This window comes from Psychrobacter sp. Ps6 (genome assembly GCF_022129235.1).
GTDB lineage: Bacteria > Pseudomonadota > Gammaproteobacteria > Pseudomonadales > Moraxellaceae > Psychrobacter.
In genome coordinates this window covers 1-57671 of record NZ_JADQAI010000012.1, presented here as the reverse complement: position 1 = coordinate 57671, position 57671 = coordinate 1, and the positions used below count along the sequence as shown (strand labels likewise).

At 43.1% G+C, this 57671-nt stretch carries 55 protein-coding genes (1 of these 55 running past the window's edge); 25 read left to right on the top strand and 30 right to left on the bottom strand.

Annotated features, from left to right (window positions below; translation table 11 throughout):
• Window positions 1-548 carry the 3' portion of a BLUF domain-containing protein gene (locus tag I3255_RS12445; protein ID WP_201598708.1) on the top strand. Its footprint begins 88 nt before the window's first position, so 548 of the gene's 636 nt are visible here — the last part of the coding sequence; the start codon falls outside the window, past its left edge; its stop codon occupies window positions 546-548.
• A 200-nt stretch (window positions 549-748) separates the two neighbouring features.
• Here I3255_RS12445 and I3255_RS12440 read toward each other — a convergent pair whose 3' ends face one another.
• Entirely contained in the window at window positions 749-1585 is an 837-nt protein-coding gene (locus I3255_RS12440; RefSeq protein WP_238039098.1) for a symmetrical bis(5'-nucleosyl)-tetraphosphatase, read from the bottom strand.
• Window positions 1586-1622: 37 nt separating this feature from the next.
• Window positions 1623-2495 (bottom strand): 16S rRNA (adenine(1518)-N(6)/adenine(1519)-N(6))-dimethyltransferase RsmA, encoded by an 873-nt coding sequence (rsmA, locus tag I3255_RS12435; RefSeq protein ID WP_238039097.1) that lies wholly within the window; start codon window positions 2493-2495, stop codon window positions 1623-1625.
• 517 nt (window positions 2496-3012) lie between these two features.
• Here rsmA and I3255_RS12430 point away from each other — a divergent pair.
• Complete coding sequence (locus I3255_RS12430) at window positions 3013-3792, top strand: transglutaminase family protein (RefSeq protein ID WP_238039096.1); 780 nt, start codon at window positions 3013-3015, stop codon at window positions 3790-3792.
• 360 nt (window positions 3793-4152) lie between these two features.
• A complete protein-coding gene (locus I3255_RS12425) occupies window positions 4153-4497 on the top strand; it encodes a hypothetical protein (protein WP_238039095.1) in 345 nt (114 codons plus the stop codon).
• A 390-nt stretch (window positions 4498-4887) separates the two neighbouring features.
• Here I3255_RS12425 and pdxA read toward each other — a convergent pair whose 3' ends face one another.
• Entirely contained in the window at window positions 4888-5976 is a 1089-nt protein-coding gene (gene pdxA, locus I3255_RS12420; RefSeq protein WP_238039094.1) for a 4-hydroxythreonine-4-phosphate dehydrogenase PdxA, read from the bottom strand.
• A gap of 298 nt (window positions 5977-6274) precedes the next feature.
• On the opposite strand from pdxA, the gene dnaB reads away from it, so the two are divergent.
• The 3 genes from dnaB (at window position 6275) to argF (ending at window position 10086) form a co-directional block, all read left to right on the top strand.
• The gene (gene dnaB / locus I3255_RS12415) at window positions 6275-7678 is read left to right on the top strand and encodes a replicative DNA helicase (RefSeq protein ID WP_238039093.1); all 1404 of its coding nucleotides are present in this window, start codon (window positions 6275-6277) and stop codon (window positions 7676-7678) included.
• 179 nt (window positions 7679-7857) lie between these two features.
• Complete coding sequence (alr, locus tag I3255_RS12410; protein ID WP_238039092.1) at window positions 7858-8964, top strand: alanine racemase; 1107 nt, start codon at window positions 7858-7860, stop codon at window positions 8962-8964.
• A 201-nt stretch (window positions 8965-9165) separates the two neighbouring features.
• On the top strand, window positions 9166-10086 hold the full coding sequence (gene argF / locus I3255_RS12405; protein WP_201549081.1) for an ornithine carbamoyltransferase: 921 nt from the start codon (window positions 9166-9168) through the stop codon (window positions 10084-10086).
• 123 nt (window positions 10087-10209) lie between these two features.
• Here the strand turns inward: argF and rpiA are convergent, their stop codons facing one another.
• On the bottom strand, window positions 10210-10869 hold the full coding sequence (rpiA, locus tag I3255_RS12400; protein WP_238039091.1) for a ribose-5-phosphate isomerase RpiA: 660 nt from the start codon (window positions 10867-10869) through the stop codon (window positions 10210-10212).
• Window positions 10870-11156: 287 nt separating this feature from the next.
• Between rpiA and ilvA the strand changes: the two genes are divergently transcribed.
• The 7 genes from ilvA (at window position 11157) to I3255_RS12365 (ending at window position 17538) form a co-directional block, all read left to right on the top strand.
• Window positions 11157-12710 (top strand): threonine ammonia-lyase, biosynthetic, encoded by a 1554-nt coding sequence (ilvA, locus tag I3255_RS12395; RefSeq protein WP_238039090.1) that lies wholly within the window; start codon window positions 11157-11159, stop codon window positions 12708-12710.
• 210 nt (window positions 12711-12920) lie between these two features.
• The gene (locus I3255_RS12390) at window positions 12921-13343 is read left to right on the top strand and encodes a S4 domain-containing protein (RefSeq protein WP_238039089.1); all 423 of its coding nucleotides are present in this window, start codon (window positions 12921-12923) and stop codon (window positions 13341-13343) included.
• A 207-nt stretch (window positions 13344-13550) separates the two neighbouring features.
• Window positions 13551-14048 carry a low molecular weight protein-tyrosine-phosphatase gene (locus I3255_RS12385; protein ID WP_238039088.1) on the top strand — a complete coding sequence of 166 codons (498 nt, stop codon included), beginning with the start codon at window positions 13551-13553 and terminating at the stop codon, window positions 14046-14048.
• A 303-nt stretch (window positions 14049-14351) separates the two neighbouring features.
• The gene (gene murB / locus I3255_RS12380; protein ID WP_238039104.1) at window positions 14352-15392 is read left to right on the top strand and encodes a UDP-N-acetylmuramate dehydrogenase; all 1041 of its coding nucleotides are present in this window, start codon (window positions 14352-14354) and stop codon (window positions 15390-15392) included.
• Window positions 15382-16155: a YdcF family protein gene (locus tag I3255_RS12375; RefSeq protein ID WP_346268626.1), complete on the top strand. Its 774-nt coding sequence runs from the start codon at window positions 15382-15384 to the stop codon at window positions 16153-16155. The genes murB and I3255_RS12375 overlap by 11 nt, the downstream gene beginning before the upstream one ends.
• A gap of 129 nt (window positions 16156-16284) precedes the next feature.
• The gene (gene ccoS / locus I3255_RS12370; protein WP_238039086.1) at window positions 16285-16560 is read left to right on the top strand and encodes a cbb3-type cytochrome oxidase assembly protein CcoS; all 276 of its coding nucleotides are present in this window, start codon (window positions 16285-16287) and stop codon (window positions 16558-16560) included.
• Window positions 16561-16659: 99 nt separating this feature from the next.
• Window positions 16660-17538 carry a sulfite exporter TauE/SafE family protein gene (locus I3255_RS12365; RefSeq protein ID WP_238039085.1) on the top strand — a complete coding sequence of 293 codons (879 nt, stop codon included), beginning with the start codon at window positions 16660-16662 and terminating at the stop codon, window positions 17536-17538.
• A gap of 116 nt (window positions 17539-17654) precedes the next feature.
• Here I3255_RS12365 and I3255_RS12360 read toward each other — a convergent pair whose 3' ends face one another.
• Together I3255_RS12360 and I3255_RS12355 are read right to left on the bottom strand one after the other, a co-directional pair.
• Window positions 17655-18806, bottom strand: a complete 1152-nt coding sequence (locus tag I3255_RS12360; protein ID WP_238039084.1) for a DEAD/DEAH box helicase — start codon at window positions 18804-18806, stop codon at window positions 17655-17657.
• 278 nt (window positions 18807-19084) lie between these two features.
• Window positions 19085-19300: a cold-shock protein gene (locus I3255_RS12355; RefSeq protein ID WP_192992921.1), complete on the bottom strand. Its 216-nt coding sequence runs from the start codon at window positions 19298-19300 to the stop codon at window positions 19085-19087.
• A 417-nt stretch (window positions 19301-19717) separates the two neighbouring features.
• On the opposite strand from I3255_RS12355, the gene aroQ reads away from it, so the two are divergent.
• On the top strand, window positions 19718-20254 hold the full coding sequence (gene aroQ, locus I3255_RS12350; RefSeq protein WP_238039083.1) for a type II 3-dehydroquinate dehydratase: 537 nt from the start codon (window positions 19718-19720) through the stop codon (window positions 20252-20254).
• 156 nt (window positions 20255-20410) lie between these two features.
• Window positions 20411-21712 carry an AarF/ABC1/UbiB kinase family protein gene (locus I3255_RS12345; protein WP_238039082.1) on the top strand — a complete coding sequence of 434 codons (1302 nt, stop codon included), beginning with the start codon at window positions 20411-20413 and terminating at the stop codon, window positions 21710-21712.
• Window positions 21713-21758: 46 nt separating this feature from the next.
• Here I3255_RS12345 and I3255_RS12340 read toward each other — a convergent pair whose 3' ends face one another.
• Window positions 21759-22589, bottom strand: a complete 831-nt coding sequence (locus I3255_RS12340; RefSeq protein ID WP_075107416.1) for an ion transporter — start codon at window positions 22587-22589, stop codon at window positions 21759-21761.
• Between the two features lie 318 nt (window positions 22590-22907).
• Between I3255_RS12340 and I3255_RS12335 the strand changes: the two genes are divergently transcribed.
• Both I3255_RS12335 and I3255_RS12330 read left to right on the top strand, forming a co-directional pair.
• Window positions 22908-23657 carry a YebC/PmpR family DNA-binding transcriptional regulator gene (locus I3255_RS12335; protein WP_201598675.1) on the top strand — a complete coding sequence of 250 codons (750 nt, stop codon included), beginning with the start codon at window positions 22908-22910 and terminating at the stop codon, window positions 23655-23657.
• 269 nt (window positions 23658-23926) lie between these two features.
• On the top strand, window positions 23927-24787 hold the full coding sequence (locus I3255_RS12330; RefSeq protein WP_238039081.1) for a nucleoside recognition domain-containing protein: 861 nt from the start codon (window positions 23927-23929) through the stop codon (window positions 24785-24787).
• 79 nt (window positions 24788-24866) lie between these two features.
• On the opposite strand, the gene I3255_RS12325 is transcribed toward I3255_RS12330, so the two are convergent.
• Together I3255_RS12325 and ftsY are read right to left on the bottom strand one after the other, a co-directional pair.
• Window positions 24867-25451 (bottom strand): methylated-DNA--[protein]-cysteine S-methyltransferase, encoded by a 585-nt coding sequence (locus I3255_RS12325; protein WP_238039080.1) that lies wholly within the window; start codon window positions 25449-25451, stop codon window positions 24867-24869.
• 54 nt (window positions 25452-25505) lie between these two features.
• A complete protein-coding gene (gene ftsY / locus I3255_RS12320; RefSeq protein WP_238039103.1) occupies window positions 25506-26552 on the bottom strand; it encodes a signal recognition particle-docking protein FtsY in 1047 nt (348 codons plus the stop codon).
• Between the two features lie 615 nt (window positions 26553-27167).
• On the opposite strand from ftsY, the gene I3255_RS12315 reads away from it, so the two are divergent.
• The 3 genes from I3255_RS12315 to I3255_RS12305 all read left to right on the top strand — a co-directional run bounded on the left by I3255_RS12315 (window position 27168) and on the right by I3255_RS12305 (window position 30542).
• Window positions 27168-27320: a hypothetical protein gene (locus tag I3255_RS12315; protein WP_238039079.1), complete on the top strand. Its 153-nt coding sequence runs from the start codon at window positions 27168-27170 to the stop codon at window positions 27318-27320.
• 70 nt (window positions 27321-27390) lie between these two features.
• Window positions 27391-28899, top strand: a complete 1509-nt coding sequence (locus I3255_RS12310) for a pitrilysin family protein (protein ID WP_238039102.1) — start codon at window positions 27391-27393, stop codon at window positions 28897-28899.
• 200 nt (window positions 28900-29099) lie between these two features.
• A complete protein-coding gene (locus I3255_RS12305; protein ID WP_238039078.1) occupies window positions 29100-30542 on the top strand; it encodes a pitrilysin family protein in 1443 nt (480 codons plus the stop codon).
• Window positions 30543-30675: 133 nt separating this feature from the next.
• On the opposite strand, the gene I3255_RS12300 is transcribed toward I3255_RS12305, so the two are convergent.
• Complete coding sequence (locus I3255_RS12300; RefSeq protein WP_238039077.1) at window positions 30676-31173, bottom strand: hypothetical protein; 498 nt, start codon at window positions 31171-31173, stop codon at window positions 30676-30678.
• 353 nt (window positions 31174-31526) lie between these two features.
• On the bottom strand, window positions 31527-32495 hold the full coding sequence (locus tag I3255_RS12295; protein WP_238039076.1) for a D-Ala-D-Ala carboxypeptidase family metallohydrolase: 969 nt from the start codon (window positions 32493-32495) through the stop codon (window positions 31527-31529).
• A 282-nt stretch (window positions 32496-32777) separates the two neighbouring features.
• Here I3255_RS12295 and rodA point away from each other — a divergent pair, with 282 nt between their 5' ends.
• Window positions 32778-33920 carry a rod shape-determining protein RodA gene (gene rodA / locus I3255_RS12290; protein ID WP_238039075.1) on the top strand — a complete coding sequence of 381 codons (1143 nt, stop codon included), beginning with the start codon at window positions 32778-32780 and terminating at the stop codon, window positions 33918-33920.
• Between the two features lie 910 nt (window positions 33921-34830).
• Entirely contained in the window at window positions 34831-35445 is a 615-nt protein-coding gene (locus I3255_RS12285; RefSeq protein WP_058024065.1) for a septal ring lytic transglycosylase RlpA family protein, read from the top strand.
• A gap of 95 nt (window positions 35446-35540) precedes the next feature.
• Here I3255_RS12285 and radA read toward each other — a convergent pair whose 3' ends face one another.
• The 11 genes from radA to I3255_RS12230 form a co-directional block, all read right to left on the bottom strand.
• A complete protein-coding gene (radA, locus tag I3255_RS12280; protein WP_238039074.1) occupies window positions 35541-36977 on the bottom strand; it encodes a DNA repair protein RadA in 1437 nt (478 codons plus the stop codon).
• A gap of 266 nt (window positions 36978-37243) precedes the next feature.
• Window positions 37244-38023, bottom strand: a complete 780-nt coding sequence (gene lptB / locus I3255_RS12275) for an LPS export ABC transporter ATP-binding protein (RefSeq protein WP_201598662.1) — start codon at window positions 38021-38023, stop codon at window positions 37244-37246.
• Between the two features lie 74 nt (window positions 38024-38097).
• The gene (gene lptA / locus I3255_RS12270; RefSeq protein WP_227511569.1) at window positions 38098-38580 is read right to left on the bottom strand and encodes a lipopolysaccharide transport periplasmic protein LptA; all 483 of its coding nucleotides are present in this window, start codon (window positions 38578-38580) and stop codon (window positions 38098-38100) included.
• 153 nt (window positions 38581-38733) lie between these two features.
• A complete protein-coding gene (gene lptC / locus I3255_RS12265; RefSeq protein ID WP_058024069.1) occupies window positions 38734-39318 on the bottom strand; it encodes an LPS export ABC transporter periplasmic protein LptC in 585 nt (194 codons plus the stop codon).
• Entirely contained in the window at window positions 39315-39881 is a 567-nt protein-coding gene (locus I3255_RS12260) for an HAD hydrolase family protein (protein ID WP_238039073.1), read from the bottom strand. The genes lptC and I3255_RS12260 overlap by 4 nt, the downstream gene beginning before the upstream one ends.
• A 76-nt stretch (window positions 39882-39957) precedes the next feature.
• A complete protein-coding gene (locus I3255_RS12255; protein WP_238039072.1) occupies window positions 39958-40950 on the bottom strand; it encodes a KpsF/GutQ family sugar-phosphate isomerase in 993 nt (330 codons plus the stop codon).
• Between the two features lie 220 nt (window positions 40951-41170).
• Complete coding sequence (gene hfq / locus I3255_RS12250; RefSeq protein WP_238039071.1) at window positions 41171-41701, bottom strand: RNA chaperone Hfq; 531 nt, start codon at window positions 41699-41701, stop codon at window positions 41171-41173.
• Window positions 41702-42107: 406 nt separating this feature from the next.
• Window positions 42108-43271: a tRNA (adenosine(37)-N6)-dimethylallyltransferase MiaA gene (gene miaA / locus I3255_RS12245; protein WP_238039070.1), complete on the bottom strand. Its 1164-nt coding sequence runs from the start codon at window positions 43269-43271 to the stop codon at window positions 42108-42110.
• A 52-nt stretch (window positions 43272-43323) separates the two neighbouring features.
• Entirely contained in the window at window positions 43324-45054 is a 1731-nt protein-coding gene (mutL, locus tag I3255_RS12240; RefSeq protein WP_238039069.1) for a DNA mismatch repair endonuclease MutL, read from the bottom strand.
• Window positions 45055-45096: 42 nt separating this feature from the next.
• Window positions 45097-45621 carry a tRNA (adenosine(37)-N6)-threonylcarbamoyltransferase complex ATPase subunit type 1 TsaE gene (gene tsaE / locus I3255_RS12235; RefSeq protein WP_238039068.1) on the bottom strand — a complete coding sequence of 175 codons (525 nt, stop codon included), beginning with the start codon at window positions 45619-45621 and terminating at the stop codon, window positions 45097-45099.
• On the bottom strand, window positions 45621-46256 hold the full coding sequence (locus tag I3255_RS12230) for a 6-carboxytetrahydropterin synthase (RefSeq protein WP_238039067.1): 636 nt from the start codon (window positions 46254-46256) through the stop codon (window positions 45621-45623). Before I3255_RS12230 ends, tsaE begins: the two co-directional genes overlap by 1 nt.
• 360 nt (window positions 46257-46616) lie before the next feature.
• Between I3255_RS12230 and I3255_RS14895 the strand changes: the two genes are divergently transcribed.
• Entirely contained in the window at window positions 46617-46739 is a 123-nt protein-coding gene (locus tag I3255_RS14895) for a hypothetical protein (protein WP_269117323.1), read from the top strand.
• Window positions 46740-46827: 88 nt separating this feature from the next.
• On the opposite strand, the gene I3255_RS12225 is transcribed toward I3255_RS14895, so the two are convergent.
• The 4 genes from I3255_RS12225 to I3255_RS12210 all read right to left on the bottom strand — a co-directional run bounded on the left by I3255_RS12225 (window position 46828) and on the right by I3255_RS12210 (window position 51003).
• Complete coding sequence (locus I3255_RS12225) at window positions 46828-47160, bottom strand: YnfA family protein (protein WP_238039066.1); 333 nt, start codon at window positions 47158-47160, stop codon at window positions 46828-46830.
• 6 nt (window positions 47161-47166) lie between these two features.
• Entirely contained in the window at window positions 47167-47979 is an 813-nt protein-coding gene (locus tag I3255_RS12220; RefSeq protein WP_238039065.1) for a PhzF family phenazine biosynthesis protein, read from the bottom strand.
• A 203-nt stretch (window positions 47980-48182) separates the two neighbouring features.
• Window positions 48183-49457 carry a saccharopine dehydrogenase family protein gene (locus tag I3255_RS12215; RefSeq protein WP_238039064.1) on the bottom strand — a complete coding sequence of 425 codons (1275 nt, stop codon included), beginning with the start codon at window positions 49455-49457 and terminating at the stop codon, window positions 48183-48185.
• Window positions 49458-49761: 304 nt separating this feature from the next.
• Window positions 49762-51003 carry a carboxynorspermidine decarboxylase gene (locus I3255_RS12210; protein ID WP_238039063.1) on the bottom strand — a complete coding sequence of 414 codons (1242 nt, stop codon included), beginning with the start codon at window positions 51001-51003 and terminating at the stop codon, window positions 49762-49764.
• A 99-nt stretch (window positions 51004-51102) separates the two neighbouring features.
• On the opposite strand from I3255_RS12210, the gene I3255_RS12205 reads away from it, so the two are divergent.
• Window positions 51103-51768 carry a DUF924 family protein gene (locus tag I3255_RS12205; protein ID WP_238039062.1) on the top strand — a complete coding sequence of 222 codons (666 nt, stop codon included), beginning with the start codon at window positions 51103-51105 and terminating at the stop codon, window positions 51766-51768.
• Between the two features lie 120 nt (window positions 51769-51888).
• On the opposite strand, the gene I3255_RS12200 is transcribed toward I3255_RS12205, so the two are convergent.
• From I3255_RS12200 to lpxB, 3 genes are all read right to left on the bottom strand, one after another.
• Window positions 51889-53133 (bottom strand): CAP domain-containing protein, encoded by a 1245-nt coding sequence (locus I3255_RS12200; RefSeq protein WP_238039061.1) that lies wholly within the window; start codon window positions 53131-53133, stop codon window positions 51889-51891.
• A gap of 249 nt (window positions 53134-53382) precedes the next feature.
• Window positions 53383-54258, bottom strand: coding sequence for a ribonuclease HII (locus tag I3255_RS12195; protein ID WP_238039060.1), 876 nt, complete (start codon window positions 54256-54258; stop codon window positions 53383-53385).
• A gap of 19 nt (window positions 54259-54277) precedes the next feature.
• Window positions 54278-55594, bottom strand: coding sequence for a lipid-A-disaccharide synthase (lpxB, locus tag I3255_RS12190; RefSeq protein ID WP_238039059.1), 1317 nt, complete (start codon window positions 55592-55594; stop codon window positions 54278-54280).
• 452 nt (window positions 55595-56046) lie between these two features.
• On the opposite strand from lpxB, the gene I3255_RS12185 reads away from it, so the two are divergent.
• Window positions 56047-57129, top strand: a complete 1083-nt coding sequence (locus tag I3255_RS12185) for a 3-deoxy-7-phosphoheptulonate synthase (protein ID WP_238039058.1) — start codon at window positions 56047-56049, stop codon at window positions 57127-57129.
• Window positions 57130-57359: 230 nt separating this feature from the next.
• Here I3255_RS12185 and I3255_RS12180 read toward each other — a convergent pair.
• Window positions 57360-57671, bottom strand: a 312-nt coding sequence (locus I3255_RS12180; protein WP_238039057.1) for an aminopeptidase N C-terminal domain-containing protein, incomplete at its 5' end; no start/stop codon positions are given.

Genomic DNA, 57671 nt, shown 5'->3' with positions numbered 1-57671 from the left:
TTAATACCACCGATAGATCTGTATTTGAGCATATCCAAAGACACTCGCATGTCTATAATAAAAATAATAAAATTGCAGGTTTTCTATGCAATGATGAAAAAAGCTTCCTTCAATGCTTAGAAGGCGCAAAAGACGTTGTATTTTCTCTTATGCAAAGAATATTTAAAGATAGGAATCACAGAAAAGTAGATGTCGTTGCTGTTGAGCAGGTCAGTCAGTGCCGTTTTGAAGATTGGCGTATGCACAGTCTTAACTTAAGCGCCAGTAACTGGCATAGATTGTCTGATCATGCTCAGTTAGGAGAGATCTCACCATTCAAACCAGAACACTGGCCATACTGGTTTGTTGAATATTTTATTGAATGTGTGAGGAAGTTCGACTACTCTAACATCAGTCATGACACAAACTACATCACCTTTGATGACTTAGGTTACTCTGAGCTTGAAGAAAAGTTAACTCAAGATAATATCTTACTATTTATATTTCTTGGGCTACTGGTCGCGTCAACCGCAGCTGTCCTATTATTCAGGTACGACGTTATTCCTTGATGACTCAGTTAGATGACTTATTAATCATTTGAGCATCACTCAATGTTAATCATTTGAGCATATCTCAGTAGAACCATCAAAACAGGGCTATTAATTGATCAATAGCCCGCTTGAAAAAGACGGCATTTGCGGACCTATTTAAAAAGATTATTTAGGCTTTTATATTAAGGTATTTGTAGTCCGGGTATTCGTAGCCCACGTTATGAACTCGGGCACTGTGCACTTGAAGCTATTACCTTGCCGTCGCTGAGACGATATGCCAACAGACAGTTGCCCCATACGCACCCACCATCGAGTGCACGCGCATGTGGTAAATCAATCTCGCCTTGCAGTGCGGCCCAGTGACCAAATAGTATCTTACGCGTGCGCGATACTTGCCACTCAAACCATGGTAAAAAATCGGTTGGCATAGGCTCATCTAGCCCTGCTGTAAAGTCAAACTCAAGCAAGCCATCCTGCTGACACAGGCGCATACGAGTAAAGTAATTGGCAATCGCTCGCATCTTAGTAAAGCCATCAATGCCTGCATGCCATTTATCGGCTTTTTTGCTATACAAATTCGGTAGCAATTCATCAAGCTGCTCTAAGCTACCTTGCAGCTGCGATTCTAGCTCTTTGGCATATGCTGCTGCTGCCTCAATACTCCAATGTGGTGGAATCCCTGCATGTACCAGCACCGTATGCTCATCTGGATACGCCAATATAGGCTGCCTGCGTAACCACTCAAGTAATTCATCACAGTCATCCGCTGCAAAAATTGGCGCAGTCTTGTCTTTGCTCTTGAGTTTTGCAGCCCCGCGCCAGACTGCAATTAAATTGATGTCATGATTGCCTAACACAGTTGCTGCGGCGCCCTGCTCACACAATGCTTTGACGTCGCGCAAGGTATTTAATGAGTCCTCACCACGCGCTACCAAATCACCGGCAAACCATAACTTGTCTTGATTAGGATCAAAATCCAATGTCTCTAGTAATTGTAGATAAGCCGCGTGGCAACCTTGTAGGTCACCAATGACATACTGATGGCGAAAACTCATAATACCTCTATGATTTTTATATAATAGTAATTGGTAATTATTTACAATAAACGTCTATATGACGAGCCTGATTGCTTAGATTGACAAAATCTGTAACGCTTAAGGTTTCAGGACGTGCCTGTGGATCGATACCGCAAGCAGCGAAATCATCCTCACTCAGCGTCGGCAGCAAGGTTGATTTTTTGAAGATAGCGCGTAGCGTCTTGCGACGATGGTTAAAGGTCTCACGTACCACGATAGCAAAATACTCTTCATCCTCTGCTACTATCGGTTTATCGATATGCGGTGTCAGTCGAAAAACAGCACTAGTGACTTTCGGCGGGGGATTAAAAGCCCCGCGAGGCACAGTCAGCAAATAATCTGTATCACAGTAATACTGCATGATGACAGACAGACGACCATAAGTTTTGCTACCAACATCGGCCGTAATACGCTCAACCACTTCTTTTTGTAGCATAAAGTGCATGTCTTGGATCACATCCGCATAGCTAAGCAAGTGAAACAAAATAGGCGTTGAAATATTATATGGTAAGTTACCCACCACGCGCAGTTTACCGCGCGCTTCGCTATAAAGGTCACGATAGTCAACGTGCATGGCATTGTCTTTGATAATCTCAAAGTTTGGATGACTATTGGCACCAATACGAATACGTAAGCTATCAGCCAAATCGCGATCTAACTCTACGACTGTCATCGCATCCACTTCTGCTAATAACGGCTCGGTCAATGCGCCCATACCAGGCCCAATCTCAATCAAATTGTCATCGCGCTCTAGACGAATACTTTCAACGATTTCGCGAATGACGCTGGTATCATGCAAGAAGTTTTGACCAAAGCGCTTACGCGGCTGGTGCTTGGCAGTACGTAAACTGTTAGAAATGGTTTGGGCATCAAATGAAGTTTTGGACATAAAAGAGTCTTAATGTATAAAAGAGAAATGGGCGATGATAATGTAATAGCAGCAATGTTTTAGCTTTATAATGATAAATTATACCACAGCTCCTAATTAGGCTGTGTTTTTGAACAATTATTATCGGCAGACGAGCCATGCTTTTGGATAACCGACCCAGTGAGTTTTTACCTCTGAATCCATTTAATATAAACGCTGCTATGATAACAATGGCAGCACTAAAACGAGCGCTAGCAGACAAGAACAAGCCCAAAGATGTGAGTCATCATAATAGTTGCGGCGTAACGCTAAATCGATAATGAATTAATTTTTAACGCTTCTCACGTCTGATAAAGCCCGACTACATAATGTAAGTGACTATGTCTCACCTTTTGAGTTTAAAAAGCGGTATTATGATAATTTAATCCTGTCAGGCATTGCTACCTGACTCCAGTAAACCAGTCTCTGATATAGTCGAAGCGGTTCAGACCCGCGCGATCGTCAGCCTACCAGACCCATGCCCTTAGGGAATTCAAATATGATCCTGAAACTTAACGTCACCCTCTATTATCGACTCTCAGAGCCGATGGATCTTTTGCTTCAGATTGAAGCCGCCGATCTTGCGGATCAACGGGTGCGATCGACCGAGATTTGGACATCAGACGTTGCGCATTTTTCACGGGTTGCCGCTGATGATGGCATAGGAGAACGGATTTGGATTCACGCCGAAGGGGATTTTAGCTGCACTTACCTCGCAGAAATCGCCGTTGACCGTCCTGCCTTGGACATATCGACATTGTCCCAAACGCCCCTGCATCTTTTACCCGGAGAGACGATCAGGCATTTGATGCCGTCTCATTATTGCCCGTCAGACCAGTTCCAAGCTTTCGTGGAAGCCGAGTTTGGCGATCTTGCTGGCGGCGCACGGATTGCTGCGATGCGCGATTGGATCGAGTCGGCGTTTAGCTATGTGCCCGGATCAAGCCACGCCCAAACCACCGCGCTCGATAGTTTTGTTCAACGTCAGGGCGTATGCCGCGACTTCGCGCATGTTCTCGTGACATTAGCGCGCGCGTCGTCGATACCGGCTAGGTTCGCGAGTGTTTATGCGCCCGATGTGACGCCACAAGACTTTCATGCCGTGGCCGAGGTCTATCTCGGAGGGAGCTGGCACCTCATTGATCCGACTGGCATGGCAGGTGCAGACACGATGGCTCGTATTGGTGTTGGGTCCGATGCATCCAGCGTCGCATTCTTAACCTCGTTCGGATCCATGGAATTGGTCAATCAATCGGTATCTGTGACTAGACAAGCTTAGGGTCCTGATCCTAGGATTGCGTGCCTGCGTTTAAGACCATAACCGCCGCCATAATATAAGGGAGGTGGCAGTGGCCTTGGTACATCGGTTTCTCGCTTTTCCATTCTTCACCGTGCAGATCAAAGTTTTCGTTCACCGGATCAAGGACACGGTAGGAAAGCGTCTCAGGCTGCTGCCTTTTTAGGATTGATCCCTACTCAGTCTTTAAACTTATTTTCAAGGTGGTATATTCACTCGATGAGTAATCATTATATATTTGGTGCACTATACAGGCATCGAGATGCTAGTTCTAACTATGAATTTAATGACTAAAAAATTGAAGGCATAGCTCAATTTAACGCATGGGTAGAATTTAAAATTATGATTAGAGCACTGAGTAAGAATGATAGTGACTTCATATACATATATAGTATTTATGAAGGTAAAAATTATAGTGAGAATAAAGTTGAAACTTATTATTTAGCAAGCTGTAGCACTTACCAAGGCTTAATAACGTATAGGGAAAGCGATGTCTATAATATAGAGATTTTAGCAGACAGTTACGTAAGCTTAACAGCGGTTGATTTATCAGCAGGTCTAAATGATAGGATGCATCCTATACTTTATGATTTTCTAAAAAATGATTGGGAAACTTATGAAGGTATCGTTGAAGGACAGCTTGAACCTTGGCTTGAATTTCAAAAAAAATTGTGTCATAGACCCTAATTAAGTTAGTTTGCAATAAATAAGGCTAAATACTATGTTTTTTAAATATAAACTGGCACGTAGGTTAGGCTGAACTTTCGATACTCAAAAATCAAATGGATCCAACTAAAAAGCTACGATGCTCAATCTATCGTAGCTTTTTTTTATCATGGGCAATAATAGCAATATCAAAATGTAATAATCAAATTACTTAGTAAAATTGATAAGAAGTTTTAATTAGGGTACACCCCCAAGATAACCAGCTATTTCACCCTTCAAGCCTATCAACAGACAGCTATCATGAAACCATTTACATTACGCTTAATTCTTCATAAATAGGTATTACTCACACTAAAATAATCAAGTACGACGTGAACAACACCTATAAAGCGATGAGTCATAACAGATATATCAATTAGTGAGTGACTTATCCGCCATCTCATTAGCCATATTTAGTGCTTGATATAGACTGGTCGCACTCGCCCCGCCGTGTCCTGCCAAATCTAGCGCCGTACCATGATCGACAGAGGTACGAATATAAGGCAATCCTAAGGTTAGATTAACCGTATCGCCAAAACCGTGCGATTTGAGTACAGGCAATCCTTGGTCATGATACATGGCGATGACCGCATCACAGTTCGCTAAATGTCCGGTGGTAAATAACGTATCTGCTGGCATCGCCTCTGAAATATTGACGCCTGCATCGATAAATTCTCGTAAGACTGGGTTGATGATTTCAATCTCCTCCATACCCAAATGCCCGCCCTCGCCTGCATGTGGATTGAGGCCGCAAACCAAGATACGAGGCTGCGCGAGACCAAACTTTTCTCTCATATCATCAATGACGATTTTTACCGTTTGACGCACGTTATCCGCAGTAATCGCAGCAGGGATGTCTTTTAATGGCAGATGGGTAGTGACAAGCGCGACTTTCATCGCTTGATTGGCTAGCATCATGACCACCTTCTCACAGCCACTTTGCTGCATAAAAAACTCAGTATGACCACTAAACATGGTGCCATCTAACAGCTTGATACCAGCATCTATCAACGCTGATTTTTGCAATGGTCCGGTGACGATGGCAGCGACTGTATTATTTATTGCCAGTTTATGAGCAATATCTAACTGCTGAGCCACCATCGCTGAGTTAGCGATATTGATTTGCCCGCAGACAACGGGTGCGGCACAAGGAATATTCAGTAGGATAAAAGCACTATCAGCGTCTATGTCTTGCTGTGATATCTGCTCTACCAAGTTAACATCGAAATTATCGGCATTTATATCTGTATTGATAGTATGCCAAATAGGTATGCTCTCAAAAAGCCCGGCTGTAACCAACTCAGCTGCACGAACTTGCATCGCGCTCGCATCAGCGATTACCCAAATGGGACGGTCAAAATCTTGCAGCTTGCCCTCTGCCGCCAAACTCAGTACGACATCCATGCCAATGCCCGCAGGCTCACCTGTCGTGATTAATAATGGTCGCTTTTTTTCTGTCATAACAATAGCCTTTTTTTATTCAAATTATTGATTTTATTGTATTTATCGTAAATATTTTCAGTTTTTACGTTTAGACAATGGATGCGGTCTCTTATTTTATGCATAACAACCACTGTAGATTTAGTTGCTTACTCAGCCTAAAAAATCACATTATGTGTTAAACTTTCGCTTCTGATTGTAGCATTTGCAGGCAAATCTAAAACCACGTTTTGGTACGTCTACCGTAGAGATGTACCATATCTGTTTTGCGCTATCATCGACATCCTTTTTTATACCCATTTTGACTCATTAGGCACTCATGGCAGAAAACGACAAAACCGACGACTTACTCAATCAGACACCGCCACACAATATCGATATTGAAAAGGCATTGCTCGCGTCTTTGATGAGTATCGAAGAGGCGTACGACAAGATTGCCGATATCGTCACCAAAGATGACTTTTATGCTGGGCGACATCAATATATTTTTGATGCCATTGCTCACCTTGCAGCCGTTAATGAGCCTTATGATACGGTCATGGTACACGACTGGTTAGAAGCGCAAAAGTTACTCAAAGGCGCAGGTGGTGACAGTTATTTGGCTGATATTTTGAGCCAAAGTCCGGCGACCTTGTTTAACCTGACTGCATATGCCCAGCGTGTGCGTGAGCTCTCAACGCTGCGTCAATTAATTACCACTGGTAATGACATGCTGACGCTTGCCTATAATCCAAAAGACCAAAGTGTTAGTGATATCTTGGACAATGTCGAGGGTAAGATATTTAGTATCAATGAGCAGCATAACAAACGCGCAGAACAGAGGGGCCCTGTCGGTATTACTTCGGTCTTAACCAATGTTATCGATAAGATTCAAGAATTAAAATCCAACCCTGACGGCATGATTGGTTTACAAACGCCATTTGTCGAGCTAAATAATAAAACGCAAGGCCTGCAAGCGGGTGATCTGATTATCGTCGCTGCGCGTCCTTCTATGGGTAAAACCACTTTTGCAATGAACTTGGCAGAAGGGGTTTTGTTTAATGAGGATTTGCCCGTTGTGGTGTTCTCGATGGAGATGCCTGCGGAATCTATCGTCATGCGTTTGCTGTCTTCATGGGGCGCGATTAACCAGACGCATCTACGTTCTGGTCAAATGAATGAAGATGAATGGGCAAAAATGATGAATGCCATTCAACATTTGCAATCAAAGCATTTGTATATTGATGACAGTACTGCCCTACCGCCCTCTGAGATGCGCTCTCGCTGTCGCCGTATCGCCAAAAACCATGATGGGCGCTTGGGTGCTGTCGTGGTCGATTATCTTCAGTTGATGAAAGTGCCAAGTCTAGATGGTAACCGTGTTGGCGAGATTTCTGAGATTTCGCGTAGTCTAAAGGCGCTCGCACGTGAGCTTGAGTGTCCTGTGATTGCTTTATCACAGCTTAACCGTAGTCTAGAAAACCGTCCAAATAAACGCCCTATCATGTCAGATCTACGTGAGTCTGGTGCGATTGAGCAGGATGCCGATTTGATTATGTTCATCTACCGTGATGAGGTATACAATGAAAACTCAGACCACAAAGGCGTGGCTGAAATCATCATTGGTAAACAACGTAACGGCCCTATTGGCACCGTACGTTTGGGTTTTGAAGGTCAATTTACCCGCTTCATTAATCTAACGCCAGAATACTATCAGGGCGTCAGTTTTGAGAATGATGAGTAACCTATCTTATAAATTATAAGCCTGACCAAGACTAAGCCTTATATATACTCAGATTTAGTCATAGGTTAATAAACAATTTTATATAATCAGTTTTTAATACAATAGCCAGTACGGCATCAACTCCATTGATGCCATACTGGCTTTATCACTTCATAATTCTACTCATAAAGAAGGCGATTATGCGCACTATTACCATAAAACCAAAAGCCCTTACCCATAACCTAAATCAAGTAAAACAACGAGCACCCCAATCGAAAGTATTGGCCATGGTCAAATCCAATGCTTACGGACATGGCGTAGCGGCAGTCTTGCCAGCCCTGCAGCAAGCAGATGGTATCGGTGTCGCAACGTTGACTGAAGCGCTAGAAGCCAGACAGTTAGGCTGGGATAAAACCATCGGTCTAGTAGAAGGGGCATTTAGCGCTGATGAGTGGCAGCAAGCGATCGAGCATGAGATTAGCTGCGTGATTCACCACGGACCACAGCTAGATTGGGCACTACAAAATATTCCACCCGCCAATAGTGCAACTAATGTGGTTTGGCTCAAATACAATACAGGTATGAACCGTTTGGGTTTCAATGCTGAAGGTGTGCTATCAGCAGCAAAGCGCCTACATGAAGCAGGTTATCAGCTAATCCTAGCCACACATTTTGCCAATGCTGATGACCATGACCACCCACTAAATGCAATGCAAATTGAGCGCTTCTCAAGCGTACTAGCGACTTTGAAAGATACCATTAGCCCAGATATCCAAGGCTCACTATGCAACTCTGCTGGTGTCGTCAACTTTCCAGAGTACCATTATGATTGGGTACGCCCAGGCATTATCTTGTATGGTAGCTCACCTGTCGTTGATAAAAGCGCACAAGAATTAGACTTGCAGCCCGCGATGGAATTTAGTGCTCAAATTATAGCACTACAAATGGTCAGTGCAAATGATGCTATCGGCTATGGTAGCCGCTGGCGTGCGCAGCAAGACACCAGAACCGCTCTCGTGAGTGTGGGTTACGGAGACGGCTATCCGCGTGTAATAAGTGACGACGCTTATGTCACCGTTATCGATGCTAACGACAATCAAAGCTACCGTTGTCCTGTGATTGGGCGTGTGGCAATGGATATGATTGTCATTGATGTCAGCAAAACGCCTGAAAGTCTTGCTTTGGATAGCAAAGTCATGCTCTGGGGTGATGCGCCGCATGTCGATGAAGTTGCAGGTCATGCTGGGACGATCAGCTATGAGCTATTGTGTCGCCTCAGCATACGTCCAAACCGTACACAGGCGTAGTCATTAGCATATGAGTATTGTGGCTTGCTAATGCGATTTTGGTCTATTTAGCAAGCCATTTGATCTTGATAAAATTGAACGTTTACATTGAAAGTAAATACGCTATACTAAAAGTTTGTTGTCAACCCAGTATACGCACTGACGCGATGCTATTGAAGACTGATGACGTTTCACTGACTGCGATCGACTGCTAGGATTACTATGAGTTTGCGCCATTTTTTAACCTTATCTGATTTAACCAAACAAGAACTAGAAAACTTAATCAAACGCGCAAGCGAATTGCGTAAGATGCAACACGCAGGCGAGATATATCAGCCTTTTGTTGGTCGTACGCTTGGCATGATATTTGAAAAATCTTCAACGCGTACCCGTATCTCATTTGAGACCGGCATGGGTCAATTTGGTGGTAATGCCATATTCTTATCACCTAACGATACGCAGCTCGGTCGCGGCGAGCCACTAGAAGACTCAGCACGCGTGATTTCTAGCATGGTAGATATCATTATGATTCGTACCTTTGGACACGAAAAAGTTGAAACCTTTGCAAAATACTCTAGTGTACCTATTATCAATGCATTGACCGATGAATACCATCCATGCCAACTACTTGCTGATATGCAGACCTATTACGAGCATCGCGGTAGTATCGAAAATAAGATCGTCACGTGGGTCGGTGATGGCAACAATATGTGCTCGTCATTTATGCAAGCTGCCAATCAGTTTGGTTTTGAATTACGCGTCGCAGCACCTTATGGGTTCGAGCCTGATCCAAAGCTTATGGAGCGTTTCTCACATTGCGTGAGTTTGGTAGAAAACGTACAAGACGCAGCAAAAGATTCTAACTTAATTGTCACCGATGTGTGGGCAAGTATGGGTCAAGAATCCGAGCAAAATACGCGCGCACGTCGTTTTGCCCCTTATCAAGTGACGCCGTCTCTGTTAGACAAAGCCGATCCTGAAGTGGTGTTTATGCATTGCTTGCCCGCCCATCGCGGCGAAGAGATCTCCCATGATATGCTGAACGACCCACGCTCTGTCGTCTGGGATGAAGCCGAAAACCGCTTACATGCACAAAAAGCATTGATGGAGTTTTTGCTAAAAGACAAAATTAAGTTGTCTTAATCACTTACACACCCTCATAGCTAAGCAAAGTAAGTTACTTGTAAAGCAAGACACAAAAAAGGCAGACTAATATATAGTCTGCCTTTTTTATTATTCAGTTTTTAGGAAGCGTATGGATATAAATTAACGCGTGAGCGTCGTTACGCCATTTGCACCTGCTTTTAATAACACATCCGCTTGGTTCGCCGCAAAAATACCATTGCAGACCACACCTACGATATTATTCAGCTCTTTTTCTAGCGCGATTGGATTGCTCACATCCAGATCATAGGTATCTAAGATAACGTTACCATAATCAGTGACAAAGTCTTCACGATAGACGGGCTCACCGCCTAATTTGGCCAATTGACGAGCCACATACGAGCGTGCTTGTGGTAATACTTCAATTGGCACTGGAAACGCGCGACCTAATATCTCAACGCTTTTGCTCTCATCGACCATGCAAACGAACTTGTTAGACGCTGCTGCCACAATCTTTTCGCGAGTCAATGCACCGCCGCCGCCTTTGATAAGTTGCAAGTGCTCATTGACTTCATCAGCACCATCGATATAAACATCTAGCGTACCAGCAAAGTTTAAATCGACTATTTCGATACCAAGCGCGCGAAGTTTGTCTTCAGTCACCTGTGAACTGGCAACCGCACCAGCAAGCTTCAATTGTGGCAACAACTCAATCAAACAGTTGACCGTACTACCCGTCCCTACCCCAAGTATCATATCGTCTTCGATATAGCTTAGGGCGGCGCGGGCCGCAGCTTGCTTTTGTGCTTGCTGATCACTCATCATAAATCCTTGGAAAATAAACGTATGGTCTTAAAAAAAGTAAAAGGCTAAAACAGATAAAATGCGCGGCTATTATAACCGATGATATTCATCGATGTTAGCGCATCATGACGCTAATTTGTGAATCCTATCATGCATAGCTAAGACTTAATTTCGGCAAATAACTGCACTTCATGGACATTCAAGCACGAAATCCCAAGAAAACTGTAATTGAGTCTTGCAAGATACTAAAAATCGGCATAGGCTAATCTATTTCGTTTTTATATTCATTCTGTTTAGGGATTACTATGCTGTCACATTGGGTACGAGCCATCTTACAAGCCACCGTCTATGACGTTGCTATTCAAACACCACTTGAAACGGCGCCCAAGCTGACCCAACGTTTTGCCAATGACATTCGATTCAAGCGTGAAGACTTACAACCGGTCAAATCCTTTAAATTGCGCGGTGCCTATAATCGCATCAGTCAGTTGAGCGATGAGCAAAAAGCGCGCGGTGTGATTTGTGCTTCAGCAGGCAACCATGCACAAGGCGTGGCTTACTCTGCACGCAAACTGTCACTGAACAACATCATCGTCATGCCAACCACGACCCCTGATATCAAAGTAGATGCGGTAAGAGCACTTGGTGGCAATGTCGATCTGCATGGCGATAGTTTTGATCAAGCAAACCGCTATGCTATTGAGCGCGCTGAACGCGAAGGGCTAACTTTCATACCGCCTTATGATGATGAATTGGTGATTGCTGGACAAGGGACCATAGCGCTTGAGCTGACACAACAATGGCGCAACATGGATTACGTCTTTGTCGCGGTTGGTGGTGGCGGTCTCATCTCAGGTGTCGCCGCATTTTTGGGAGAAGTGGCACCGCATGTCAAAGTGATCGCGGTAGAAGCGGAACAATCAGCCTGCCTAAAAGCAGCACTTGAAACGGGTGAACGTGTCAAACTTGAGCAAGTCGGACTGTTCGTCGATGGCGTGGCAGTCGCACAAATTGGTGAATTGCCTTTTGATGTCGTGCGTACTCAAAAAAGTGACAATTCAGGCCCTGTCGTCGAGCCTAACGTCGTCACCTGTAGCAACGATGAAGTCTGCGCAGCGGTCAAAGATGTGTTTGAGGAGAGCCGCAGTATCGTAGAGCCTGCAGGTGCGTTAGCGGTTGCTGGTATGAAAAAATATATCGCAGCCAACAATATTCAAGGGAAAAACTGCGTCGGTATCATTTGCGGTGCCAACATGAATTTTGACCGCCTGCGCTATATCGCTGAGCGTACTGAAATTGGTGAGAAGAAAGAAGCCATCTTTGGGGTCACTATCCCTGAACAAACAGGCGCTTTCTTGAATTTCTGTCGCAGCCTACACGGCCGTAATATCACTGAGTTTAACTATCGTGCTGATAGCAAAAAGTCGCCAGATTCTATGGAGCCTGCCTCAATCTTTGTGGGTATCGCGTTAAAAGAAGGCGAAAAAGAGCGTCAAACCATCAGCAGCCAACTGGCAGACGATGGCTATACCGCTCACGATCTGACCGATGATGATATCGCCAAGTCACATATCCGTCATTTGATTGGTGGACACGCCAAGGTCGAAAACGAGCAGTTACTACAAGTGATCTTCCCAGAGCGTCCGGGCGCCCTACTGACTTTCTTAGAAAAATTGGGCGATGACTTTAATATTACTTTATTCCATTACCGCAACCATGGTGCCGCTGAAGGTCGGGTGTTGGTTGGGTTACAAGCCTCCGACAGTAACTCGCGCCAACTACAAGACGCCCTTCTAGATATCGGTTACGACTGTACAACGGTCAATGACAATATTGGCTATCAGTTGTTTTTAAGATAATCTTCTAATATTTCTGAGATAATTCTTTAAGCGCATATTTCTAAAATAAATAACAAAAGCGGCTTCTCTTACGATTAGCCGCTTTTTGCATCATATAACCCGATACTAAGTACTACAATCACAAAAATCCATTTGCAAATAGTAAAGTTGCCCTAATATTGTTTATATAAAACTATGATTTAATATAAAAACGGATGCAAAAGGATTTTTATGAGTAAAAATACAAATAATAACCCTCAAAGTCTGGCCAAAATTCGTCTTGATAAATGGTTGTGGGCGGCACGATTCTACCGCACACGTACGCTTGCCAAGCAAGTAATTGAAAGTGGGCGTGTCCATTATGGTGGCAGCCGAGTCAAAACCAGTAAAGAAATCTCAGTCGGCGACGAGCTAACCATACGTCAAGGATCAGCGACCGCCATGACTGAAAAGACTGTCGTTGTTGAGGCGCTATCTGCACAGCGGGGTAATGCGACCGCCGCTGAGGTATTATATTCAGAGACCAAAGAGAGCGAAACGCGGCGTGCTTATTATGCCGAACAGCGCAAACTTGCCAATCTTGCACGCCCTGATAATAAGCCGAATAAAAAGGAGCGCCGTGACTTACAACGCTTCAAAAGCAATCAAGATTGATATAGCATTGCCCCCGCATCATTCAGTTATATATGGCATTGTCATAAATCCAGTATTAAATGACGCTATTGTCCAGTCTCTGTCCTTGCCATTCAAGCGATTAAGCGTTACGCTAGTCGTTGGTTCAATCGATTGCATGCTAATAAAAGCCGCATTAATAATGCTGGTTTCTTATAGCATGTTTTTTTTGTTATAAAAGGTCATATTATGCTGATGAAATCCTGTACTCCCTCGTCTGTATTATTGGTTTGTTTAGGAAATATCTGCCGTTCACCAACTGCTGAAGAAGTTTTTCGTCAGCAAGCGGCGATTGCTGGACTCTCAATAAAGATAGACTCAGCAGGTACCAGTGATTCACATGTCGGCGACAAACCTGACCCACGCTCGCAGCGCCATGCCAAATCACATGGCTACAAAATTAATAAATTGGTTGCACGCCAGGTAACGACTAATGACTTTCGCGATTTTGATTTAATCTTGGCCATGGATTCACAGAATTTAGCCGACCTACAAGCTATTAAAGACAGTATCACAGATACAGAAGATGACTTGGCAAAGCTGGCCCTATTTAGTGAAGAAGACCCTACCTATGGCGGTAACGATGTACCGGATCCATATAAAGGTGATAGCGATGATTTTGAAGAGGTAATCGAGCGCATCGAATCAAGCGCACAAGCTTGGATCGAAAGCTGGAAGGCTTGCTAGCCATAGTTTCTATATTTCTGCTATTCTTGCATCCGGTATCCTCTATAATATAGTTAATCCTCCATAAAAGAGCCACAGCGTTAACCTCGCTTGAAGTATCACAGTTACGTCTGCACGCAGTTGCCTTGTATCTCTTTTAAATTGAATCAACTATAGCTACCTTATTTATTATCCTTTTGCCCCATAGGCTATGTTATGACCCAAGCTGCACGCCTTGATCTCGACGCTCAGACCCTGACTATAAATGACTCATCAGCGACTCTGTTGGTCAGCAATTCAGTCGATTTGTCACATAGCAATACGATGGCACTGGCCTGTATCGCTGACTCTGTAGTGACGTTGACTAATGAGGCACAGCTTGATAACTTTATGGCAACTTATGCAGAAGACGTAGAGCATCAGCTGTCATTATTTGTCTTATCTGGCGGTAGCAATGTCTTACTACCAGCAGCGTTAAATGCGGTGGTATTACAACCCAAAATGCGCGGTATTCACCTGACTGCTCAGACTGATGGCTATGTCGATATCGAAGTAATGGCGGGCGAAAACTGGCACGATCTAGTCGTACATACAGTCAATCAAGGCTGGTATGGGTTAGAAAATCTTGCGCTCATACCTGGCCTAACTGGTGCAGCGCCAGTACAAAACATTGGTGCTTACGGTGTGCAATTAGAAGACTGCTTACAATATGTACGCGCTTATCATTTACCGACACGAACTTGGCACCATTTACCAGCGGCCGACTGTCAATTTGGCTATCGTGACAGTATCTTTAAACGCACGCCAAACACATGGCTTATTAGTCGCGTCGGTTTCAGGTTATATACTGATCCTACCAATATTTTAGCCAGCTATGGGGATGTACAGACTGTGGCGCAGCGCTATGCGGAACAACAAGGGCGCGAGCAAGCCAATCCTCATAACGTGATGCAAGCTATTATAGATATTAGACAACAAAAGCTACCAGACCCAGAACAACTACCTAACTGCGGCAGTTTTTTTCAAAACCCTATTATTAGTCAAGATCAATTTACGGCGCTGCAAGCAATTTATCCAGCTATCGTTGGTTATCCGATGCCTGACGCGATGGTGAAAGTTGCCGCAGGTTGGCTCATCGAGCAAGCAGGATTAAAAGGGGGCGGCATCGCCCCCATCGTGACTCATAAACATCAGGCGCTGGTACTGACCAATCACACGCCTTATCAAGCAACTCAAGAAGATGTGGCAACAGCACAGCGCTATATCGCCAATCTTGTCTATGAGAAATTTGCAATTCAGCTATCACGTGAGCCAGTTTGGGTGAATGCTGATGGCTCAATTGGATATGCTGAGCATGTGGTCTAAACAATCATGGTCTAAACGCTTATGGCGAAACTATTTGCGTTCAGCCGAACGAATGGTGAAGCTATTTCGTATCATCAATATTACCTTTGTATTAGGCTCGACGTCTGTTATTTTAGTCCTAATCAGTTTGTTCACACCGCTATTCTCACAAGCCGTTGTCTATATATTTGCGCTTCTTCCATTACCAAAAATGCCTTCTGCTGCTATGAGCTCTCCGCCGACTGCTTACGTGGTATTAGGCGGTGGTCTAACTAATGATAATAACAATCAAATTATTCTCAATCGTTACAGCCTGAATCGTGCCCGTACCGCGGCTGGCGCTTATCACGATCTTCCCTTACCTATTGTACTAAGCGGCGCTGAAGCGCCTTGGCTCGGTCAGTGGCTCATTGAGCATGGTATCGATGGGCTGATAAGCGAAAATGCCAGTATGAATACGTGCGAAAACGCCCGTTTTACAGCCAAGCGTATTCCGCTCAATCACGTTTATCTTATTACGGATAGCTATCATATGGCACGTGCGCGCAGACAATTTGCCTTGAATGGTATTAACAGCACACCGCTTAGCGCGCCATTGCCAGTTAGACGCGACTGGATGAAACCTGCGCAAAACCTAAGTCATTCACGGCGGGCTGTTTATGAAATCGCCGCCTATCTACGAGATGTGATACGTCCGCAAATGAATTGTCGTCACGCCGATGATGTGACTTCACAGCAACTCCTAACACCGCGAGGCAGTGCCAAAAAAGCATCTAATGAATAGGTTTTTATACTAAACTCGCAGCTAATATCGCCATATGATGCTACGTCTCATTCTAATCGCTACAGATCATCCACTGCATTTGCGATGGGTGTATAATAGTAAAAGACACTGCTATTGAAGAGAGTTACCATGCTCAGTATATTTTTATTAATCCCATTAAGTCTCATGCTATTTGTGGTTGCCATCTGGGCAGTGCGTTATGCGGTAAAATCAAACCAGTTCGAAGATTTGGACAATGCATCACAGCGTATTATATTGGATGATCGTCAAGAGCGCAGGCAAACCATGCAGGCTCATGAACGCGCGGTGCAGTCTCCGTCTTCTGCAAGTACCGAGCTGTCAGAGGATAACGTTGATAAAGATGCGATCGTTCGTACTGATGTAGAGAAAAACCCAAAAATCTAGCCTTTATCTTCTTCTCTGTTCATCGTGTAATGATGAGCTTTCGTTGGATAATAATCGTGTCTATAGATACGGCCTTTATGAATTTTAGGAGATGCATCCATGACCATGGCTTTACTTGTTGCGGCATTACTGATGGGGTTTTTTGGCTCGCCGCATTGTTTGGGTATGTGTGGCGGTCTTGTGACGGCATTTGGTCTGTCTATGAAAGATGTCAGCCCTACTAAACGCCGCGCGCTGGTGGCCACCTATCATCTTGGCCGTCTAATCAGTTATGCATTGCTAGGTTTGGTCGCAGGACTTATTGGTGTCACGGTACTAGCGCCATTGATGCAGGGCAACAGCATGCCGCGCATCTTGTTAGGACTGGTACTAGTATTTGTCGGTGTAACGATGCTTGGCGCGCCGTTTTTGACCAAGCTTGAGCGTTTTGGCATGCGCTTTTGGCAGTACCTTAGCCCGCTGCGTCAAAAAGTGTTTCCGCTCAATACTTTTCCGCGCGCACTAACAGCAGGTTTGCTTTGGGGCTTTTTGCCTTGCGGTTTGGTATACGGCGCTCTACTGATTGCTGTCGTCGCTCACAACCCATTAAGCGGTGCCGCATTGATGTTCGTGTTCGGCTTAGGGACCATACCGATGCTGGTTGCGACGCACGAGACAGTTGGCTGGTTACGTGACAAGATTGGTCGTTTTCGCTTAAGGCAGTTGAATGGTGCGGTGATGGTACTCTCAGGTTTGGCAGTTGCTGTCGTTCCTATGGTTATGGCAAATATGCATGGCGGGCATGGTAGTGGACACGCACAGATGGATCACAGTAGCCACTCTGCTATGATGTCTGAGACAGATGCTCATGACATGGATCAGATGAATCACGATATGACGCCAGCTATGGATCATGATATGCAAGACATGGATAATCATATGGATCATAGCATGCACGATATGGGCGATGACGCCACCTCCATGCATCATGCTCAATAACTTCTAACACATACTGCGAGTACTGCGTAGACTTTACCAAGCGTACAAAAAACCCTTAATATCAAAAATGATATTAAGGGTTTTATTGGTTAAATGATATCCATTTATAGCAATTATTACTGCCATTGTTCAAGCGTAAACTTGGTCTCTAAATGCTTCTCTAATGCTGGTATATTAAATGCGTCATCCTCACTGACAAAGCTAATGCTAATGCCTGTTTGCCCAGCGCGGCCCGTACGGCCAATGCGATGGACATAATCATCTGGTTGATCCGGCAAGGTATAGTTGACCACGTGACTGATATCATCGACATGGATACCGCGCCCTGCAACATCTGTCGCGACCAAAATAGACGCGTGACCATCTTTAAAACGCTGCAAGTATTTCTCACGTTTTTGCTGAATCACATCACCTGAGAGCATGACAATCTTATGTGCTTGGCGCAGTTTATGATAGAGACGTTTAACTTGATCTTTGCGATTGGCGAATACAATGACCTTTTCAACAGCCTCATTACTAATAATACGCTGCAGGGCTTCGAGTTTTTGATCTTCTGTCAGTAAGTAAAAGTGCTGATCAACCAATTCGCTGGTTTTGTGCTCTGGCTCGATTTCCACAAACTGCGGCTCATGCAACCAGCGATACGCCAAATTCATCACATCTTGGTTAAAAGTAGCAGAAAACAGTAAGCTTTGACGGTCTGTATTGGCGGGCATACGACCTACTAAGCGCTTGATATCAGGAATAAAACCCATATCCAGCATGCGGTCTGCTTCATCCAATACCAACACCTCTACTCGATCTAAATACACCATACCTTTATTGGCAAGATCAATCAGACGGCCAGGCGTCGCTACCAAAATATCAACGTATTGGCGCTCAAGCTCATGCTGCTGGTTTTCGTAATTAGTACCGCCCATGATACAGACACTATGCAGCGACGTATATTTAGTCAATGCAATGCAGTCGTCAAATATCTGTTGAGCGAGCTCACGCGTTGGTGCCATAACGACTGCACGTGGCTCACCGAGATAGCGCTCTTCATCATGAGTAAAAGGACGTTTGAGTAACGCCTCCATAATAGTCAGCAAAAAAGTTGCTGTCTTACCGGTTCCCGTTTGCGCCTGTCCGATGGCATCTTGATTTGCTAATGTATGCGGTAGTATTTTTGCCTGAATAGGCGTTAATTCAGTGAAGCCTAAATCACTCACGGCGCGTAATGTCGCGGCTGAAAGTGGCAAATCAGTAAACGTTGTAAAATTACTCAAAAAAATATCCTTTTAAATTAGTTGCTTGTATTTTATCAATCACAAATCAGCTCACAATAAAGCTTTATACTGACATAAGCGTGACCAATAGCAGTCGCAACATTATATCTATAGATAGCCGCTAGACATACGGGTACAAAAAAAGCCAAGCCCAATACCTGACCTACCAAATATGCTGCTGTTAACTCAACATGGGTAAGACAATATGGGCTTGACTCAGTAGTATATCAGTAGTTCGTACAGACATTATAACTAAACCGCTTTAATGTCTGGATAGATTACTCTTCTATCTTTCTGACTTCTTCAGCTTGTAGGCCTTTCTCACCTTCTACGACACTGAACTCAACTTTTTCGCCATCTTTCAAAGAACGATAGCCATCACCCTGAATCGCGCGGAAATGGACAAAAATATCTTCTCCGCTGTCACGTTGAATGAAACCAAAGCCTTTTGAGTCATTAAACCACTTAACGATACCTTGCTCACGAGCTGACATAATATTACTTCCTAAAAAAGTTCGCTTAGCCCCAAATTCCTTTGCAACATTGCATATAAACGGGATCTAAGATGATGAAATCAAAAACTTAAAAGTACCAATCTAGCCACAGTCATCTTTAAAACGCTTATATAAAAGAAAGCCAATCTTATAAACTATCTTTCATGTTAATGACAGTAACAAACTTGCAATATTTATTGCATAAAAAATATCATAGCACGGGTTTTTAGCAACATAAAGACTTTTAACACGCTTTTTAATGCATGGGTGAGTTTTTCCTGTAATTTTTTTATAACCCAGCCTACAAGCTGCTATTATAAAGGGATACACTGAATCAGCTTGTGCAATCTATTTGTCATGCACACCTTATTCATTATAATAAATCATCCACATATTTAAATAGCGACAGAGATTACTATGACGTCCTCTTCTCCATCTACAGCAGCAGAAAATCCTACTGACCAACACATCGATCAGACACTCAATCACAAACTGCTATTGGTGAATGGCGTCAACCTGAACTTATTGGGTAAGCGTGAGCCTGAAATTTATGGCCATATGACGCTGGTAGATATCGAAAAACGCTTGGTCGAGCGAGCCGCTCAGCACGGCATTGAATTAACTTGTATACAGTCAAACCATGAAGGCGATCTAGTAGATAAGATCCAACATTATGGCTTATTAGCAGACAAATCTGCCCAAGTTGATGCCATTATTATCAATCCTGCTGCATTTACCCATACATCAGTTGCACTACGTGATGCCCTATTGGCCACGCAGAAACCCTTTATAGAAGTACATTTATCCAATGTTCATGCGCGCGAGCATTTCAGGCATCATTCCTACTTGAGCGATGTCGCAGTCGGTGTGATCTGTGGTTTGGGTCATATGGGTTATGAGATGGCATTAGATTACTGGCTAAGCAATATTTATTCAGTCAAGACAAGCACTTAAGGTGTTATTTGGTTTTATAGATTACTAGCTTTATCGATGAAGTAAAACTTCTTATTTTTCACACATTTTGTTTTTCACACATTAGTCAAACAGTAATTGTCTGATGAAAATAATAGAATTATGGCTGAGCAAACAATCCACTATATGGTGATATGAATGGCAAAAACGTCCGGAAAGCGCTTTATGAAACTCGCTGGCATGACAGCAAGTATTGCCGGCAAAGCAGCTAAGAACTCATTTAAGCATCTCTCGAGTGACGAAGAGAAACGCCTGCAGGCTCGCTCAGATTTGATGCAAGATGTGGGTATCCAGATTGCCGAGACATTGGGTGAGATGAAAGGTGCGGTGATGAAGGTAGGACAGATCGCCTCACAGTACAAAGACGTTTTTCCACCTGAGGTTGCCACTGCTTTAGAAAAACTCCAAAAAGATGCCCCGCCGATGCCCTACGCGCAAATACGTGCACAAGTTGAGCGTGAGCTAAAAGCCCCTATGACAGAGTTGTTCAGTGAGTTTGAAGAAATGCCGTTTGCTGCCGCCTCTATCGGACAAGTGCACAAAGCTACTTTATTATCTGGACAAAGAGTCGTGGTTAAAGTCCAATACCCTGATGTGGATGAAAACTGTGATAGTGATCTCAAGCAAGTCCGCATGGCACTAAAGATTGCAGGCGTGCTCAATATGAGTAAGCAGTTGCAAGAGCAACTCTTTAACGAAATTCGCCAAAGCTTACATGATGAGCTTGATTATACCAAAGAAGCTTACAACTTACGTGTGTTTGGTGCCTTTCATGCAGATGATGAGGGTCTTATTATCCCTAAAGTCATCAGCAGCCACTCTTCCAGACGGATTTTAACCTTAACCGAAGAGATGGGAGAGACATTGACTGTCGCTGCGACATGGGACAATGATATCAAACAAAAAATCGCTGAGCGCCTGTTTCATTTTACCGCAGGGCAGTTATTTGGTTTGTACCGTATGCACTGTGACCCACATCCAGGCAACTTTGCTTTTCGTCATGACGGCAGCGTCGTGGCTTATGATTTTGGTGGTATCCGTAGTTACAGTGATAGCGAAGTTCAATTGTTCCGTCGTTTCGCCAAACACGCTATCAAAGGCGATGTGACGGCACTTGAGCAAGATCTCGTCGCCTTAGACATTCGCCGTGACGATGATAAAAACATCCCTGGCGAATTTTATGAAAAATGGCTATCCATTGGCCTCAAGCCATTATCTATCAGTCCGTATCAGGAAGGTGCCTTTGATTTTGGCAGTAGTCAGATACATCATGATGCCATTGCGCAAATGCGTACCTCATTGAAATACTTTGGCCAGTTTCAGCCCTCTGCCACAACGATGATGCTAGATCGCACTATATCCGGACAATATTGGAACTTGGTAAATCTAGGCGTTGAGACTGACCTCTCGCCGCTGGTTGATGAGTACATTGAGGTATAGATAAGCGAGCAATCGGTAGTGATATAAAGTCTATCACTACCCATCATTAGATGTGCAGCGCGTGCCCGCAGCGATCGCAAAAGTCTGCGCCCACTGCATGACCGAATTTACCACAGTTTGGGCAAGTGACAGGATTTAGCTGTGGGCGCATATTACGAGCCAGCTCAGAGGTAAAAATACCGGTCGGTACGGCAATAATCGAATAACCTGTGATCATAACCATGGTTGCAATTGCTTGGCCTAACGGCGTCTTGGGCGACATATCACCATAGCCAACCGTTGTCATCGTGACAACCGCCCAATAGATAGACAATGGAATACTAGTAAACCCGTTCTCAGGTCCCTCTACTACGTAAATAATTGAACCAAAGATGGTTACCAATAGCACAAGGGACAAGAAAAAGACCGTAATTTTCTGCTGACTGGTTTTGAGTGCAGAAGCCAAAAAACCTGCTTGTTGCATATAGGCTTTTAGTTTGAGGACACGGAATACACGTAAGATACGCAGTACTCGTATCACGAGTAGATACTGCACCCCTACAAACAGTAAGCTCAGATAGCTTGGCAAAACAGACAGCAAATCCACTATCCCAAAGAAGCTAAACGCATAGCGCAAACGATTGGGTGCTGAAAACAACCTTAGCGCATACTCAATGGTAAATAGAATGGTAAAAAACCACTCTGCATAAAAAAACAACGTGCCGTATTGCAAGCGCATGTACAACACACTATCAAGCATGACGACAGCAACACTGGCCAAAATCGCAATCAATAATACAATATCAAAGAGCTTACCCAAACGGGTATCTGTACCTTCGATAATGATATGCGTGCGGTTACGCAAGTGTGTTAGGGCTTCAGCGGTTGGTTGCTTCATAGAATCAGTAACTTTATAAAATCAATGGCTTGATAGCATTCCATGACTTAAAATGTGATGGATAAGGGCAAGTTGGTCAAAATAGTTAAAACTGGTTTATAATATTGCTCACTTATCACAGTGAATACAATCTATAATTTGCCACAGTGTAGCAAAAAAGCACTCTCAACAACATACAAATCGTTAACGTGCAAGTAGCGCTATTACCTTATATAGACAAAGTAATGCTAGTATAAAACAAGGTGATCAGACATCGAAGGCTGTGATTCATTGCCTTTTTGCACATAAAAAATAATACGTAAACCTTAAGGATGTTATATGGCAGGCCATTCAAAATGGGCAAATATTAAACACCGTAAAGCCCGTCAGGATGCAGTAAAAGGTAAAATATTTACCAAAATTATCCGTGAAATCGTCTCAGCTGCCAAACAAGGCGACCCCGATCCTGACAAAAACCCGCGCTTACGTGCTGTTATCGAAAAAGCGCTATCAGTCAATATGACTCGCGACACGATTAACCGTGCTGTCGACCGTGGTACAGGCGGCGGTGATAATGAAAACATGGAAGAAGTCAGTTACGAAGGCTACGGTGTTGGCGGTGTAGCGGTACTGGTCGAAACCATGACTGATAACCTCAATCGTACTGTCAGTGAAGTCCGTCACGCCTTTACCAAATGCGATGGCAACCTTGGTACATCAGGATCTGTGGCGTATCTATTTACTAAACGCGGCGAAATCACCTTTAATGATGTAAGCTTAGAAGATGAAGTCATGCTAGCTGCACTAGATGCGGGCGCCGTTGATATCGAAAATGATGGTGAAAGCTTACTTGTTATCACCGAGTGGGAAACTTTCGGTCAAGTTCAAGACGCGCTTAACGCTGCTGGTCTTGTCTCTGACAATGCTGAAGTCACCATGTCACCATCTACCACGGCTGAAATCGACAATGTGGAAGATGCTGAAAAGATTCTAAAGATGATCGATATGTTAGAAGATGCGGATGATGTGCAAGAAGTTTATACTAATGTTAACTTCTCTGCTGACGTCATGGCGCAGCTTGAGGGATAGCTAGGACAGTTTCAGAGGTGCTTAGTAGTACTGCACTTTAGTATTAAAAAACCAGATGGTGTCATACTGTCTGGTTTTTTTGTTATCACAGCACTTTTTTATAGCGGTTGTTTTTCTCATAGACGATGCATATAATCACACAAAAATAGTAATAGTTATCATTTGCAAAGATGCAAATAACTAAGTACTTTTATATGAGTATAACGCTTTCACCTTCTTATTCTACCACTACTGACGCTCCTACTCTGACAAACACAAAGGCATCGCCTATGTGTTCATTATTAGAGCTAAACAAACGCCAACCTGCCATTATTGACGAGATTGTTGCCAATCATCGCTTTGGTGAAATCGATGGTGCCATCAGCCAATGGCTCAAAGATTTAGGATTCTTGCCTGATACCTTGGTTCATATTGTTGCCAAAGTTCTGTTTGGTAAACCGCCTTATGCCGTGCAGCTAAGTACGGGCGCTCAGTTTAGCTTACGTGCTGATGAGCTGATGAAAATCAAATACCGCGCCATCACATCAGAGGTGATACCTAGCCGAACGGTGCTTGGCATATTCAATTTGCAAGGCATTACTTTATTTATACTGTATGTTGCGGGCACATTATCAGCAGCGCTAGTTTCATGGTCATTCAAACGCTTTCATAGTGCAAAATCAGAATCGTCCGCTTTTCCTTTATTAATGGAACTACCAACTTATCGCATGCCCAATGTGAAGCATATCGCTGGTGAGCTTTGGGACAAAATGAGTGCGTTTTTAAGAAAAGCTGGTACAGTGATTTTCACGCTCTCTGTGGTGCTGTGGGTATTAGTCACTTCTGCATCTGCCGCTGGCCCTGCTATTGATTATAGCTTTGCTGGTATGCTTGGACATTTGATCGAGCCAATTTTTGCGCCCATTGGCTTTACCTGGCAGATGTGTATTTCTTTAATCCCAGGACTGGCCGCGAGAGAGATCGTGGTAGCAGCGTTGGGTACGGTATATGCAGTAGGCGGCGTGAGTGATGAGGCCATCAACCAAACGCTTATTCCTATCATTCATGCCCAATGGGGTCTAGCGACTGCTTTTGCATTCTTAGTCTTTTACGTATGTGCCTCAATGTGTTTGGCAACCCTCGACATATAAAAAAGCACCAAACCCGATTACAGGCTTGGTGCTTTTTTATATATTTAATAACTTAATGGATACAGCGCTATGTTTGCTATTACGATCTACATTTAACCCCTTCAAGCGCTAGCAAATACTCTTTTTTATCTAGCCCGCCCGTATAGCCGCCAAGCTTACCGTCGCTCGCAATCACTCGGTGACAAGGAACAATGATACTAAAAGGGTTTTTGCCATTAGCCTGTGCAACCGCACGGAACCCTTTTGGGCTATTAACACGCTGCGCGAGGGTGGCATAGCTGATGGTTTCGCCATAGCCAATCTCTTGCAGAGCCCGCCATACGCTTTGTTGAAACTCAGTACCCATAGAGAAATCCAAGGGTAAATCCAATGTTTTACGTTTACCAGCAGCGTAATCTTTGAGTTGGAAAATCGTTTCTATTAATAAAGCTTGAGTAGGTTCTTTCATGCTTAGGCTATTGCTGTCTATAAAAGTAAAGTCTTCATCTGTCAGGCCATAATATTTTTTAAGCTTGGGAACGGATTTTGAACTATGCCACGTATTACCGGGCAGCAGCCAATTGGCTTCAACGAGCATAGGCTGACTATGCTTGCTGACATGCTCATTAGCATGGGCAATCAGCGTTAATTGATGTGACCCAAAAGCTGCTGTGGTAACTATCATAGCGTTTACTTCCATATTATCTTAGAAATGATTTACCAAATAAAACTGGCTATTTTATTCTTTGTCATCTGTTTCAAACAAAGCGGCGACAAACTGCTTCGGACTAAAGGCACGCAAATCATCAATCGACTCACCCACACCAATATAGCGAATAGGAACATCTGTCGTTTCGGCAATGTTAAACACCACGCCACCTTTCGCAGTACCATCTAGCTTCGTAATGGTGATACCTGTCAATGGTACAATCTTATTAAATAGCTCAACTTGGTTAATGGCATTTTGACCCGTACCAGCATCCAGCACGATCATGCCTTCATGCGGAGCGCTTGGATCCGCTTTACGCATCACGCGTACGACTTTCTCTAGCTCTGCCATCAAATGTGTCTTGTTTTGCAGACGGCCAGCAGTATCGGCTATGAGTACGTCGATATTTTTTGCTTTGGCTGATTGCATCGCATCAAAAATCACCGAAGCACTATCAGAGCCATGACCTTGTGCCACCACTGGGATATGATTACGCTCGCCCCAAATCTGTAGCTGCTCGGTGGCCGCCGCGCGGAACGTATCGCCTGCTGCGAGCATGACTGATTTACCCTCGCCTTGTAAGCGCTTGGCAAGCTTACCGATGGTTGTGGTTTTACCCACACCATTGACGCCCACAACTAAAATAACAAATGGTTTTTTGCTGGTATCAATCACCAGCGGCTCAACTTTTGGCGTTAAGATATCGACCAGCTCACTTTGCAAGGCTTTATATAATGAGTGTGCATAAATCAAGTCACCACGGGCAGTCTGCTCAGTGAGGCTCTTGATGATACGGTTGGTCGCGTTGACACCGATATCAGCAACCAGTAACTGATCTTCGACCTCTTCTAACAGCTCGTCATCGATCTCTTTACCACCGATAAGAATACTGACCATCCCTTCGGCCAAGTTTTTACGTGACTTACTCAGCCCCGTCTTCATACGGTTAAACCAGCTGCCTTTTTTCTTGTTTTCTGGTGACTCTTCAGCAGTTTCTTGCGGCGTAGTCGCTTGTACATTACTGCTAGTGACTGGACTCACACTTGGTGTATCACCTAATTGCTCTTGTAGTGGCATGACAGGAATGGTTGTCGCAGTGTCAGGTTTGCTCGTAGCGCCTGTCTCTTTAGCACTTGAAAAGCTCTCAGAGGCACCTTTAGGGACGTTATGCTCTTCTGTCATAACAATTGGTGTGGCCAAAGCAATATTTTCTGCTGCCTGATTGTTTGAGACGTCTGGATTTGCCGTATTATCCCTTTGTGGCGCAGCACTCTCTGCTTCATCAATAATGGGTACAGATTGCGCCGGTAAACTGGGTAAGGTAATATCATCGTCATCTAAGTCATCAAGACCATCATCAAGGTTGATGACCACACGGTTGCTATTGTTTGGGTTATTCATAAGTTTGCCCTAAAAGTTATCGCTATTAATTATTTGTTTATTGTAAATGAAGTTTTAGATTGTCATAAGCTTGCCAGCTATACGACCATGTATTTTAGCCTATTTTAGCATAATTCAAGTCGCGCTCAGCCCTTACCATAGTAGACTGTCGTCAAAAACTATCTGCTTAAAAAATAACATAATGATTTGAGAAAGTTTTGCTTAAGGTTTGGACACAAAATTCTGACTTGTTCCTCGTCAGACTTCGCCTACTCTACCAAGACTCATTCAAAAATCCTTTAGGAAACGCTCATGTCATCACTCTCTAAACACTATAAAAGCATTGCCAATGTCAGTGTAATGATTTTGCTAACGACAACTGTATTATCTGTGGCAGGTTGCAATACCACGCAAGAGTTCAGACCGACCGCTAGTGTCATGGTTGGCGCACAGACATCACTGTGATGCATTGTATTGCTATGATTACATCCATTACTTCAGTCATTATTTTATATAAGTAGACCATACCATGCCATTGTCTTTACCACTACCTAATACGCCATTACGCATTGCATGTGCTTTAGCGATGGCGACATCACTTGCTGCCTGTCAAACCAGTACGATGACCTCGAATTCTGTAACGACTTCTACAAGCGCAATTGCTACAAAAGGCTTGTCTCAAGGTATTGTAGACAAAAACACGTTGGATAAAAATACAACGAGTAAAGAGTCGCCATCCTCTGCATTAGCAATGGACATGTCAGGTAGGCATGAATATCAATTAGAAAATGGTCTAAAAGTAGTCATAAAAGAAGATCACCGTGCACCCGTCGCCATGACCCAGATTTGGTATCGGGTGGGCTCGGCAGATGAGCCGCTGGATAAAGGCGGTATCTCTCACTTACTTGAGCATATGATGTTTAAAAGTACTGCTGATGTATCAAGTGATGATTATGAGCGGTTGATTGCCAAGTTTGGCGGCGTTAACAATGCCTTTACCAGCTATGATTATACGGGCTACTACGAGCTATTTCCTGCCAATCGCATGCCTTTAGCATTAGAGCTCGAAGCAGATCGAATGAAAAACCTCACCTTCAATGACAAAGAGTTTGTCAAAGAGCATCAAGTCGTCATGGAAGAGCGACGTCAGCGTACTGATGACAATCCCCTTGCCAAAGCTTACGAATCATTTCGTTTGCTAGCATTGCCTGACAGTCCAAAGGGTGAATCTGTCATTGGGCCCATGAGTGAGCTAGAATCTATCAAGCTCTCGGATCTAAAAGACTGGTATAAGACATGGTATGCACCCAACAATGCTACCTTAGTCATCGTCGGCGACGTGCAACCACAAGAAGTACTCACTCAAGTCAAACGTTATTTCGGTAAGCTCGCGCCAAGCAACGTACCCAAACGTAACGCTGTCACTCAAAAAGGCTTTCGTGGTTACCAAAAAGTAGACTCTGAGCAAGCGGTGCAAGTGCCCGTTTTGCTAATGGGTTACAACGTACCTAGCCTAGTGACAGCAGGCGCAAACAATGAAAAACAGGCTTACGCCCTCTCGCTTGCTCAAGACGTACTCGATGGCGGTCTATCTGCACGCTTGGAGAGTCGACTGATCCGTGAGCAAGGTCTACTGACCACAGTTGGTACTTCTTACGATTTGTTAGATCGCGGCGATGGGCTATTTATGATTCAAGCGACACCACGTGAAGGTGTCAGTTTAGAACAAGCGCAACAAGCCATAATATCAGAGATAGAAAAACTCAAAACCGATCCCATTGCCGCCGATGAAATCAGTCGCGCAAAGACCAATGCCGTCACTGGCCTAGTGTATGCACAAGATAGCATGGAAGGACAAGCTCGTATGATCGGCTCATTACAGTCTATCGGGCTCGATGATAGATTACTTGCTAAGTTACCAACCAAACTAGATGGTATCAGTGTCGCTGACATTCAGGCTGCTAGTAAGAAGTATTTGGTTAAGGACAACTTAACGGTGATGCATATCGTGCCACCAAAAGAGAACACTACCGAAGCAAAATAAATGCTGCCTGTTATCAGAACCTCTCATAAAAGCGACGATATAACCGTATTCTTAATAAGAAGAACATCATGATTCAGAATAAATATGACTCTCAAGCAAGACAAAAATCTTTGAGTACTGCTTTGCCTTCTACATCATCTAGTCTCTCATTAAAAAAGCTATCATGCCTTAGTACCAGCGTAGTTTTTGCATTGAGCATATTGGCTAATACTGCCCAGGCAGACAATACAGGCGCTGAAGATTACCGAGCCCCTACTGCTGTTGATGCAAGTGCGCCCATTGCAGCCTTATCTAAACTTACCAGTATTGATGATGCCAAATCTTTAAAAGTTACAGTACCAACGATTCAAGAGTTTAAGACCAAAGCTGGCGTCCCTGTCATGTTCGTTCAGACCACAGCCTTACCGATCGTCGATGTGGACTTACGTTTTAACGCTGGTAGTGCCCGTGATGGCAGCATCAGTAAAGACGGTTTTGGCATTGCCAATATGACCGCAACGATGCTTGAACAGGGCTCCAAAAGCTTAGATGAAGATGCGTTCACGCGTGCTGTTGAAACGCTGGGCATCAATCTGGGTAGTAGTGCCTATAAGGATATGTTCATTGTTTCACTACGCAGCTTATCAGACGATAAACACCTTCTGCCAGCTGTTGATTTGATGACGCAAATGGTGAGCGAGCCTACGTTTAGTGACGAGGTATTGGCACGGAATAAGTCACGATTACTCGTTGGCTTACAGCAGCAAAAACAAGACCCTGGCAGTCTTGCCAGTATTGCCTTTGATAAGGCTCTATACGGCAGTCATCCTTACGCTCATCCCTCAGTCGGTACGCTAGAGAGCGTGCCAACTATCGAGAAGCAACAGCTGATAGACTTTAAAAATCGGTATTTAGTAGCAGCAAATGCCTCTATCGCCATGACAGGCAATCTGACCTTAATACAGGCGAAAAAACTGGCTGAAGATATCACGACTAAACTGCCTGCCGGTCAAGCTGCCGCTGATTTACCTGAGCCTAAACCTCTCACTAAAGCGCAGCATATTCATATTCCCTTTCCAAGTACTCAAACCACCGTACTGATGGGACAATTAGGTAGCAAACGTGCAACCAATCCAACAGCCCAGCAGCAGCAAACTAATTTTGCAGTTGGTAACGAGGTAATGGCAGGTGGTGACTTTAATGCCCGTTTGATGACTGAGATTAGACAAAATCTCGGGTACACCTACGGTATTTCAGGATCAATGAATCCGATGCTAGCCCGCGGGCCTTATCAGATTGGTTTTTCAACGCGCAATGACAAAGCACGTGCGGCAATCGATGCAAGCTTAACGGTTATTGATGACACGTTAGAAAAAGGAGTCACTCAGGATGAGATACGCCTGACCAAAGACAATCTCAAAAATAGCTTCCCGATGGGTTTTGCAAGTAACGCAGGGATCAATGGGTTGTTAGGAATGATGAATTTTTATCAATTGCCAAACACTTACTTGGCCGATTATGTCAACCGTATTGATCAAGTCACGCTGTCAGGGGTCAATAAGACGCTGCGCGATACTTTAAATCCGGATAACTTTTTAATCGTGACAGTTGGGCAAGACGATCCTTGGAAGGAAACCGAAGCGACGACAAAAGCGACCAAATAAAAAGAGGAAAATCAGTTGGGGTAAATTCACTCAATTAGATAGTGAATAGCGTGAGTGATGAGCAGTTCAGTATGCCCGGCTCATCACTCATATGCTTATTATCTTGTGACTGACTTGTGATATCAAAAAAGGGCTACGAATACTCTTTATCAGAGTTATCAGAAATGGTCATTACGATGTCGTAATTGAGGTTTTGAGGCTTATAGGTGGCACCATTATAGCTTAGTCGAATGATATGCTTGTCGTAAGACATGACCTCATAACCACCATTAGCAAAGTCATGTAGCGCGGGAACTATCAGTAAGGCTTCGATTTGGCTATTGTTGGTGGCGACTGAAATATGCTGACCCTCTCGAGGATATAGGAAATAGTCACAATAATCGTTTACCATCACTTCTGCAACGCGCTCAATAACCTGACTACCCTGTTCTTCTTCTATCAACTTTGGGCATACATCAGCGCGCTCTGAGGCCAAACGAGCATAAGAGTTTCTAATACCGTCTTCAATGCCTTCAGAATTTTGTGCGATGCTATCACGTGTTAGTGCAGCTTTATCTGTCACCAATGAGCTGTTTTCAGAATAGGGTTCTGGACTGCAGGCACTCACCAGTAATATGGAAAATGATGCCATGCCTATTAACGTGGTGTAAATATATTTTGAGCGAAAAAAACGTTGTTTCCTTTCATTCGATTTACTGCATCTTGCGACTGCTGAATGCTGCTTTGTCATAAATCCCGCTTATAATAACCGTAATCTTCTTCCTTGAAGAGCGATAAGGATATAAAGATAATTGATAAACATGCCTTTATTAGAGCATGAAATCCTAATTCCAAACAATTTTTTGGTGAACTTGCGCGTCTAGCCAGCTCATCTTATTAATCATTTAGCTTTAAAATTTATAAGCGATATTATACTGTTTCTGGTTTTTTTATTGTCACTAATTTGAGTGTGTGCTTGCTTACGATGCGTTAACCCTTAGCTATCTAATAGCGACAAGAAGAGCTACTACTGGCATGGTTGAAACCCCATTTACGATAACCATCAGTATCGAGATGAATTGCACCCGTGGCATATAAACCCAAGCCAAAGTTGTAAGACTGTCCTTGATATTGCCAAAACTGGCACAGGCCATCCTGCATCGTACTGAGCCGCCATAGGTTGTCTTCGTACTCTGGCACCCAAATATCCATAGCACTTGCATTCATATGTTTGCTACTGCCAGCACCGCCAGCACAGTCGTTGAGCCCAGGGCTACGGTATACCGAGCGTATCTCGGTGCTCACAGGTAAAACTCCTTGGTTTTTTAGTTCGCTATAGAGACGTAGGGTCGGTACAATATTGGCCCATAGCTCTTGCGGTGGCAGCTGATAAGGCTCATAACCGCATTTGTCCCAGCTGCGCGCGGTGGTAAGTAGCTGAGACAGTGGTGGTACATTTTGTGCACCCACACGCGCGCTCAAATAGCGCTGATATTCGGCTACTTGCCTAGCACGGTAACTGTTACTGTTGAGCCATGCATTAAAGTCCATGCTGGTAAGATCGTTGTTGGCACTATTATAGGTGTTATTCGTTGTGCTGTAGCTGTTATTACGGTAAGTTGTATTATAAGTCGGTCTTCGTTGATTCACATTGACGTGTTTGTTTTCCTCGATAGACAGACTGGCATCAATTTCAAAATCACGCTGCTTTTGTGCAATCAAGCTTTGCATACTATCGCCATTTGATGCATTTGCGCCACTTAACATAGTGACACCAGGGCGCTGATTAGAGACATTATTAGAAGGCGATATATAAGCATTGCTAGTGTCGCCACTGCCTTGACGCACTTCGATACGGCGTTCACTATTATCACTGATGATAGCGGCATGAACACTGATGCTACTCATACAAACAACCAGTGCAAGAATAGGCTTCTGGATTTGTCCATAGTTATGGTTTTTTGATTTTATCATTGCAGGAATCTACCGCTAAAAACGTTTTATCGATACTATCAAATTTTCAACAGGCAGGCTAAACTATCGCCTCTAATCTGAGGCAAGATATTCGTAATTAACACTTATCCTTATCACTTTTATAATTCAGTGACTTTATTGTCTAGATGTTAAGTATCTGCTTGTTTTTTTGTCCGTGAGCTTCTATTAGACTAGAGACCGTCAAATACTCATCACATATTTTATATGAAACAGCTTAGATAACCTCTCCCTTTTACTCCAACTGCTAGCCAAAATTTGCCTATGTCTTCTAACCCGCAATACCGTTTTTCACGTCAGAGCCATCACTTAGGCCAAAGTCATGCACCGACGATCTGGCAACGTATTCACATCGATCCATGGTTGACCTTGCTTTTGTTAACGGTTTGCTGCATTGGTCTGACGATTTTATATAGTGCTGCCAGTCAAGACGTTGGCATGGTCATACGTCAGATGGTGAGTTACGGTGTGGCATTCACCGTGATGTTTACAATGGCACAAATACCGCCAAGCCTTTATCGTACCTTTACGCCTATGTTTTATGTATTAGGGCTTATATTGTTGGTATTGGTTGATATCATCGGTGAAGTGCGTATGGGTGCTCAGCGTTGGATCAACTTGCCTGGATTTGGTAGTGTGCAGCCATCTGAATTTATGAAGCTTGGTATGCCGATGATGTGTGCTTGGTTTTTGTCCAAGCGTGATCTTCCGCCATCACCCTCCAGTATTGCCATTACTTTGGCATTGATTATCGTACCCGTATTATTGATTGCAGAAGAGCCTGATCTTGGTACTTCACTTTTAGTCGCTGCCAGTGGCATTTTCGTGCTGTTCTTGGCTGGACTGTCTTGGCGCTTGATTTCTGCTGCTGTGATTTTAGCAATACCTTTCATTGCTTTTGCCTGGAACTTTTTGTTGCATGATTATCAGCGTACGCGCGTCCTAACCCTACTTAATCCTGAAGCCGATGTACAAGGTGCTGGGTGGAATATTATCCAATCAAAGACCGCTATTGGTTCAGGCGGCCTTACTGGTAAAGGGTATTTAGAAGGCACACAGTCACATCTGCATTTTTTACCAGAAGGTCATACTGACTTTATTATTGCAGCCTTCTCTGAAGAATTTGGTTTACTAGGTGTCATGCTACTGATGTTTATTTATTTTTGCCTTTTGTCGCGTGCCCTATATATCGCTTTCACCCATCCTGACGTTTATAGCAGACTGTTAGCTGGCGCTATCGCCATGTCTTTCTTCGTTTATATATTCGTCAATGTCGGTATGGTTGGTGGTATTTTACCTGTTGTTGGCGTACCCCTCCCTTTTATAAGCTATGGTGGTACCGCTATCGTGACTTTGATGGCAGGTTTTGGCTTATTGATGTCAATTCACACTCACAAGTCTGGTTAAAAACACTTAAAATCAATACCTTACGTATAAAATATTAGTAAATTATCATTGAAATATGACAAACATACATTGTTAATATTTCTCAAAAACACTGAGCATAAAATAAAGCACTCTCGCATAATTATTGATAATAAAGTTTAGATTAAGTCAAAATATCAGCGATTTTTCTGCTATTAATATTTTGTTACTTTTAATAGATACTACATAATCCCCAGCCATGACCAGCCTATCAAAAGGCTGTCATGAGACATAAAGCATTGTTAATTAATTACTTGTATCATACTGTCATTAATAGTGATTTTTTTAACAAAAATGAATTGTAAATCAGGGCTGAAATATTTTATTCCTTGTTTTTTACAAAAAATTGCGTTAACCTCATTTTACTGTACTTTGATACATAACCCGTACATAGCCACTAACAAACTTTGCATTTAATTATACTTTGGTTGTAGATTAGTCGTATAGTTAGCAGCTTGTAGATTTCAGACTTTCAAATACACTACTTAGTTAACGGTTTAATAACAAAGCATCACGCAACAACGTTTAAACCCTTCATTACTTTAGCAATATCAAAAAGTTTGTATATCGGAAGTTTTATAGATACGACATATAGTGACATTGATACTTAATCTCTAAGCTAAAAATAAGTACTCAATGAATATCGCTGACTATCATTTAAGCATGTCCTAAGTAACTACGGTCATTACTACCGCTACTTATGATCATAAAATGAAAAATTACCATATATTGAAACCTATAAGAGTCTCGCCCTAAATATTAATCGCTATAAAAACAATAGATTAATATGAAGATTCTAGAGTTTGATTCACTGTTAGATTGGTCTAACGCTGTCATACTCAATCTAAAAAATTTAGAGTTAGGTTTTAGTGTATAAGTTATAGAGGTATTTATGAATAAGCGTTTATCTGGTTTACTTACTATGTCGGCAGTTTTATTCGCTGGCTCTGCAGTTGCTACAAACGTAAATGCTGTAGAAGCAAAAACCTCCCTTGCAATGATTTCGCAAGATAACGCCTCCCATATCGATCGTGTACTTGGTGAGCTTAGCCGTCAGCATGATGGTGCATCAAGTTTGGTCAAATCCGCACGTCAGCCTACTTCATTAGCACTTAGTAGCTCACTATTAGCGAGTGATACTACTCAAGTCACCAATGATGAAGATGTGTTAGAGCGCCTAACCGCAGTAGCCTCTAACTCTGTCAGTAAATTTAAACAAACTGGTCTTGCCTCTTGGTATGGTCGTAAGTTTCATGGCCGTAAAACAGCCAGTGGCGAAACCTTTGACATGAATGGTCTGACTGCGGCGCATCGCTCACTACCATTAAACTGCTATGTTAAAGTTACCAATAAAACTAACGGCAAGAGCGTTGTGGTAAAAGTTAACGATCGTGGCCCATTCCATGGCAACCGTGTTATGGACTTATCTTATGGCGCTGCTAAGCGTTTAGGTATCACAAACAAAGGTGTTGGTAACGTTTCTATTGAGCGTGTTTCAGGGCCTTAACTTTAGACAATTCATATAAAATAAACACTAAAAGCGCCTAACTTATCATGAGTTAGGCGCTTTTTGATAACATCCTTTATATTTCCCAAGACTACCTATAACTCAAAGGCACTTTCGATAGCATCGTCAAGACGTTCAACAGCAATCACATTGATTCCTTTAAATTGAGGCGCATCTTTAGCAGGTGCATTGGCCTTCGGAATAATCGCATGTTTGAACCCATGCTTCATCGCTTCTTTTAAACGTTCCTGACCGTTGGGCACTGGACGGATTTCACCAGATAAACCGACCTCACCAAAAACTGCTAATGACGATGGCAATGGCATTTCTTTGATGCTTGAGGCGCATGCCAACAGCACTGCTAAGTCAGATCCAGTCTCTATGACTTTGACGCCACCAACAACGTTGACATACACGTCTTGTCCACTGGTATGAATGCCACCATGACGATGCATCACTGCTAGTAGCATGGACAAACGCTGGAAGTCCAAACCCAATGCCATGCGTCTGGGCTGTCCTTGGGAGTCATCCACCAACGCTTGTACCTCAACCAGTAAAGGCCTAGTCCCTTCACGGCTAACCATAACGACAGATCCAGCAACGGGCTTATCATAACGGCTCAAAAATATCGCTGATGGATTGGCGACTTCTTTGAGCCCCATGTCAGTCATGCCAAAAATACCCAGCTCATTAACCGCGCCAAAACGGTTTTTGACCGCACGAATCATTCGAAAACGTGAGTCAGACTGACCTTCAAAATACAATACCGTATCGACCATATGCTCAAGTACACGTGGGCCTGCTAAAGTGCCTTCTTTAGTCACATGGCCCACTAAAAATAGCGCTGTGCCTGTTTGCTTCGCATAGCGCGTTAAAATCGCGGCAGACTCTCTGATTTGACTGACACCGCCTGGTGCAGAGTTGATGGCGTCAGTATAAATAGTCTGGATAGAGTCAATAATAGCAATGGCTGGCTGCTCTTGGGTTAAGGCCGCACAAATGGTTTCCACATTAGTTTCTGCGAGTACGCGAAGTCTATCAGCAGGTAAATCTAAGCGTTTGGCACGCATAGCTACTTGTGCAAGTGACTCTTCGCCAGTCACATAAAGCGCGCTACCTGCCAAAGAATCGGCACGTGCCATATTGGTCGCAGTCTGTAACAATATGGTTGACTTACCAATACCAGGGTCACCACCGATTAGTACGACAGAACCAGCTACCAATCCACCACCCAGCACACGATCAAACTCACTAATACCTGTTGGCAAGCGTGTGTCTAACGTCACACTGACTGCGTTAAGTGGCATAACGGCGCTGTGAGTGCCAGAGTAGTTACCAGCTGGTGCAGCAGTACTACGAGAAGTGGATCGGCTGGCATTAGGCTTGGCGGTACCTTTATTGTGATGCGGCATACTGACATTTGGCGCTTCTACCAAGCTATTCCATTCGCCGCAATCGGTACACTGCCCTGCCCATTTGCCAAAATGCGCACCGCAATGCTGACAGACATAACTGCTTTTATTTTTTGCCATAAATGATGAGCCTTATTCAGATGATTAGTCGAGAATAATGAATAAAATATCGTACGCTCTTTGATGAGTGGGAATGTAAGAGTGTTTGTCGCGATCAGCCAGTTGTGAGTATCGAAAGCTGTATTTGATAGAAGGGAGAACGCTAAGCGTAGGTTATTCTAAATATAATGAAGATGTTGACTGCTGGCTTTATAAGTTAGTCGCAATGCTAAAACCAGCAGTTCGTGTAGATAAAAATATGAGTAAAAATGATTTAGCGCGGCGAGCTATACTTGAAAATCTTTACCTAAGTAAACAGATTTCACCAGATCATTTTCTAAGACTTCCGATGAAGTACCTTCGGCAATGATAGCCCCTTCTGAAACGATATAAGCCTTTTCACAGATGGCTAACGTATCACGAACATTGTGATCAGTGATTAACACACCAATACCACGATTTTTCAGTGTCAAAATAACATCCTTGATATCGCCAACAGAAATGGGGTCTACACCGGCAAACGGCTCATCCAATAAGATAAATTTAGGATCCGCTGCTAGCGCACGAGCAATTTCACAGCGACGACGCTCGCCGCCTGACACACTCATTCCCAGTGAGGTACGTACATGTTCTAAATGGAATTCGCCAATCAGTTTTTCAAGCTCTTGCTGCTGCTCAGCTTTACTTAACTCTGTACGAGTCTGCAAAATGGCTAATATATTGTCTTCGATCGATAATTTACGGAAAATCGACGCTTCTTGCGGCAAATAACCAATGCCAGCACGAGCACGCTCATGCATAGCGTATTTAGACAGATCCATTTTTCCTAGAGTGACACGGCCCTTATCCATGTTGACCAGTCCCACTACCATGTAAAAACTGGTCGTTTTACCAGCACCATTCGGGCCTAGCAGCCCAACAACTTGGCCTTGCTCAACAGAAAACGAGACATCTTTGACAACCCAGCGCTTGCCGTAACGTTTACCCAAATTTTGCATAGTCAAGCGAGCGACAGGCGCCGTATTACTATTCGATACTGAAGAATCTATATTTTTATTGTCACTCATAGCTTACTCTTGCTTTCACGATATTCGGATACTCAGATATTACCAAAAACCTATTTATGCTTTGGTTAGCTAGATTAGCGTACGCCACTTTGGTTGGTATTATTGTTTGGTGGGAATACCAATTCTACTCGCTGATTACCACCAGCGGTCGCTTCTACATCACCTGCTTTTAGACTATAACGAATGACATTACCAGCAAAACTTGCCCCATTCTGAACCAGCTTGGCATTTCCTGTTAAGGTGATAATGCCAGATACCGCGTTATAATCAATCTTATTTGCCTGACCTTTTGCTAAGCCTTTTTCTTGCGTCACAACCTGCTGCATAGTGGCTGGACGACCCGTCGCTACCGCTGAATTAATGCTGCGCTGCTGCGAGAGGTTGACTGTGATATTGTCCGCAGTCATTTTAAAAGTACCTTGAGTAATGATGACATTACCTGAGTAACTAGTAACGCCCGTACGCTCACTATAAGTGGCCTTATCCGCTAGCAGTTTGATTTGCTGATTGGCATCTGATGGCAAGGCATGGCTATACAACGGTAGGGCTAATAACATGAACGTTGGAACAACACGTAGCTTATGTGGGCAGATTGATGCGCATAAAGTAGGCAAAAATTTAGATTTCATATAATAACTCGTTTCATAATTGGTGATAGGATTTGCAAACTTTATGCTAGCTGCTGTTTTAATGTAGTAAAAAGCGCTAGTTTAAAATAATGCTTTGTCTTGACGATCAGCGGGCGTAAAAGCGACAGCAACTTGCCCAAACTCATATTCACCTGTCTCCAGATTGGCGGTCATGCTGGATGCTTCAAAACGATTCATCCCTTGCTCAATTTTGACAGGCTCATCGCTATACACTTGACCGGACTTTGTATTGCCTTTTAGGGTACTACCAGTCACTTTTATTGGCTCAATATCAGACGCCTCTTTATTACCTTCGCTAACCAGTGTAAAGCCACCTGATAAGCTCAACTCCCCTGTTTGCTGACTGATGGCTGCACTACCTGCTTGAATACGGTAGCGCTGCTCTGTTGACGGCTCCCAATTCATCGTAATGCCTGACATCTCATCCTGATTGGTTTCAGGATTATGCGTCAAAGACTCAGCAGTAAGTTCATACTCAGTTTCACCTTGCTCATTTGTCTGAACTGCTTTGATATCAGTGGCTTCATAATCGACATCTGTCGTCTCGATATTGACTGGTGGCGATACATCCCCTTGCTGCTGGAAAAACCAGCCCGCAATACCAGCAATAATCAACGCTAATATAATGAGAACACGTGTATTCACGACAGTTCATCCTGAGCTTGAGTTTCATCAAGCGTATAATGTGCGATAAAGTCTTGATAATGTCCATGACCCTTTAAAATGAGATCACATACCTCACGTACTGCACCAGTGCCACCTGCTCGAGTAGTGACCATATCGCTACGTTTTATGACTTCCGCGTGTGCATTTGGGACGGTTGCTGCAAACCCTACCGTTTGCATCGCTTTAATATCTGGTAAGTCATCACCCATATAAGCACAGTCGGCAGCAGTAATATTGAGCTCAGGGTCAAGAGACGATAACAACTCTTTTAGTGCAATGAGCTTATCATCCCGTCCTTGTACCACGTAATTGACACCCATTTCTGTTGCACGTTTATCAACCATAGCGCTGCTACGCCCAGTAATAATAGCAGTTAAAATGCCATAACGCGCTAGAGACTTAACGCCCACGCCATCCTGTACTGAAAACGCTTTGGTTTCGATGCCATTAGCGTCATAGATAATTTGACCATTAGATAAAATCCCATCGACATCCATGACCAATAGCTTTACTTGTCCGGCTTTTTTTATTAAATCTTGCATTATTTGTCTCTTTTTGACGAATATTTTTCTAACTATTTTATATGAAAAACCAATCGTTCTATCAACTATTAATGAATTACTTTACACCAGCTTGTAATAGATCATGAACAGTAATGACTCCTTCTAAACGATCTTCATCATCAATAATTAGTAACTGACTGATACCATTTTCATTCATGACACTTAAGGCATCCGATGCGCGCATTGTTTTACTGATATGGCGTGGGTTACTGACCATTACCTCATTCATCGGCGTTTGTAGATCGATACCTTTTTCAAGACCACGGCGTAAGTCACCATCTGTGAAGACCCCAACGACTTTATCATTATCGTCAGTCACCACGGTCATCCCTAAGCGTCCAGCAGACATCGTAAACAGTGCTTGCTGTAGTGATGCTTGCTGGTGAATCAAGGGTAAGTCCTCTGACTTGGTATGCATTAAATCTTCGACACGCGTCAATAGTTGACGACCTAATGCGCCCGCTGGATGCGATAATGCAAAGTCCTCAGAAGTGAAGTTACGTGCATGTACCAAGGCGACCGCTAGAGCATCCCCTAACGCTAAGGTGGCCGTTGTACTCGATGTAGGGGCAAGATTGAGCGGACAAGCCTCTTGTGAGTGGCCAAGGGTCAAGACAATATCAGCCGCTCGTGGCAGCATACCGCGTTTATCACGGCTGATACTGATTAGAGGGATGTTCAAGTGTTTGACCACTGGCAGTAGCATCTTAATCTCATCTGATTCGCCAGAGTTCGAGATAGCAAGCAGTACATCACCTTTAACCAGCATGCCCAAATCGCCATGACCGGCCTCACCAGGATGCATAAAAAAAGCAGGCGTACCCGTCGAAGCAAAAGTCGCTGCTATTTTACGTCCAATCAATCCTGATTTACCCATGCCCGTTACTACCACTCGACCCTGACAAGCCAAAATAACATCACATGCTTGTGCGAACCTGTCATCTATCTGCTCTGTCAACAATGCTAATGCAGATATCTCAGTATTAATCGCGTCAATAGCCGTTGTGATAAACTGCTCATGGGTCAAATCAGTTGTAGTATCGCTCATAAATCTGCTCTATTTTTATAATGAATCAATCTAGTATTTTACTATACTCTGTTTCATATTAATAATGGCCTACCATTTATATAATGGCGGCAGCCATTATTTTTTACAGTAACTATCTGCTTATTTATATAAAAAAAACCCACTGTAACAGTAGGTCTTAATCGTCTAAATCATGTCTCTTAATGTATAGTTAGATAATACACTCAATGCGTGCAGCTAATTAACTATTGGTATCATCTGATCCGTTGTCTGGCTTTTCTTCAAAGCCTGTACTGTATGTTGATGCATCAAAGCCACGATCCTGTCCAAAGCCGCCGCGCTCAAAACCGCGTTCCTGCCCTTGTACAAAGTTCCCACGCTCAAAGCCACGTTCTTGACCTTGACTAAACCCACCGCGATTAAACCCACTACGACTAGAAGCAAAACCACGCTCTTCAAAACCGCCCGCAACAGGATTGCCACCACGCTCAAACCCACCACCTTGATAGCCAGTTTGCGCTGATCCTTGAGGTTGAGCGCCAGTACCTGTAGTGGTCGTACTACTACGCGGGTTACGAGCTGGCACTACGGTTGAAATGGCATGTTTATATACCATTTGACTAACCGTATTTTTGAGGAGTACAACATATTGATCGAACGATTCAATTTGGCCTTGCAACTTGATACCATTAACCAAGAAAATAGAGACAGGAATGCGATCTTTGCGCAGCGAATTCAAGAATGGATCTTGTAAAGTTTGTCCTTTTGACATGAAATCTCTCCTAAATATTATATAGTTATGTTTTGAGTGCCAATTATTCTAAGTGTCAATTTAATTATAATGGCTAAAAGGTAGATACAATAATATGTTTTCTTTATAAAACGTATCTAAATAAATATTCATTGTTCTTAAGTTATTCCACTTTATCGTGAATACGTTATTATTGTAAACAATTAAGTAACTACTTGTTTCATTAATTATTTTTATCTACAAATGTCAACCGATGGTTATTATATTTATTTCATACTGCATTTTCAGCGAATTTAAATTATAACAGCTATCTATGCTAATTTTTGAAACTAATTGTGATTACGCTATCATCTCTAAAAAGAGCTTTCTACAAAAATAACCCATATTAAGTTTGATTCTTACAAAGTAAAAAGCAAGAAACATCTTTTCAATACAGATAATTTCTTGCCTGCTCCATTGTCGCAAATGTTCTTAGTACTATGGTGTTATTAGTAGCAGTACTATCAGATCCCATTGCCAATGCTGAAGAAGCATTAGGGAGCTGTATTACTTTTCGCAACCATGTGTACTGACGCTTTGCCAGCTGCCTTGTAGCATATAATGCCTTATTTTGCATTTCCTGACAAGCAAGTGCCTCGGTCTCAGGGTTTAGCAGGATTGACTGACCAGTTAATTGAGTATCACTATTTTGTGTTTCATTTTTTTGCGTAAGACTGTCAGGTACCGCAAAAGCTTCATAAAACTGGGTTTTATCTAAATGCGGCTTATCAAATATTTCATGGTCAATATGGACCAGATACTCTAGTACTTGACGGTAGCCCACACAGCGCATTGAAGGCATGTTAGGCGTTAAAGGATACTTTTCAAGTAAGCTAATGACCTCTTCTACTAGTCCTTCATTCCACATAATAGCTAGGCGCTGCTCAATACGCTGGTGCAACCATGGACGATTAGGCATCACTGATAGCGCGTGCCACTGCTGCTCTGGATTATTTGCCAGCGCCTGTTTTGGCTGACGCTGCCACTCACTCATCGGCTTATTTGTCTGTAAATAGACTTCAATCGCGCGGGTAATACGCTGAGTATCCGTGGCATTCAAACGCTGATGGCTGACTGGGTCAATGCTGCCAAGATAATCATATAAAGCAATGATACCTTCCTCTTGACGCCATTGTTCTACGCGTGCACGTACGCTGTCATCGCTATCAGGCACTGAAGACAGGCCGTCGAGTAGCGCCATGTAGTACATCATAGTGCCGCCTACTAACAGCGGTATCTTTTTGCGCTCATGACACTCATCAATAAGACGTGCTACATCATTGACAAATTCAGCAACGCTATAGCTTTGCGTAGGATCAATAATATCAACCAGATGATGCGGATAACGTGTTAACTCATCCACTGTTGGTTTCGCGGTACCAATATTCATATCGCGATATATCAGTGCTGAATCCACAGAAATTAGCTCAAAACGGCCTGTATCGTATAGCTCATATGCCAATGCTGTTTTTCCACTAGCAGTTGGCGCCATCAGACACACGACACTATTATCCGACAGATTTTTAGATACGCTATCAGACGAATGTTGCATAGAATTGCCTTTCTTAATATGTAATTAGCTAAAACAGTGGTCAGCTTAAGATTTATTCGGATGTAGAAGATAACATTAGTGTGACTAAACGATGGCTGTCTAAGATTTTGATGGCATTTCTTGTCAGTATATCAGCGAGATCTACGACAAAAACCATCGAATCCTGTTCCGACATTTGTGAATCGATCCGAATAAGCTGATGGTTAATCCCCATAGCACTGTTTGGCATTTTATCTTTTTCAAATGCCTTATTGCTAAATATAGATGACTCAAACAATCGGCTTACTTTTGACTGCCAGTCTTTAGCACTGATGAGTACACACTTACCTTGATGATAAAATAAGAGCCAAGGTAGGGTTTTATCAGTTGCGGTTAAGTCAATACTAATAGTCTCTATATCATCAATGATATCCAAGCAGATTGGTAAGGATGAAATCGTAGGCACTTCGGATGAGCGATACGAACTATTGATATTTTGATTTAACGGCTCATCGACATAAGATGAAGTTGATTTTTGAACTGGTGATTTTTCTGAAAATAGTTTGCTTGAAGCAGATTGATATGACTGCCTAGGGGCTTGCACTTGCCTGCTCTGTTTTTTGTGCTCTGTAGGCAGGTTATTAGGTACATGCAGGTCAGACAACGTATCTACATGGACATCTTTTTTTGACACTTTTGGATTAACGAGGCTAGTAGCCTTTGGCGTAGCATTGATCATTTTTAGCTGTGAGCGAATCGTATGGTTTAAGTGAGCCATGATGTTGTTTAGCGGGCTGATTTTGATACGCTGTTTCGATGGATGTACATTGACATTTAACCATTGCGTTGGCAACTCAAAATAAAGCGCATACCCCACACCTGCTAACTGTGCACTCTGAGCCAGTTGACGTATCTGATTGCTAATCAATGCTTCTTTTACCAATCGACCATTCACATAAATTAGCTTTGGCAATGCTATCTGCTCATCAGTCATCGGCCATAACCAGCCACTGATTGCTGCTTGACTAACCGTGCTATCACCGTACTCTACAAACGACTGCACCAGACTCGATAGATCTATCGATATTGCTAGCGCATTGTCCGTCAATGTCATACCAGTCGCTTGTTCTAGACGTGGCAACGGTAGACGGTTAGCATCGTTAACGTTTGTAGCATTTGCAGACAATGATAACCGCTTTTTATTATCATGAAACAGCGTCAGTGCGACATCGGCTCGCGCTAGTGCGACTTCACGAACGATTGTTTCGATATGACCAAATTCAGTAGCCATAGATTTTAAATTACCGCGGCGGGCAGGCACATTGAAATATAAGTCTTTGACTATGATTGTTGTGCCACGATTATGAACGACTGGTGTGAGCTTCGGCGTATCATCTAATACACCAGCCACCTGCAATTGACGGCCAATACCACTATCATCATGACTGCTGGTTAAGCTCAAACGAGACACAGCAGCCATCGCTGCTAATGCTTCACCGCGAAAACCTAATGTTGTAATACCATGCAAGTTCGCAACATCGGCGACTTTGCTAGTCGCATGACGAGTAATCGCCATCACTATATCATCAGGATGAATACCCACACCGTTATCCACCACTTCAATCATACCCATACCACCTTGAGTAATACGTATCTCAATATTGGTGGCACCTGCATCAATGGCATTTTCGAGCAGCTCTTTGACGACCGCTGCTGGACGTGCCACGACCTCACCTGCTGCTAGTTGATTAATCAGCAGTGGCGATAGTTTTTTAATACGGGTGTTGGGGTAGTTATCTGGCATTGATAGTTATCATATTTTTAGTGAAGTCATATTCGATAAGGTTCAAATGCTGAAGCTTGTTAGCTCTAGTCCTTGCGACTGCCCTGCACTCGATAAACGTAGCGTCACTTGGCGCGCTTCATTATCATCGCTTTCAACTTGTGTCATATCGATAAACAAAGTTGGCATTGGTAGGTACCCATCAGCACGGCTTGCCCATTCAATAATGACTATTGCTTCAGGCTCATCTAGATACTCATCAAAGCCAATAAAAGACAACTCTTCTGGATCTTGCAGACGATATAAATCTGCATGATAAACAGGCTTAATAGTGCCATTGCTTTGCTCAATGCTATAAGGCTCAACCAAAGTATACGTTGGGCTTTTTACCGCACCAGTATGACCGAGAGCCTGTAACCAGTAACGTGTTAAAGTAGTTTTACCAGCGCCCAAATCCCCTGCCAGCCACACACTGCCCTTCAGCGGCAACGCTGCGAGCTGCTTAGCCAATAACTGTGTATCTTGCTCAGAGTTCAGTATCAGCGTTTGCACAGTGTCACTATTTTCTATTGATTGATCGTTACGCATCAGTCTGAACCTGCCTGTGCTTGCTCTGTTTGTACCTGCCCTGTCTGTACCTGCATAGTCACCGTTGGATTAGTAAAGCTTTCACCGCGAATCAGCTTGGCGTATAGCTCAGAGTCCGTCCACTCAGCACGAACTTGTTCACTAAATTCAAAGTCTTCTAAGACCAGCTTACCCATTTGATCATTGGCCACATCATCGGCGAAACACTGCGCGTAACCCGTTGCGGTCTCATGGGCAATTACCGAATACACACTGACATCTGCTTCACCGTTTTGCATCTGTGTCTGACGCAGTATTTCTTGTGCCCAAAAGAATATCACTCGTGAGAACTGCTCTGCCGATGGGGATACTGGCAAGCTAATCCAACGTGCGCTAAATTTCTTACACGCTGCGACATACTCTGGATCATCTTTGTTCCAAAAACAGATAGCATGATCAAAGCTATCAATAATGTCCTTGATCGAAGACTTTAGTAGACCAAAGTCATAAACCATTTGTCCATGGTCTAAACGAGTGGCTTCAAGGATCAGTTCAATCTGATAGCTGTGGCCATGAATCGAGTGCTTACAGCGTTCAGAACTACAGTTACGAACGATGTGAGCATTTTCAAATTTGAATAGTTTACGAATACGCATAATAAGGTGACCAAAACAGTAAGCACTATGGTGCTAAATGTTAATAAATAAGAGTTTGCCGCGTTTATGAATCGGTTTATGATTCATTATAGCAAATCGCCATGTATCCGTAAGTAAGCACTTATGAATACCATGATTAATTGAACGAATCAGTTGGCGCATAACTTGGCTAAATCAATGGTTTGGCTAAAAGAAAAAGCAAAAGAAATGAATCGTAGGCGAATTGTGCGAGTGCTATCTATTACTAATGCTTAAGCCTATACTCGATTTAGTAAGCGGCTATGTTAGTCGTCACCATACTTACCTTAAGTCAGCTCAATTGGCTTAAGGTGAGTATGCGTTATCTACAAAGGAGTTACCATGAGTAAAGGTCAGAACAGTAAAAAGAACGTCAAAAAGAAGCCGCTTTTAACAGCTAAAGAGAAAAAAGCCGCCAAACAGTCAAAGAAAGAAGACAATGGTAGCTTTCTAGGTAAGCATTAATATTACATATATAGACACTAATCATATAGAACGGTTTATCAAATCTAATCATTTGACGAACCGTTTTCTATTAGCTACTAGTTGCTAACTAGGCACTGCGCGGCGCAAACATAATGATCGCCATTCCTATTAGTGCAACTATCGAACCCACTACGTCCCACATGGTTGGTCGTATCCCATTAACGGTCCATAACCACAAAATGGCCATACATATATAAACGCCACCATACGCCGCATAGACCCTACCCGCAGCAGTGGGATGTAATGACAGAAGCCAAACAAAAGCGACCAGACTCAGCGCGCCAGGTATCAGCAGCCAAATAGGCTTGCCTTCTCGTAGCCATAGATAAGGCAGATAACACCCTGTAATCTCAGTCAATGCGGTCAGCGCAAACAGTCCAACGGTTTTTAATTCTGTCAAATCCATCTACTCCTCAACGGTGATAAATCCAGTCAGATATGGTACAGCATTGCCAGAAATAAGCACTCTATTGCCTGCCACGGTACAGTCAAGCACACCGCCGCGACTAGATGCTTGATAGGCAATCAATTCATTTTTAGCTAAACGCTTGGCCCATAAAGGTGCAAGTCCGGTATGAATCGAACCTGTTACTGGGTCTTCATCACCACCATTTGCTGGCCAAAAGTATCTAGAGACAAAATCATAATCCTCATACTTTTCTGAGGTGGCCTGACAAGTTACCACCACATCATAAGGCGCTAGCTGCTTCAATGTCTCATTATCACGCACAACATTCAACACATCAGATTCAGAATCATAGATGACGAAATACGCTTGAGCATTACGGTAAACTTCAGTAGGAGCAATGGACAGACCTGCCAATAAGCTATCAGGAATCTCATCAATTTTTTCAGGCATTCTATTAGGGAAATCCATTTGTATCTTGCCTGCTTCTGTTTGAATAACGGTCATTACGCCAACAGCTTTTGCTGAAAAGTTAATCGACTGTACGTTTGAATTTTTATTAAACAATACATAAGCAGCGGCTAAAGTCGCATGACCACAGAAGTCAATCTCAGTCAATGGTGAAAACCAGCGAATGTGATAGACACCGTTATCATCAGCAACGATAAAAGCCGTTTCAGACAAATTATTTTCAGACGCAATAGACTGCATCAAAATATCGTCTAACCATGTATTTGTCACAATAACCGCAGCAGAATTGCCTTTAAACAACGTGTCAGTGAAGGCGTCTATAATATTTATTTCTAGTTGCATGGGATGTTCTCATTCTGATTATACGTGTCGCGCTTTTATCACTGTTATTGAGTAAAGCAGAAAGTAGAAAGTAGAAACTGATGGTAGCAAGAACGTAATAGCACTGCTAGCCTCTATTTTTTGTAGACTTATTCTAGGACGAGACACAGACACAAAAAAAGCCTGTCTCTAATAGACAGGCTTTTCTAAATAACATTTACTAATTAAACATCAAACTCAAGCGCTCTATCGCCTTCGCTATCTTTGATACGCGTTGGTAGGCCAATCTTGTTGAGCAAATTGATAAATGGCTTGGCATCTAGCTCTTCGACGTTGACCATTGTGCCTGCATCCCACTCACCAGTTGCAACTAGCATCGCAGCAGCAACAGGTGGCACGCCTGCAGTATACGAGATACCTTGGCTGCCCACTTCGTTATAAGCGTCTTTGTGGTCTGAGACATTATAGATAAACACTTCCGTCTCAACGCCGTTGATTTTGCCTTTAACTTTATCACCGATACAGGTCTTGCCTGTATATTCTGGTGCCAACGAGCTTGGGTCTGGTAGTACCGCCTTCACGACTTTCAACGGCACAACTTCTTGGCCTTCAGCAGTCATCACTGGCTGCTCAGAAAGCAATCCTAAGCTTTGTAAGACAGTGAAGACATTGATGTAATGCTCACCAAAACCCATCCAAAAACGGATGTTTGGCACATCTAAGTTGGCTGACAATGAATGCACCTCATCATGACCACTCAGATAGCTGTTTTGCACACCCACAACTGGCAAATCGTCCGTACGTTTGACTTCAAACATTTTGTTAGACTGCCACTTGCTGTCTTGCCAAGAGTAAACCGTCCCTGTGAACTCACGGAAGTTGATCTCTGGGTCAAAGTTAGTCGCAAAGTATTTGCCATGGCTGCCCGCATTGATATCAATGATATCGATATCAGTCACAGATCCTGCATCCATCATGTCATAACCCAAGCGTGCATAAGCGTTGACCATACCAGGATCAAATCCTGCGCCTAAAATAGCAGTGACGTTGTTGTCTGCACAGCGCTGTTTACGTTGCCACTCATAGTTGTTGTACCAAGGCGGCGTCTCACAAATCTTACGTGGATCTTCATGAATAGCCGTATCTATGTAGGCAGTACCTGTCTCAATGCAGGCTTCTAGTACGGTCATATTGATAAATGCCGAGCCAACATTGATGAGTATTTGTATTTTTGTGTCTTGTATCAGCTGCACGAGTGCTTGGCTGTCCATCGCATCGACCTGATGCGTATGCAAGACCGCAGCCTGCTTGAAGCTGTCTTTTTCTTTAACGCTCTGCGCGATGGCATCGCATTTGTCTTTGGTACGTGAGGCGATATGGATCTCGCCAAGCACATCATTATGCATCGCACATTTATGCGCGACCACTTGAGCGACACCGCCTGCTCCGATGATCAGTACGTCTTTTTTGTTAGATTTGGCTTGTTGGTTTGTGTTCAATGAACAATCCTCCTTTGTGTCCCTGTCGATACCATTGATTGCGGCTATGCAAAACAGAAACGAGTGAATGATATGCGTGAATTAAAAAGGAAGACCGAGGAAAACCCACGCACCCGTCAGGCAGATACCACTCTAGTATTTGCCCGACGCGATTATAACAATTTTTATTCCCTTATCGGTAAAAAATATGTATAAAAAGTAGAGATATTAAAATGTCTACTAACACAGTTTAAGCCTTTGTTTTTAAACATTAAAAATATAAACCCGACAATAGCATAGTCTCAAAAGCTAAAGCTATCAAGGCTTAAGATAGGCTAGCTTTATATTCCTCATAGTCAAACTCACGTTGGATATCAATACTGCCATCCAAACGGCGGATGACAATCGCTGGCATATTGACACCGTTGAACCAGTTTTTCTTAACCATCGTATAACCTGCCGCATTACCAAAGGCAATCTCATCCCCTATCTGTAAGTTATTTGGTAACGCATACTCACCAAAGATATCCCCTGCCAAGCAAGAACGACCGTAAATAATGGTATGATCTGCCGACTCAGCATTAGCTTCAGACGGTGCAGCTTCTGCTGGATTACCAGTAGATGCAATATTGACAGCAGTATTATTGATCGCAGCAATCGGTGCGGATTCGCGATAGATAAGCAAGTCGAGCATATGTGCTTCAATCGAAGCATCAACAACAGCTAGGTTTTTTTGATTGTGCATGGTGTCTAACACCGTCGTCACCAAAGTACCTGCGCCGTGAATACTCGCTTCACCTGGCTCAAGATAGACTTGCACGCCATAGGTTTCGCTAAATACTTTTAGTCTGTCGGCGAGCTTTTCGAGCGGATAGTCAGGCGCGACAAAATGGATGCCACCGCCTAAGCTTACCCATTCAAGCTGCGCTAAGATATCACCAAATCTTGCTTCGATATCTGCCAAACTTTCATTAAAGGCTTCAAAACTGTCATTTTCGCAGTTGTTATGAATCATGACGCCAGTAATATCACTAAGTACCGCTGCGATTTTATCTTTGTCATGCTCGCCAAGACGGCTAAACGGACGTGCAGGATCAGCAATCAAAAACGATGAGTTGCTGGTCTTTGGATTGAGTCGTAGACCTACAGGTATGTTTTGTGCGGCGGCTTGCGCTTTAAAAGCAGTTAGCTGGGAGATTGAGTTGAAAATGATTTTATCTGCATAGTTCAGTACTTCAGGGATTTCATCTGCACTATAGGCGACGCTATAAGCGTGCGTTTCTTTCTTATCATTGCTGTTAGCATCTGCATTATTACCAAAGGTCTCATAGCCCAATCTGACTTCATTAAGTGAAGATGAAGTCGTACCATGTAAATACGGCTGCATCACATCAAACACGCCCCATGTAGCAAAGCACTTTAGTGCTAATAATGCTTTTGCACCAGACAGCTCACATAGCTTTGCAATGATTTTCATATTGGCAACGATAGCCGCTTCATCAAGCACATAGTAAGGCGTTGGCGGCAATGATACATTGATAGAATTTTCTAGATTTTTTGCATTCATAATAGATTACCTAATAGACACTCTGCTGTTGGTATCTTGACAGACAGATATAAATATTTGCGCTATAGTAGACTAAATTCATCATAATTAGAATATCTTATGGCACTCTCAACCGATTATTCCTCCTCTGCCAGTCGATTCCATGCCTCTCAACTCGATCCAAAAAGTATAGATTTGACCTATCTCGATCCGGATGCGCGTGCAGTATTGGATTTTTGGTTTGATAAAGATAATGAAGCGTGTTGGTTTGAACAAAACGATCGTTTTGATAAGCAGATAAAGGATAATTTTGGTGATATTTGGCAGGCAGCAAAGCAAGGTGAATGCGTTAAATGGCGCCTTGCAGAATCTTCTTTAGATGGCAATAGTTCAATAACAGCACTAGCAGGACGACTGGCAGAAATCATTGTCTTAGATCAGTTTTCACGCAACCTATGTCGCGAACAAGCCTGTGCTTTTGCCCAAGACGGCATGGCATTAGTCTTAGCACAAGAAGCCATTCAGCAGCCATACTTTGATACCTTACCGATGCAGTGGCGTCGATTTATGATCATACCGTTTATGCACTCTGAGTCAGCGCTGATTCACGACCGTTATCTGCCATTATTTAAGCAATTAGACGATGCAACCACGCTAGATTTTGAATATCGTCATAAAGAGATTATTGAGCAGTTTGGACGTTACCCACATCGTAATGAGGTACTAGGGCGCGATTCAACTAAGGATGAAAAAGCCTTTTTGCAACAGCCAAACTCATCGTTTTAAAGTAGACTTTATTCAGTCTACTTACTTCGTCACATTCTTATAGTTTCTTTATATAAAACAAGGGCTGAACCAGTGATCTGGTTCAGCCCTTTTGTTTGTACGATTGATTAAACGGCTTAACTAATAATTTACGTTACCCGTCGTAAAAGTGAATGACTTATTTTCTAAGTTTTTATCATCAACCAAGATATCAAAGCTTACTTGATACTTTGTATTGCCATACAGACCACATTGCTGGCTTTGGTCTGCACTACGTTTAACTTCACAGCTTTTGAGTGCATCAGTCAACGGTAATATGAATGCTTCATTCGCTGGTAATGCGTAGTTGGTGTTCACATACGGATCATTTTCAAAGTCGATCAATTGAATCGGTACATTAGTATTTCGCTGAGTATCTCGGAACTTGATGTTGCTTACTTTGATCTTGTTCGCTGATGGCATACTCACATAAACAGGCTGTCCAATAGGATCAGTACGCAAATCGCGACCCGTCCCTCTAACAGGGTTTGGCGACTCATTATATAGGGCAGTTACTGTACCAGTCACACCTTGACAGGGATAGGTAAAAACACCTGCGACTGTCTTATCTTTGGTTGCTCTGGTCGCTGAGGCATGGCTAACCAATACATAACCTTGATTAAGAGCTGGGTTTTTGGCATCAGGCTTATACAAAACCATTCCTGTGCCAACAACGCTTGAAGTGGGTAGCATCAAAGAGCGTAAATGATAAGGTGCTGCCAGTAATGACTTGGCCATTGATGTTGCCACCACATCTGTTTTTAGAAAGCTTCCTGCTGAACTGTAATAGACAGATTGAGCAATATTTTCTGTGGCGCCATATTGTGCATTTCGATAGTTTGCATTCGATAAGCGATCTGAGAAATCTAAGCCACCAAAGAATGGATTGTTTGTACCCGTCACACCAGAAATATCATTGATCTTATTTTCGACATGGGCGTTAAAGCTGGTTGGCGTGCTATTAGCGTATACGTATTTGATGTAGTTTGCGTGCTTAATCGCAATATCATCAAGCGCTGTATCAACAGATAAACCACCTAAGCCACAACTGGTTCTTGCAAGGCTGAATTGATTATTAGCACTTAAGGCTGCTTGCGGATTATTCTCAGTTGGCGCGTTGCTTTCATTAATAGGAACACTATCGCTTGGCTCACTATCTTGCTCATCAGGCGTCGCTGTTACCGGTGCTGAAGTGATTGGCTCTGATACGACTTCTTCTTGTGTTTCGTTCTGTGGATCATTGGCTGTAGAGCCATTATCAGAGTCGCTACCGCCACCACCGCAGGCCGTTAAAAATACTGCTGAGAAAAGCACTATAGCAAGGTTGTTTTGAGGAATGTTAGCCATCATTTTTCATCCTATAAAATATCAATACGTATAATTCATAGTGAGAATAAAACTCAAAATGAAAGCTTAGTCGTTGATTTAACAGTACTTTATGCCGAGAATAACATATTGTATTATATTTTATACTTTTTCGCTCATTATTTTTCTGGAAATTTGTCTATTTGTTAATATAGATAGATAGCTTCTTTTTGTTGGTGCATTAGATTTTTATCATTAGACGATTTTTAGACAAAATACTGTCATTTAAAATTAGCTCTCTAATGCCTTTCGCACTGGTGCAAAGCTGCGCCTATGCGCTGATAAGACACCATGTCTTCCAATGGCTTCTATATGTGCGCGAGTTGGATAGCCTTTATGTTTGGCAATACCGTATTCTGGATGCTGCATATCAAGGGCATACATCGCCTCATCACGGCTCACTTTTGCCAATATACTAGCCGCTGCGATACTGGTATGACGTGCATCACCCTTCACCCACGCTTGGCAGTCAACAGAAGATGGCGAGATGCCCATCGTTTCAATCTTAGCCGTATTCAGCTCAGGACAACGATTACCATCAAACAACGTCTCTACCTGTAATTTATCAAGTGATGTGCCAAGACTTTTAGTTTTAGAAAGATATTTAAAAACTGCTTCTAACAAGGCTTCAGTACACAACCGCATACCGAGCATGGTTGCCTGCAAAATATTGACTTGGTCGATAACAGCTGCTGGTATATCAGCGATGATATAACCGACTGCATGCTGCTGAACTAATGGATAAAGGACATCGCGCTTTTTTTCACTCAGTTTTTTGGAGTCTGTCAGTATTGACAATGGCGTGTCTTTGAGTGGTTGTTCCTCAATCAATCCTGACCAAGTGGCAGGTAATATCGCGGCGGCCACATTGACACTCCCTAGTAACGGCCCACGCCCCGCTTCATCAACGCCAATTTTCAATACTGACTGTTTTGGGCTTTGCACTTCATCGCGCTCATATTGAGCAAACAGCTTGGAGGTATTCAACTGTCCATATAAGCGTATAGGCGCCGCCAATTGAATGTACTGTCCTTTGACATCGATATGATTAATACTGACGTCAATTATCTGGGCTAGGTTTTCTGGGCTAGGTTGAATTTGCATCATGTCAGAAAGTCTTTCTAGGTTAGGTAAGATTGGAAGCATTACTATCGCTCATAAAATATTGTTCAATCACGCTATTTGCCGGCTCATGATTACTTTGCTGCTGTAACATGTGCTTTGTCGCCAGCAGATCTTTTAATTGCTCAGCATAAGCACGTGGTTGTAATAAACGCATTACTGTACGGCAAATATTATCTCCGCTTGCCTGCTCTTGAATAAGCTCAGGCACAATCGGCGCATTAGCCAAAATGTTAGGCAGTGCTACATAAGGCACTTTTACCAGACGTTTGGCAATTTGATAAGTGAGCTGATTCAATTGATAAACTACCACCATTGGACGCTCAAGTAGCATTGCCTCCAATGTTGCTGTCCCAGAGGCTAGCATCACGATATCTGACGCTGCCATCGCATGCTGACTAAATTCTGGCTGAGTATCATCATAAACGACGACGATAGCCGCCCGCAGTTGCTCTGAGCATTGATCAATGACTTCTTGCACGATATATTGGTGATTTTGATCAACCGTTGGAATAATAAAACACAGCTTTGGGTCTAACAATATGAGCTTTTGAATGCCGTCAAGCATCAATGGCAAGATAGCGGTAATCTCGCCACGCCGAGAGCCAGGCATCACGCAGATAAGCTGGCTGACATCATCAAACCGTTCAATAAAAAACTGCTGTAAACCATCATTGTGCCAGACCAGCTCGCTACGGCGCTGATTGATTGGCGTGTCTATCAATGCTTGATCAATGGTTCGTAGCAACGGATGCCCCACACAGATTGCTGGATGGTTGTGGCGCTCGTAGACTGGCAGCTCAAATGGGAAGAGGCACAATACCAAATGGGTCGCCGCTTTAATATTATGGATACGCGACTCACGCCATGCCCAAATAGAAGGACTGACATATTGCACACAGAACACGCCTTGTGGCTTGAGTTTTTTAGCGACCCGCAGGTTAAAATCAGGTGCATCGATACCGATAAACCAATCGATATTGGCCGTCTTAAACGCACTCAATAGCTCGCGGCGTGCTTTGAGCAAATCTGGTAGCTGCGCCATGACTTCAACCAGTCCCATCACTGCCAAACGCTCTAATGGAAAAATACTTTGCAATCCTTGCGCTTGCATTTTGGTGCCGCCAACGCCTACCCAGACAATATCATCACGCAGATTATTCATCTGTTGCATAAAATCTGCGCCCAAACTGTCACCTGACACTTCACCCGCGACAATGGCTATCACTAGCGGCGTGGCAGTCGTTTTAGGTTTATTAAAATCCGTCTCTGTTTGGCTGATGGAATCAGTATGTGTATGAGACGTAGCAGAATCTGTCATGACAAGCTCTCAATATTAAAGATATACAAATAAAATAAATCGTTGTTGTAAAATATAACACAATCAGTCAATGATAGAGATTGATGACATATACATTTTATCTGTGCCTATTTTTTGACGTTCATGTGTTAGTGTGCAATCATTTTAGTGTGTGATCATAAAGCCATCGCGGTCGCTATCATACGTGACGATGATACAAATAGCTAAATTCACGCATAAAATCTGATCGTTGAGCATCCAGCACTTAATTCATCCTTATTAATAGACAGAAAAACGAAATACCAAACGTGCATTTGCGAATTCAAATATAACCTCAATCATGTGTAAGTATAACTAAGTTTTAGTTTCCTCATTCCAGTTATCAGTCAATTAACTACTGGACTACCCTTGTCAACCAACACTTTTGTCCGCATAATGAATATTCCTATAAATCAGCTAGACGATATATAACCATGACAACATCAGTTACCCATAATGCAGACATTGACGACGTGAATATTGAAAAATTTATTCCTTTGATTACTCCCGCTGAGCTAAAAACTGAGCTGCCTCTATCAGACGACGCATACAAAACCGTACTAAACGGTCGAAACACTATCCAAAATATCTTGGATGGTAAAGACAAGCGTCTGTTTGTGGTCATTGGACCCTGCTCTATCCACGATATTAAAGCGGCTCATGAATATGCCGATCGCTTGGCCGTATTGGCAAAAGAGATCGAAGACAGCGTATTTGTCGTCATGCGTGTTTATTTTGAAAAACCTCGTACCACGGTCGGTTGGAAGGGTATGATTAATGACCCTGATATGAATGACAGCTTTGATATCGAAAAGGGCTTGCGTACTGCTCGCAAGTTACTGCTTGATTTGAATGAAAAAGGCTTGCCTTGTGCCACCGAAGCACTTGATCCAAACACGCCGCAATACATGCAGGATTTGATCAGCTGGTCAGCGATTGGCGCACGTACCACCGAGAGCCAAACACACCGTGAAATGAGCTCAGGCTTATCTTGCCCAGTGGGTTTCAAAAACGGTACTGACGGCGGCATGACCGTTGCTGTCAATGCGATGCAAGCCGTTAAAGAAGGTCATAGTTTCTTAGGTCTATCCTCAGATGGTAAGGTCTCTATCATCAAATCGAAAGGCAATCCTTACGCACACGTGGTACTTCGCGGTGGTAATGGCAAGCCTAATTATGATGAAACGGCAGTTGCTCAAGTTGAGAACGAGCTGGCAAAAGGCAAAACCAATGGTAAAATCATGATTGACTCAAGCCATGCCAACTCAGGTAAAGACCCTTACCTACAGCCAATGGTCATCCAAAACGTCGCTGAGCAAATTCAAAATGGTAATAAGTCAATCATCGGCATGATGATTGAAAGTCACCTAAAGGGCGGCAATCAAAAATTAACCGCTGATTTAAGTCAGCTTGAATATGGTAAATCTATCACTGATGGCTGTCTAGACTGGGACAGCACTGTCACCGCATTGCGCGGCTTACGTGATATGGTAAAAGATGTGCTACCAAACCGCTAATAGCCATTAACGATAGTATATCGTCAAGCAAAAAACAAAAAGCCCCTTTCGTACTGATACGAAAGGGGCTTTTTATCGGGAGAATTTTAAGAAAAACATTTTCTTGAGCAGCTTAATTTTTAATGACAATTAATGCCATACGCTCAATCAAATAAAGCCAACTCTAATTTGGGGTTGGCTTTATTTTAAAGTTAATACTACAGCTAAAATTATTTCCTAGCTATTATCAATCAGCTATTTGCAGCACCTAATACGCTTTCTAAGCTTTCAAGTACATGCTTAGATGAAACGTTCTTGCGCAAGTCTGTTAGCTGCTCATGCGCCATCTGACGACGTGGCTCAGCCAACGTATTCCAGCGTGCCAGCACTTGCAGTAATCGCGACGCTAATACAGGGTTGGCATCATCGAGCTTTTCGATGACGTCTGTATACATCTTCAGACCCTCTGCTGTCCATAGTACCGTTGGTTGCGAGCTAAAGGCGCTGATAACTGAACGGACACGATTAGGGGTATTCCAATCAAAATCTGTATGCGCAATTAA

Coding starts and splice junctions, on each gene's coding strand:
- I3255_RS12200 (WP_238039061.1), bottom strand. CDS start 53,133: ATGGCTAACATTCCTCAAAACAACCTTGCTATAGTGCTTTTCTCAGCA.
- I3255_RS12340 (WP_075107416.1), bottom strand. CDS start 22,589: ATGAAGCAACCAACCGCTGAAGCCCTAACACACTTGCGTAACCGCACG.
- I3255_RS14895 (WP_269117323.1), top strand. CDS start 46,617: ATGAGTAAAGGTCAGAACAGTAAAAAGAACGTCAAAAAGAAGCCGCTT.
- ftsY (WP_238039103.1), bottom strand. CDS start 26,552: ATGCCACTACAAGAGCAATTAGGTGATACACCAAGTGTGAGTCCAGTC.
- ilvA (WP_238039090.1), top strand. CDS start 11,157: ATGCTGTCACATTGGGTACGAGCCATCTTACAAGCCACCGTCTATGAC.
- I3255_RS12325 (WP_238039080.1), bottom strand. CDS start 25,451: ATGATAGTTACCACAGCAGCTTTTGGGTCACATCAATTAACGCTGATT.
- tsaE (WP_238039068.1), bottom strand. CDS start 45,621: ATGCGTAACGATCAATCAATAGAAAATAGTGACACTGTGCAAACGCTG.
- radA (WP_238039074.1), bottom strand. CDS start 36,977: ATGGCAAAAAATAAAAGCAGTTATGTCTGTCAGCATTGCGGTGCGCAT.
- I3255_RS12210 (WP_238039063.1), bottom strand. CDS start 51,003: ATGAATGCAAAAAATCTAGAAAATTCTATCAATGTATCATTGCCGCCA.
- ccoS (WP_238039086.1), top strand. CDS start 16,285: ATGCTCAGTATATTTTTATTAATCCCATTAAGTCTCATGCTATTTGTG.
- I3255_RS12185 (WP_238039058.1), top strand. CDS start 56,047: ATGACAACATCAGTTACCCATAATGCAGACATTGACGACGTGAATATT.
- mutL (WP_238039069.1), bottom strand. CDS start 45,054: ATGCCAGATAACTACCCCAACACCCGTATTAAAAAACTATCGCCACTG.
- lptA (WP_227511569.1), bottom strand. CDS start 38,580: ATGTTATTAGCCCTACCGTTGTATAGCCATGCCTTGCCATCAGATGCC.
- I3255_RS12440 (WP_238039098.1), bottom strand. CDS start 1,585: ATGAGTTTTCGCCATCAGTATGTCATTGGTGACCTACAAGGTTGCCAC.
- I3255_RS12365 (WP_238039085.1), top strand. CDS start 16,660: ATGACCATGGCTTTACTTGTTGCGGCATTACTGATGGGGTTTTTTGGC.
- I3255_RS12295 (WP_238039076.1), bottom strand. CDS start 32,495: ATGATAAAATCAAAAAACCATAACTATGGACAAATCCAGAAGCCTATT.
- I3255_RS12375 (WP_346268626.1), top strand. CDS start 15,382: ATGTGGTCTAAACAATCATGGTCTAAACGCTTATGGCGAAACTATTTG.
- I3255_RS12195 (WP_238039060.1), bottom strand. CDS start 54,258: ATGATGCAAATTCAACCTAGCCCAGAAAACCTAGCCCAGATAATTGAC.
- aroQ (WP_238039083.1), top strand. CDS start 19,718: ATGACGTCCTCTTCTCCATCTACAGCAGCAGAAAATCCTACTGACCAA.
- I3255_RS12220 (WP_238039065.1), bottom strand. CDS start 47,979: ATGCAACTAGAAATAAATATTATAGACGCCTTCACTGACACGTTGTTT.
- I3255_RS12255 (WP_238039072.1), bottom strand. CDS start 40,950: ATGAGCGATACTACAACTGATTTGACCCATGAGCAGTTTATCACAACG.
- I3255_RS12390 (WP_238039089.1), top strand. CDS start 12,921: ATGAGTAAAAATACAAATAATAACCCTCAAAGTCTGGCCAAAATTCGT.
- dnaB (WP_238039093.1), top strand. CDS start 6,275: ATGGCAGAAAACGACAAAACCGACGACTTACTCAATCAGACACCGCCA.
- miaA (WP_238039070.1), bottom strand. CDS start 43,271: ATGCAACATTCGTCTGATAGCGTATCTAAAAATCTGTCGGATAATAGT.
- I3255_RS12260 (WP_238039073.1), bottom strand. CDS start 39,881: ATGCAAGATTTAATAAAAAAAGCCGGACAAGTAAAGCTATTGGTCATG.
- I3255_RS12430 (WP_238039096.1), top strand. CDS start 3,013: ATGATCCTGAAACTTAACGTCACCCTCTATTATCGACTCTCAGAGCCG.
- I3255_RS12425 (WP_238039095.1), top strand. CDS start 4,153: ATGATTAGAGCACTGAGTAAGAATGATAGTGACTTCATATACATATAT.
- I3255_RS12205 (WP_238039062.1), top strand. CDS start 51,103: ATGGCACTCTCAACCGATTATTCCTCCTCTGCCAGTCGATTCCATGCC.
- rodA (WP_238039075.1), top strand. CDS start 32,778: ATGTCTTCTAACCCGCAATACCGTTTTTCACGTCAGAGCCATCACTTA.
- pdxA (WP_238039094.1), bottom strand. CDS start 5,976: ATGACAGAAAAAAAGCGACCATTATTAATCACGACAGGTGAGCCTGCG.
- rpiA (WP_238039091.1), bottom strand. CDS start 10,869: ATGAGTGATCAGCAAGCACAAAAGCAAGCTGCGGCCCGCGCCGCCCTA.
- hfq (WP_238039071.1), bottom strand. CDS start 41,701: ATGTCAAAAGGACAAACTTTACAAGATCCATTCTTGAATTCGCTGCGC.
- rsmA (WP_238039097.1), bottom strand. CDS start 2,495: ATGTCCAAAACTTCATTTGATGCCCAAACCATTTCTAACAGTTTACGT.
- argF (WP_201549081.1), top strand. CDS start 9,166: ATGAGTTTGCGCCATTTTTTAACCTTATCTGATTTAACCAAACAAGAA.
- I3255_RS12345 (WP_238039082.1), top strand. CDS start 20,411: ATGGCAAAAACGTCCGGAAAGCGCTTTATGAAACTCGCTGGCATGACA.
- I3255_RS12335 (WP_201598675.1), top strand. CDS start 22,908: ATGGCAGGCCATTCAAAATGGGCAAATATTAAACACCGTAAAGCCCGT.
- I3255_RS12230 (WP_238039067.1), bottom strand. CDS start 46,256: ATGCGTATTCGTAAACTATTCAAATTTGAAAATGCTCACATCGTTCGT.
- I3255_RS12315 (WP_238039079.1), top strand. CDS start 27,168: ATGTCATCACTCTCTAAACACTATAAAAGCATTGCCAATGTCAGTGTA.
- murB (WP_238039104.1), top strand. CDS start 14,352: ATGGCACTGGCCTGTATCGCTGACTCTGTAGTGACGTTGACTAATGAG.
- alr (WP_238039092.1), top strand. CDS start 7,858: ATGCGCACTATTACCATAAAACCAAAAGCCCTTACCCATAACCTAAAT.
- lptB (WP_201598662.1), bottom strand. CDS start 38,023: ATGAGTGACAATAAAAATATAGATTCTTCAGTATCGAATAGTAATACG.
- lpxB (WP_238039059.1), bottom strand. CDS start 55,594: ATGACAGATTCTGCTACGTCTCATACACATACTGATTCCATCAGCCAA.
- I3255_RS12355 (WP_192992921.1), bottom strand. CDS start 19,300: ATGTCAGCTCGTGAGCAAGGTATCGTTAAGTGGTTTAATGACTCAAAA.
- I3255_RS12330 (WP_238039081.1), top strand. CDS start 23,927: ATGTGTTCATTATTAGAGCTAAACAAACGCCAACCTGCCATTATTGAC.
- I3255_RS12300 (WP_238039077.1), bottom strand. CDS start 31,173: ATGGCATCATTTTCCATATTACTGGTGAGTGCCTGCAGTCCAGAACCC.
- I3255_RS12285 (WP_058024065.1), top strand. CDS start 34,831: ATGAATAAGCGTTTATCTGGTTTACTTACTATGTCGGCAGTTTTATTC.
- I3255_RS12385 (WP_238039088.1), top strand. CDS start 13,551: ATGCTGATGAAATCCTGTACTCCCTCGTCTGTATTATTGGTTTGTTTA.